Below are 57,671 nucleotides of genomic sequence, written 5' to 3' on the forward strand. Positions count from 1 at the left end.
CTACCGCAAGATGCATCTGTACGACGCCTTCAACTACAAGGAGTCCCGCAAGGTCCAGCGCGGCGACACCGGCCCCGTCGTGGTCCGCATCGGCGACTTCAACGTCGGCCTGGTGAACTGCTACGACGTGCGCTTCCCGGAGTTCACCCGGTCGCTGGTGGAGATGGGCGCGGATCTGCTGGCGGTCTCGGCCGCCTGGGTCAAGGGTCCCCTCAAGGAGGACCACTGGGCGACGCTGGTGCGCACCCGGGCCATCGAGAACACCTGCTGGGTGGTGGCGTCCTCGCTGACCACACCCGACTGCATCGGGATGAGCATGGCCGTCGACCCGCTCGGTGTGGTCCGGGCCGCCCTCGGCGAGGAGGAGCGCTCGATGCTCGTCGTCGACGCCGACAAGGACCGGATCGACCGGGCCCGCACGGTCCTTCCCGTGCTCCGCAACCGCCGCATCATCATCGGACCGAGGTGACCCCCGTCATGCCGCTCGACCTGCGTGAACTGCCCGCCCCCCTCGACGGGGAACTCGTCGAGAAGCTGCGGAGGGTGGACTTCCCGACCCTCGGCCACTATCTGGAGGAGGGCTTCTGCGACCCGCTGCTCCAACGTCAGGCGGGGACCGACCGGATCGTCGGCCGGGCCGTCACCGTACGCATCACCGCCACCGACTCCACGATGCTGCATCACGCCGCCGGGCTGGTCGGGCCCGGTGACGTGGTGGTGGTCGACTGCGGCGGCGACCGCCGGCACGCGCCGCTGGGCGAGGTCGTCGTCAACGCGCTCGCGTCCCGTGGCGCGGCGGGCGTCGTCGTGGACGGCCTGTGCACCGACATCGACGCGCTGCGCGCGCTCGCGCTGCCCGTCTACGCGTACGGACGCACCGCGCTGACCACCAAACTGCACGGCATCGCGGACGGTTCGCTGTGCGCGCCGGTCGTCTGCGGCGGTGTCCCGGTGCAGGCCGGCGACATCGTCCTCGGTGACGCCAACGGCGTGGTCATCGCGTCCGCCGTCCGGCTCGCGGCCGTCGTGGAGGAGGCCCTCGACGACGACGCGGAGGAACCCGCCCTTGTCGCGCAGCTGTGGCAGGGCAAGCCGCTGGGCTCGCTGACCGGCGCCACGGAGACGCTTCAGCGGCTGGGCTGACCTCCCGCGTTCCCCCCGGCGGCCGGTCCCGGACGCCGGGGCATCACTCCCCACCGGGTGCGCCCCGCACCACATCCACCCCCCGAAAGGACCATCGTGCTCCTCAAAGCCGCCGTCAACGGCGGGCGTTCGCGAGACGAGCGGCCCACCGTCCCGGTCACCGCCGCGCAGATCGCCGCCGACACCGTCGCCGTGCTCGCGGCCGGCGCGGACGTCGTCCACTTCCATGTCCGCACCCCGGACGGCGGCCAGACGATCCGCCCGGACGCCCTCGCCGAGGTGCTGTCCGCGATCCGCGCGGTCGCCCCGGACGCCGTCGTCGGCACCACGACGGGTCTGTGGACCTGCTCGGGTCCCGAGGAGCGCTACGAGCTCGTCAAGTCGTGGGAGACGCTGCCCGACTTCGCGTCCGTCGCGTTCAGCGAGGAGGACGCGGCGCGGACCGCGGAACTGGTCGTCGAGCGCGGCATGGTCCTGGAGAGCGCGGTGTGGACGATGGACGACGTCCCCCGGCTGCTGGCGTCACCCACCCTGCACGACAACGTCCGGATCCTGATCGAGCCGCTGGAGGAGGACCCGCAGGAGGCCGTCGCGGCGGCCCGCGCGATGGCCGCGCGCATCCAGGAGGCCGGGGTGACCTGCCCGATCCTCTACCACGGCGACGGCCCGACCGTCTGGCCCCTGGTACGGGCGGCCATCGAGGACGGCCATGAGACCCGGGTCGGCTTCGAGGACGGGACGGACCTCCCCGACGGCACGGACGCCCCGGACAACGCGGCCCTCATCCGCGCCGCGCGCGCCCTGGCCGCCCGCTGACCGGCTCCCGTGCGGGGCCGCTGAGGGCCCCGCACGGGAGTCCCACAGCCGCTGGCGCGGTGAGGGGTACGGGGGACCGCGCACCCCACGCGTACCCGCACCGGACGGGGGACGCCCGACCGGATCACCCCGACGGCAGCCGCAGGTCCCAGCACCGGTGCCGGGCCGCCGCCCGCTCGGCGTACGCGCGGAACGCGGGTCCGCCGAAGCTCTCCCCGCCCTTGGACCCCGGCGGACGCGCGGCGCCCGCGTCGGGCGGGACGGCGCCGATGAACAGGGCGCGCTCGCTGTCACCCGGGCATGTCGCGCTCGCCCAGCGGATGTTGCGCTCGGCGCCCGCGTCGGAACGCCGGTACGGCAGCCTGACGTCGTCGCGTTCCTGCCGCGCGTACAGGTCGAAGTGGGCGGTGAAGACATAGGGCGTGTCGAAGTGGGCCGACGCCCAGACATCGCAGCGCTCGTACAGGGCGCCCCTGCCGACGGGCGTCTCCCGGACCAGGTCCAGGCGTTCGTCCCGGGCGAGAGGCAGCCCGGCGCAGGTGCTCTGGGCGTGTGTGGCCAGCCGTGTCCCGTGCACATAGGGCAGTTTCCGCAGCGGCGCACCGCCGGTCGCCTCGCAGCCCCAGCGGCGCGCGGCCTTGGTGGCCGTGGCCGTGCCGAACCGGGCCCAGAACACGTCCTCGCCGCGCCAGGAGCTCGTCCGGCTCTCCCGGTCCACGGGAGCGTGGTCCTCACGCCCGGTGTACCCCTCGACCATGACCGAGACGGCGTTGCCGTCGTCCCGGCAGGGGAGCAGCAGCCGGATCGTGCGGCCGTCGGCCGCGCCCCGCCAGCCCCCGGGCAGCGGGGCGGGGTGCCAGGGGCCGTCGAAGGACGGGAGGAGACGCCGTCCCGTCCCGGTGGTGCGGGCACCGGGCCGCAGCAGTGTCACCCGTACCACCGTCAACCGCTCGCCCAGCAGGCACACATACGCGTCGCGGCCCTCGGTGCGGTCCTCGCGCAGCGGTACGGACGTGTGCAGGCCCTCGAACAACTGGCTCCTCTCGTACGCCAGCAGTCCGCCGCAGAAGGACTTCATGGAGTCCTCGAAGCGCCAGCGGGCCGCGGTACCGCTCTCCCGCCACCAGATCCAGACCGCCAGCAGACACAGCACCAGCGTCCCGGCCGTCCAGGTGGCCACCCGCGTCACCGTCGCACGCACCACGCCCATCGGTCCCCCCGTCTCCCACCGACGGCCCCGCCGCCGAATTGACGTGCCCTTGCCCGTCCGGCCACGCCCCCTAACCTTCGCGGCGGCCAGCGAGCGCGCGGCCACGGATGCCGCGGCCGTTCGACCTGGCCCGGTTCCGCCCGACTCCTTTGATCTTGGGGAGGGTTGGGGCACGCTACGGGTACGGATGGGCGACTTCCTAGGGGGACGTGTGACGACACGCCGGATCTTTCTGACCGCGGGCGCGGGTACGGTCGCGGTGGCGGGTACGGGGGCGGGCGCCGTACCGGCGAGCGCGGCCGGGGCGGCAGGCGCTCCGGCCGAGCCGGTGTACGACGTACCGCTGGGCATCGCGATGGAGGGCTACCGGAGCGCGTTCCCGGTGCGCTTCCTGCGGATGGTCAACCAGGGCGAGACGGTCGACATGGCCTATCTCGACATCGCCCCGTCGGCGCCGGTGTCCGGCCGCACCGTCCTGCTGCTGCACGGCAAGAACTTCGACGGCGGTTCCTGGACCCCCACCGCGCGGGCACTCGCCGCCGCGGGCCACCGGGTCGTCGTACCGGACCAGATCGGTTTCGGACGCTCGTCCAAGCCCGCCCTCGACTACGGCTTCGGGCTGCTCGCGGGGAACACCGTGGCGCTGCTGGACCACCTCGGCGTCCCGGTCGTGGACGTGGTGGGCCATTCGATGGGCGGCATGCTCGGGGTCCGGTTCGCCCTGGAACACCCCGCACGGACGCGGCGATTGGTGCTGGCGAACCCGGTGGGCCTGGAGGACTACCGGGAGCTGGTGCCCGCGCACACCACCGAGCGGCTGTTCGCCGACGAGCTCGCCAACACCTCCCTCGCGGGGATACGGGCGTTCTACCGCTCGTACGTGGTGACCTGGCGGCGGGCCTACGAGCGGAACGTGGAGCTGCGGCACCGGATCACGCTCAGCGCGGAATACCCGCGCTGGGCGCTCGCCTCGGCGCGGACCTATCAGATGGCGTACCACCAGCCGGTGGTCCAGGATCTGCCGTCGCTGCGGCTGCCGGTGCTGCTGGTGATCGGCCAGGAGGACCGGGCCGCGGTCGGCAAGTCGTACGCGACCCCCGAGAACCGGGCGAAGCTCGGCAACTTCCCTGTCCTCGGCAGGCTGGCCGCCGCGGCGGTCCCGGGCGCCCGGCTGGTGGAGCTGCGCGGTGTCGGCCATCTTCCGCATCTGGAGGCCGGGCGGCGCTTCGAGCGCGAGGTGCTGTCCTTCCTCGGGTGAAGGAGGTGCGGTGAGAGGACGGCTTGACCTCAAGTTCGCTTGAGGGGACAGGATTCGGGACATCGGAGGACGGGAAAGACCCGACCCCGCACCCCAGGAGCAGTCATGCCGTCCACCGACACCGGCTTCTACTCGATCATCGACCACACCGTCGACGGCCCCGCCACCCAGACCGAGCTCGTGAACGCCTTCGCCGAGGTGCAGGAGCGGTGGGTGCGCTTCTACCCCGGGTACCGTTCCGCCCGGTTCCACGTCAGTACGGACGGCACCCGGGTCTACAACATCGTGCACTGGGAAACCGAGGCGGACTACCGCAACTTCGTGGAGACGTCCGACACGGAGGGGCGGATGGCCGCGATCGGGGCGGCTCTGGCGGGCCTCTCCGGCACGGCCGAACCCCGGATGACCGGCGTGCCCACGTACACGGTCGTCCGTGAGGTCGGCCGGGGGCCCCAGGCCTGACCCCGCCCCGCGGCCACCTTCGCGCGTCCTCCCGTACCTCGGTCCCCGAGTCCCCGAGTCCCCGAGTCCCCGAGCGGATCGTGACAGGCGTCCTGTCGCGGTCCGCTCGTGTCGTCCCGCCACCGCAACCACGGCACCGCGCACACGGCACGCCAGCGCAACCGCCCCGCCCCGCCCCGCCCCCGACAGGAATCCCCGGCCGGGTGGGGAACCCGGCGGGCCCGTGATCCGACTACTGCGGCGTGGGAGGGCGAACGCCCGTCGGGCCCACCCTGCCGCGGCGGAACGAGGGATGTGGGATGGGCGGACTGGACATGTGCGTCAAGGAGTTGGTGTGCCGGCACGGCCGGGTGGAGGCGGTCGCCGATGTCGATCTGGAGATCGCCGCCGGTGAGCGGGTGGCGCTGACGGGTACCAACGGATCGGGCAAGACCACCTTGCTGCGGGCGGTGCTCGGGCTCCATCCGCAGGCGCGGGGCTCGATCCTGGTCGGCGGCCGGGGCACCGGTTCGGCGGCCGACTGGGCCTGGCGGCGGCGCGCGTGTGCGTGGATACCGCAGAAACCGGCGGCCGGACGGTTCCCGATGCTCGGGTCCGAACTGCTGGCCAGCGGTACCGCGCCCCGCGAGGCGCATGAGGCGGCGGACCGGCTCGGGGTGGGAGCACTGACCGAGCGCCCCCTGCACACCCTCTCGGGCGGGCAGTTGCAGCGGATGTATCTGGCGCGGGCGGTCGGCTGTGTCGCCGCCGGGGCCGGGGTGCTGCTGGCCGACGAGCCCACCGCCGCCCTCGACTTCGACGGGCAGGAGGAAGCGGCGGACGCCCTCACCTCCCTGCCGGTGACCCTGGTCGTGGTGACCCACGACCGGGCGATGGCGCGACGCTGCGACCGGGTGCTGGAGATGGCCGCCGGGCGGCTGCGGGAGGTCCGGTGAACCTCGCCACCACCGATGTCGGCGCCCTGCTGGAGCTGCTGCCCGTGCAGCGGGCCGGGGCCGCGCTGCTGCTGGCCGCGATCGGGCTCCCGGTGATCGGGGTGATCATCGTCGGGCTGGACATCATGCCGGTCCGGTTCGCGATGATGCATGTGGCGCTGCTGGGGGTCGCCGTCGGGCTGATCACCGGTCTCGACCCGATGCTGTGCGCGCTGGTGGCCTGTGCCCTGTCCGGCGCGGGCATCGCGCCCCTGGCCCGTACGCCCGACGGACTTTCGGGAGCGATGGGGCTGCTGATGAGCCTCGCCATCGCCGCCGCGCTGCTGCTGCTCGCCGTGTCGGGGGTGAACGCGTCCGGTGCCTTCGCCCTGCTGTGGGGGTCGATCCTGTCGGTGGGCGGCATGGACCTGGTGGTGCTCGGCGCGCTCGCCGTCGTCGTACCGGGCCTCTTCTGGTGGCGGCGCCGGGACATCGGACTGCTGCTGTACGACCGGGAGCTGGCGCAGTGCTCCGGGGTACCGGTCAGGGCGCTGACCACGGTCCTGCTGGTGTTGGTCGCGGTCGCGGTGGCCGGGGCGATCAAGCTGACCGGCGCCCTCCTCGTCGACGCCCTGACCCTGCTGCCCGCGCTCGCGGCCCGCCGGCTGGGCAGCTCGCTGACGTCGATCACCCTGTGGGCCGTCGGCATCGGGATCGCCGTCAACCTCACGGGGTTCCTGCTGGCCCTGTGGCTGGACTGGCCGCCCGGCCCGGTCCTCGTCCTGACGGCCGGGGCGGTCGTCCTCGCCGTGCATTTCCTACCCGAACGGAGAACCAGCTCATGGCGCGCACCCGCGTCCGTACGTCTTCCCTCCTCGCGCTGAGCACGGCGCTGACCCTGGCCCTGCTCACCGGCTGCGGCGACAGTGGCACCGCCACCGCCTCCGGGGACGGCGGGCACCAGCACGACGGGCAGCCCCGGGTGGTCGTGACGACCACCTGGGAGGGTGCCTTCGCGAAGGCGGCGGGGGCCGAGGACATCAAGGTCATCGTCCCGCAGTCGGTGCACCACGCCCCGGACTACGATCCGAAGCCGTCCGACCTGGCGGCCGTCGCGAAGGCCGACTTCGTGCTGTACGCGCCGTTCGAGCCGTACGCCGAGAAGATCAAGGAGGCGGCGGGTTCCGACGCGGAGCTGGTCGAGGTGAAGCTCGACAACGACCCCGGCCGGGCGGGCGCCGAGATCACCCGGCTCGGCAAGCTGTTCGGCACCGAGGACCGTGCCGCGAAGGGGAAGGCCGCGATCGGTACGGAGTACGACAGGCTCGGCAAGGAGCTGCGGGCGCTGTGGGCGGGCGGCAAGGCCCCGACCGCCGTCAGTCAGGTCTTCACCACCTGGGCCACGGGGCTGGCGGGTGCCACCACGGTCGGCACCTACGGGCCCGAGGCGGTGACCCCGGGACAGCTCGCGGACCTCTCCGCCGAGAAGCCAGCCCTGGTGGTGGACAACGCCCATATGGCGACGGGTGCCGTCCTGCCCGACTCCGGTGCCCGGCAGGTGACGATCGCCAACTATCCGGGGGACGACCTCGATCTGCTGGCGGTCTACCGGGACGCGGCGGCTGAGCTGAGGAAGGCGCTCGGCGCGGGCTGATCCGCGGGGGTCCGGTCCGTGGCCCGGTCCGAGTCCGGGGCCGGGGCCGGGGCCGGGGCCGGGGCCGGGGCCCGGTCGGCGTGCGCGCGCCGCCGGGCCTCTCGTTCGACCGGTGGCGAGGAGACTCAACCGGTCGGGTGAGGACTCAACCGGTGGCGACGAGGGGGGCTTTGCCGTCGTCGGTCTGCCGTACGGCGCCGGTGTCCGGGGCCGGGGACGCGGCGATATGTTCCCGCAGGGCCGCCCGGTCGGGCTTGCCCGCCGGGGTCAGCGGAAGTTCGCCGACCAGCAGCAGCCGCTCGGGGAACTTCCGCCGTTCCAGGCCGCGCAGCTCAAGATGCGCGCACAACTCGGCCAGACTCGGGGGGTGTTCGCCCCGGGCGACCACACAGGCGGCGAGCCGCTCGCCGGTGACCGGGTCCGGGACGCCGACGCACACCACGTCACGGACGAGCGGATGGGCAGCGAGTTCGCGTTCGACCTCGGCGGGGCTGATGTTGGCGCCGCCCCGGATGACGATGTCCTTGAGCCGTCCGACGACATGGAGGACGCCGTCCGGGTCGAGGAAGCCGAGGTCACCGGTGCGGACCCAGCCGTCGGGGGTGCGGTAGCGGGCGTCGAGGTCCGGGGAGGCGACGTAGCAGAGCGGGGTCATCGGGCCGCGGGCGACGATCTCGCCGACGGTTCCCTCGGGCAGTGGTTCATGGGTGCCGGTGTCGGCGATACGGATGTCGGTGACGCGGGGGTCCGGGCGTCCGGCGACGACTCCCGGGCCGGACATGGGCGGGGTGCCGTCCTCGGTCGCCAGGCCGGTGTGGCAGTTGACGCCGTCGGCCGAGCCGTAGAGGTTGACGACGGGGCAGCCGAAGGCGTGCGCGGCGTCCCGCGCGGTCCGCTCGTCCAGCGCGGAACCGCCGAGGACCAGGGCGGTCGGGGCGGGCAGCGCGGTGCCGTCGCCGTCGAGCCGGTCGAGCATCATCCGCACCATCGTCGGCACCCCGAGGACATGGGTGGGTGCGTGCTCGCGGACGGCCGCCAGGGCGGCCTCGGGGGTGAAGTGGTCGAGCAGGACGAGTGTGCCGCCGTGCCGGGCCAGGGTGACCGATGTGCCGTTGGACCCGAAGGCGGAGGCCAACGGCACCAGGAACAGACAGCGCGGCGCGGTCCCGTCGGGTGTCAGCGAGGCGAGGAAGTTGCCCCGGCCGCCCGCGAGGGCGTTGTGGGAGTAGGCGACCATCTTCGGCTCGGCCTCGGAGCCGGACGACACCAGGATGCGGGCCGGACCGTCCGGGTCGGGCCGGGCGGGGACGAATCCGTCGGCGTCGGACCGCAGCAGCGCGGCGAAGGGGACCGTGCCGTCGGGTGCCGTACCCGGTCCGGCGGCGACGACGTGCCGCAGCGCGGGCAGGGCGGGGAGCAGATCGCGCAGGTCGTCGGCGTGCCGGGCGCCCCGGTGCTCGGTCGCGGCGATGACGGCGACGGCCTCGGCGCGCCGCAGCAGACTCTCCGCCTCCCGGGTGCCGCGGCCGACGGGGAAGGGCAGGGCGACCGCGCCGAGCGCGGCGAGGGCCAGGTCCGCGATGACGGCGTTGCGGTTGTTGGGGAGCTGGACGCCCACGATGTCCCCCGGGGCGATGCCGAGGGATCTGAGTCCGGTGGCGAGACATCGCACCTTGCGGTCCAGGGCGGTGTAGCAGAGCTTGCCCTTGGCGTCGATGACGGCGGTGCGGTGGAGGTCCGCGATCTGCCGGGCCCGGAACAGGCTGTACAGGTCGAGGCCGGGGCAGGTGCCGTCCAGGACCCAGGAACGGCGCAGCGCGGCGGGCAGCAGGTCGTGCAGGGTGACGGTCATCCGAGGCTCCAGGGGTCGGGAACGGCGGGGGCGCCGTGCGCGTCATGGGTGATCGCGCCGGGGAAGCGGGGGTCGTCGCGCAGCCGGGCGAGGTCGGTGGTGACGGGGGTGGCGGTCAGTCCGCGCCCGCGCAGCCGGGTGAGGGCGTCCGTGGTGGACAGGCCGTCCAGGTCGTGGCGGGCGGCCTCGGCGGCGCAGGTGTCGGCGGGGGCGATCCAGCCGTCGGCGGTGCGCAGCGGTCGGCGGAACCCGGCGGGCGGCCGGGGGTCGGCGCCGCGGCCCGCGCGCCGCAGGGCGGGGGCGGTGAGGGTGTCGGCGGCGCCGAGCAGGGACGAGTCGGCGCGGACGCCGTGTCCGGTGCGCAGCCGCAGCAGGAGTCCGGCGAGGACCGCTTCGGTGCCGTGCAGCGCGCCGAGCACGTCGAGCAGGGTCATCAGCGAGGGTGCCGGTGGCTCGTCGGCGGGCCGTACGGCGGCGCCGACGCCGGTGCGGGCCTGGACCATGAAGTCGGTGCCCATGGGGGCGTCGTGGAGGCGGTCGGCCCAGCCGCTGGTGTAGGCGTAGACGAGGCCGGGGTTCGCGGCGGTGAGATCGGGGTGGTCGAGGCCGAGCGCGGCGGCCTTGCCCGGGGCCCAGTTGTGCAGGAAGACATCGGCCTGGGCCGTCATCGCGCGCAGTGTGCGGCGGTCCCGGTCGGACTTGATGTCGATCTCCACGGCCTTCTTGCCCCGGTTGAGGGCGAGCCAGCGGGCGGAGACGCCGGAGCAGGTGGGCGGCATACCGCGCAGCGGGTCGCCGCCGGGCGGTTCGACGCGGATCACATCGGCGCCCAGCAGGCCCAGCAGATGGGCGGCCAGGGGTGCCTGGATACGGCGCCCGGCCTCCAGGACGGTGAGTCCGGCCAGCGGGCGGGACGCGGAGGCGGTGGCGGGCAGCGGGCGGGTGCCGGGGGCCAGGAGGCGCAGCGACCAGGGGGCGGCGCCGTCGTGCTCGGCGGCCCGTTCGGCGGGGGTCCGCAGGACGCAGACCTCGGCGCCGGAGCGGTCGGCGGCTTCCTTGACCCGTGCCAGGGGGTGGGCCCGGGTCGTGGTGTGCAGGGCCTCGGGGAAGGGGGCGCAGGCGGTGGCGTAGCGGAACTGGAAGGGCCGCCAGCCCGCGCGGATCGCGTCGTCGGGGGCTTCCAGGACGCGCCAGAATCCGGCCCAGGCGGCCGGGTCGAGGGTCTCCAGTTCGAAGAGCAGGCCGTCGGACGAGGTGAAGGGCGGTCCGCCGGGGCCGACTTCGGCGGCCTCGCCCTCGTCCGCGCCGGCGGCGGCGAGGTACTGGGAGACGGTGAGCAGCGCGGCCCGGTCGGCGCTGGTGGTGACGGTGGCGGGGGCGGCGCCCCGGGCCTGGCCGACCAGGGTGGCGAGCAGTCCCTGGACGGTGAGGACGGCGGTGGTGGTGGCCGCCCAGTCGACGGCGAGGCCGCGCGGCCGTCCGTCGCGGCGGCCGTGCACGGCCATGACGCCGGTGGCCGCCTGCACGGTGGCCTCGTCGGTGAGTCCGGAGGCGGGCCCGGCGGACCAGCCGGTGACCGCGTGGACGGGTGCGAATCCGGCGCCCGCGAGGGTGGCGCGCCCGTCGCCCGGGTCCCTCGGGCCGTTGGTGCCGGTGCGCGCGCCGAGCAGCCGCAGCCGCTCGGTGACGACGTCCATGATCGGGGGCGGTCCGCAGGCGTCGAAGCGCAGCGCGTCGAGCGGCCGGACGGTCCTGGTGGGTTCTGGTGGCACCTTTCCCTCTCCTCGTCGTGGCGGGGGCGGTGGCCGTCCCCGCCCGGGTTCGTTCGGGGCGGCGGGAACCCGGGAGCGTCCGCGCCCGACCAGTTCCACGGGCAGGGAGTCGGACAGGCGTTCCCCTGGGTTCCCGTGAGGTGGAGGCGAACAGTGGTGGACACGGGCCGGGGTGGCGGGGACGGTTCCGCGCGGAGCGGTACGGGAGAGCAACCTCCCGTGGTGGAAGATGACTTGCGGGAGCGGGTGGCACGGTTCGTGACGGCGGAGGTGATGCCGTGCGAGCCGGTGCTGGACGCGGGCGGACCCGCCGCGGCCGCCGCGCTCGGCGGGTTGCGGGACCGGGCCCGCGCCGAGGGCCTGTGGGCGCTGCCGCTGCCCCGGGAACTGGGCGGTGGTGGTCTGCCGCTGCGCGCGTACGCGGCGCTGGCCGAGGCGGAGGGCGCCAGCGACCACGGACCCGCCGCGCTGGGCTCCGCTCCCCTGCTCGATGTCACCATGCTGAGCCGTCACACGGGGCCCCGGGTCCGCGCGGAGCATCTGCGGGACCTGGTCGCCGGGCGGACCCGGAGCTGTTTCGCGATGACGGAACCGGATGTCCCGGGCACCGATCCGACCCTCACCGCCACCCGGGCCGAACGGCTGGCGGGCGGCGGCTGGCTGGTCACCGGCCGCAAGTGGTTCACCTCCGGGGCCGCGGACGCCGGTCTCGTCACCGTCCTCGCCCGTACGGGCGGTGCGCCCGGCGACCGGGCGGGACTGTCCCTGCTGCTGGTGCCGACCCGCTCACCGGGCTTCCGGGTCGTCCGCGAGCTGCCGGTGTTCGGCGCCTCGGGCCAGTACGAGATCGCCCTGGACCGGGTCGAGGTGCCGGGGGACCAGCTGCTCGGCGAACCGGGCGCGGCACTCGCAGTCGTGGGGGAACGCCTTCAGCTCGGCCGGGTCCTGCGGTGCCTGCGCTGGCTGGGCCAGGCTCAGCGCGCGTTCGATCTGCTGTGCCACCGGGCGGCCACCCGGGCCGGTTCGCAAGGGCCCCTCGGGGATCACCAGTTGGTGCAGCAGCATGTGTTCGACGCGCTCCTCGCGCTGCGCACCACCCGGCCGCTGGTCCATGAGGCGGTGGCGCTGATCGACGCGGGTCGGGACGCCCGTACGGAGGTGGGGCTCGCCAAGGTGGCCGCCGCGCGGATGCTCCAGCGGGTCACGGACTCCGCGATCCAGATCCACGGCGCGGCCGGACTGGGCCCGGACACCCCGCTGCCCGCGCTGTTCCGCACCGGGCGGGCGGCCCGGGTCCTCGACGGGCCGGACGAGCTGCACATCACGTCGGTGGCCCGCCGGGTGCTGCGGGGGTACGGGACCGGTGCGGCCGGGCCGGGGTGAGGTCCGGCCGGACCGTACTCGGGCGAGGCCGCGCAGCGGACCGGCTCCGCTGCACGCGGATGGGGTCCCCGCACCCGGATGGGACGCTGCGCTGGGGGCCGGGGTCGGCGGCCGGGTAAGGTCCCGGGCCCGGGTGGGGTCGGCGGCGCGCGAGCGAGGTGTCCCGGGACCCGGCTGGTGTCGCTACACCTGGGTGAGGTCGGCCGCGCCCGTGAGCGCGGCCAGCGCGAGCGCCAGGAAGAAGTCACCCCAGACCAGTTCGTGCCGGACGGCCAGGCCCCGGGGGGCGTCATAGCACCCGTCGAGCAGCATCCCCGCCGGGCGCCCCGGCCGCGGTTCGCTCAGATGGTCGCGCACCAGCCGTTCCAGGATCGCCCCGGCCCGTCGCGCGTACGTCCGCGCGTGGGGTCCGGGGACCCGGGCGAGCTTCAGCAGGGCGACGGCGGTGATCGCGGCGGCCGAGGTGTCGAGGGGACCGTCCGGCCGGTCCGTATCGGCGTACGGGACGAGCGGCCCGGTCAGGACGCCCCCTTCGGTCAGGAGGCGTTCGACCGCCACCGTGAGATCGCCGGGCACCCGGGCGGCGACCTCCGGGCGCAGCAGGGCGTCCGCGACGGCCAGCAGCAGCCAGGCCGGACCCCGGCTCCAGCCGGGTCCGGGGTCCTCGCAGGGCCGCCAGCCGGTCGCGGTGCGCCGCCAGGCGGGCCGGAACGGGGCCCGGACCGGGTCCCGGGGCGTGTCCCGGGGCGTGTCCCGGGGCGTGTCCCGGGGCGTGTCCCGGGGCGTGTCCCGGGGCGTGTCCCTGAACGAGCCTTTCCCCAGGCATAGTTCGAGGTGCCGGTGCAGATGGGCCGCTGCTGCGGCGACACCATCGGGTCCGGGTCCGGGTCCGGGTCCGGCTTCGGCGTCGGCTGCGGGTCGGAGTCCGGCTGCGGCGTCGGCTGCGGGTCGGAGTCCGGCTGCGGCGTCGGCTGCGGGTCGGAGTCCGGCTGCGGCGTCGGCTGCGGGTCGGAGTCCGGCTGCGGCGTCGGCTGCGGGTCGGAGTCCGGCTGCGGGTCGGAGTCCGGCTGCGGCGTCGGCTGCGGGTCGGAGTCCGGCTGCGGCGTCGGACGCGGTTCCAACTACCGTTCCGGCTCCGGCTCCGGCTCCGGCTCCGGCTCCGGCTCCGGCTCCGGCCAGCAGCGGGACCATTCCCGGTACGCCGTCCACCCGGGCCAGCTCGCGGGGGCCGCCGAAGGCGTCTCCCCAGGGGACAATTCCCAACTCCGGTTCCCAGGAGTGCAGGCACGCGCGGGCGGCCCGGTCGCGGAGCGCGGCGGCAGCGGGGTCGTCCCCGGCCGGTGCCGTCCCGTACCAGAGGATCAGGCCACGGGTGGCGGTGTCCGCGTCGGTCCAGGGCGCGAGACGGGCGGTGCACGCGGCGGCGGCCTCCCGGTCGGCGCGGTCACCGGTGAACCCGGCCCGCAGCCACAGCAGTCCGGCCCAGAACCCTCCCGTCCAGGAGCCGCGTCCGGTCGTCGTCCACCGGCCGTCGCCCGGGTCGGCGTACAGCGGGAACCGGGTGCCGACCTGGGCGCGGGTCACGGCGACCCGCTCGACCACATCGGCCAGCGCCCGATCGGCCCAGCCCGCGCCGGTGGCTGTGGCCGAGTCGATGGCTGCGGTCGCGCCTGTGGCCGGGTCGGTGCCCGACGCCGCCCCGGGGAACATGTCCGTGCTCACGTCCGGGTCCGCCGCTCCGCGCGCGCCCGGGTACGCCCCGGCGCCCGTACTCCCGCCCTCCGCGCCTCGCTCCCCGCCCGTCACGGGGCCGACTCCCGGCGCTGACGCGTACGGCGGTCCCGGACGGCCCAGTGGAAGGCGACCGCGCCCGCCACCGCGAACTCCGCAGCGACGAGCAGCCAGCCGGTGCCGTACCGGTCGCCCTGCGCGAGGGTTCCGAACAGCGGTGGGCCCCAGGCGAATCCGGCGAAGAACCCCGCCGCGACGAGCGCCGAGTCCTGGCCCGCCCGGCCGGGCGCGGCCCGCTGCATGACGAGCACCATCGTGACGGCGTTGGCGGACACCGCGAACACACCGACCGCGACGGCACCGGCCCACACCAGCGGCGCGGCGGTGACCGCCGCCGCCAGCAGCAGCGCGGCCGGCACGGCGCCGGTCGCGAGCCAGCCCGGCAGCCACTCGGCGCGGCCGGGCCGCGCGGCCTTCGCCCAGCCCACCCGGCCGACGATCCCCGTCGCACCCAGCACCGCGACGAGGGCACCGGCGGCGGTCGGGGCCAGCCCCAGCCGCTGGGCCCCGAACAGCGCGAGATAGGTGTTCACCGAGGCGATCCCGGCACCCAGGAACAGCGAGAACACCGCGAGGGGCACCACAGGCCCGCCCGGCACCGGTACGGCTCCCCCGGGAACGGCATGAGCAGCGGGGGCGGTAGGGGTGGTAAGTGCTGCCGGGGCCGCTGAAGCCGTGGTGCCGGGCCGCACCGCCTCACGTACAGGGGATTCGGGGGCCGTCGGGTCGGGGGGCAGGGCGCGGGACGCCCAGAGCGCGGTCACCAGCGCGACGCCCGCCGCCGTCCACACCGCGCCCCGCCAGCCGAGCCCGCCCGCGAGCGCGGCGAGGGGCAACCCGGCTGCGAAGGCGCCGAGTTGCACGCCGGACTGCTTCATCCCGGTGACGGCGCCGCGCCGCGCGGGCGCGACCGCCGCCAGGACGGCCTTGTTGGTCGCCGGATTGGCCAGTGCCTGCGGAATCCCGCCGAGCGCGACCGCGCCCAGCAGCATCCCGGCACCGGGCGCCGCGCCGATGAGGGCGAGCGCCGCGGCGGAGACGACCAGCAGGGCGACGAGGGAACGCCGCGGGCCGATCCGGTCGACGATCCGCCCGCCCGCCGGGGACAGCACGGCGGCGGTACCGAAGCCGATCGTCGTGGTCAGGCCCAGCAGCGTGGGCGACAGGCCCAAGTCGTCCACCAGGCGCGGGCCGAGCGCTCCGATCAGGAACAGCTGGAGCATCGAGAACGCCATGGCGCAGGTGAGCAGCGCGGTGAGCCGCCGCTCCGCCCGGCTGCCCGCCCGGCCGTCCTCCCCTGGTGGCGTCGTCGTTCCCGCGGACTCGCGCCCCGCCCCCACGAACCACTCCCCTTCACGCGGTCCCGGTTGCGGGACAGGGAGTCGGTCGGCCGAAAGGGCCGTCGGGTTCCCCGCGTTCACTGTGTTCCACGCCACACCGGAGCGCGGCGTTCCGGGACGGGTACGGAGGAATCACGGCAACCACACCGATAGCACGGACCCCGTGCGCGAACCCGAACGCTGGTGCGAGGATGGGCCACCCATGACACCGGGCCGCTGCTGTCGAGTCGTACGGGCTGCGATGTTCGCAGCCGTCTGTGTGCTGCTCGCGGCCACCGGTCACATCCTCATGTCGGGTGCCGCGGTGCCCTGGTGGGCGATGGCCGCCGCGTTCGGCGGTACGGCCGGGGCCGGTTGGGCGCTCGCCGGGCGGGAACGCGGGCTGCTCGCGGTCACCGGGGCGGCGGTCGGCGTCCAGGCCGCGCTCCACGCGGGGTTCTCCCTCGTCCAGTCCGCCGTCCATCCGGCCGTGTCGGCCGGGACCTCGCTGACCCAGCAGTGTGCCGTGTACCTGACGTGCGGAAGCGGTCCGGCGGCGGGGCCGTCGCCGTCCGCCGCCGCGCGGGTCATGGCCGGGCCCGCCGCCGGACCGGTTTTCCCGGCGGCGCGGCATGTCACCGGAGGCGCGGAGGCCCACGCCCACCACGCGCACCACGCCGCCCCTATGACGGACACCGCCGCTGCCGTGCCGACCGCGAGCGCGCCGGGCGGCCACGACATGCTCGGTATGTCACCGGCCGGGATGCTCACCGCGCACCTGGTGGCGGCGGTGCTCGCCGGGCTGTGGCTGGCGTACGGCGAGCGGGCGGTGTTCCGGCTGCTGCGCTCCCTCGCGGGCCGGCTGCGGGCGCCCCTGCGGCTGCTCCTCGCGACGGCGCCGGTCCCCCGGCGGCCCCGGCTCCGGGTACGCCGCGCCCGCCGGGTGCGCGCGCCCCGGCGGCTGTTCCTCGTGCACGCCATCACCTCAAGGGGTCCGCCGACGGCGACCGCTGTCCTCTGACAGCCGGCTCCCCGAGCGCGCGACGGCGTCCACGCCCGCGCCTCGGCCCTCGGCCTGCCCCGGGGGACTGCCGTCGAAAGGGCGCCCACCCGAAGCCGGGCACGGCGCTCCCGCCGAGCCTGGACGGCCCGGGAGGCACCCCGCACCGCGTTGCCGAAGTCACCGAGTACGCCCGGGCAAGTCCGCGCGTACGAGGGCGAATCCCCGTCCCGCGGCGTGCCGCGCCGGACGCCGTTCGCGGCCCGGCGCCACTTCGACGACAGCCCCTGGCCGCGGACCGCAACCGTCACCGGCCCGCCCCCACGCGGCGCCGGACACACGCGCACCCAAAGGACCTTGTGGCGATGATCCCTGCCCCGACCCCCCGACGACAGTCCTCCGACCTTCGCAAGCCCGTCCGGCACACCCCGCAGTCCGATGCCGTGGTGACCCGGCTGGCGCTCGACGCCCGGGACGGCGACCCCGAGCGGACCGACCGGTTCGTCCGCGCGCTCCACCGGGACGTATGGCGCTATGTGGCGTACCTCAGCGCCGATCCGCAGGCCGCCGACGACCTCACCCAGGACGTGTTCCTGCGCGCGCTGGTCGCCCTGCGCAGGTTCGAGGGCCGCTCCTCGGCCCGTACCTGGCTGCTGTCCATCGCCCGCCGGACCGTGGTCGACAGCCTGCGGCACGCCGCCGCCCGGCCCCGGCTGTCGGACCGGCACGACTGGCAGGACGCCGCGGAGGCCGCCCAGCCGTACGGTGTCCCCGGCTTCGAGGACGGCGTCGCCCTCGCGGAACTCCTGGCGGCGATCCCTGCGGAGCGCCGGGAGGCCTTCGTCCTCACCCAGCTGTTCGGCCTGCCGTACGCCGAGGCCGCCGAAGCCATCGGCTGTCCCATAGGGACCGTCCGCTCCCGGGTGGCCCGCGCCCGATCGTCGCTGATCGCCCTGCTGACGGACGCGGAGACGCCTGCCCCGGCCCCGCAGGACGCCCCGCCGCCCCCTCAGGACCGCCCGAACCGGCGTGACCGGCGTGACCGTTCGGACCACCTGGGCGGTCAGGCCCGGGTTACGCGCCCGGCCGTCCGTACGTGGGCACCGGTGGCGGTTTCCGGCTGACCCGGCCGGCCCGCCGCGCCCGGCCGGCCCGGGTCACGTAGCGGGGCGGGCACCGCCGGGTGCCCGCCCCGCGCCTCGTCCCGGGGGCTTCGCGTGGGTCTCCGGCGTTCCGCGGCCCGGCGTCAGAGCAGGTCGGTGCGAGGGTCGATGGCCCAGTGGTTGGATCGCAGGAGCCGATCGGCGAAGGGCACGTCCTCCTCGCCCAGGAATCTGAATCCGAGGGCGCGGCAGATTCCGTTGGAGGGGGGGTTGGTTGTCGCCGGAAAGGCATGGATGAGGCCCCACCGGCCGTCGGTGCGGGCCAGTTCGAGCAGCGAGCGGGCGGCCCGCTTGCCGAGTGACCGGCCTTGGAACTCCGGCAGCACCATCCAGCCGATCTCGGAGAAGCTCCCGGCGTCGCTGTCGTGGGGCCACAAGGTCACGAGTCCCGCGACCACCGTCGGCTCGGCCTCGTCGGGCACGATCATCTTGGTCCAGTCCGTGCCCGCCTCTGTCCGCTGCACATCACGCCGGACCTTCGCCTCGATGCCGTCGCGCGGCAACGGGCCGCCCAGCTCGGCCATCATGACCGGGTCGCATCGCATCCGGACATAGGCATCGAGGTCGCCGTACTCGACATCACGCAGCAGCACCCGTGTCGCTCCTCTCACTGGGGACCTCGCCATCATGGCAGGCGCGGGCGGCCCGCCCGGCGGCGGACGCCCCCTGCCACCGGACAGCGGTGCCGACGCGGACGCCGGACATCCGGGCAGGTCAGGAAGAGACCGGTTCGATGGGGAAGTTGGTGCGGAAGACGTGGTCGGGGTCGTAGTGCGCCTTGATCCCGCGCAGCCGCTCCAGGGTCGCGGGCGGGAAGGCGCGGGTGAGGGCCGTGCCGTGGTCGTGGGTCTCGAAGCTGAGGTACAGGGCGTCGGCGCCGAGGCGGTCCCAGGCGGCGTTCCCCTCGGCGGCGCGGCTCTCGCGCAGGACGGCCGAGAGGGCGAAGTTCTGGGTGCGGTGGGCGTAGGCGGTGGCGTCGGCGGGCGTGTCGTTGACCGCTCCGCCGACCGCGCGGATCTGGGCGTACGAGGTGAGCCCGTCCTCGAACATCCCGGCGAGGGCACGGGCGGTGTGCGGGTCGATGTGGTCGACCAGCGCCGATCGGCTGCGCTGGCGGGCCTGCCCCTGGTGGGAGGGCCGGGCGGGCGTCACGACGGCCGCGTAGGGCAGCAGATGGGCCCGCTGCTGGAGCACGGGGGCGAGTTCGAGGTAGGGCTGGAGGGCCTCGGCGGCCGCTTCGGTGTCGTCGCCCGCCCATACGGCGTAGGTCTGCGCGACGAAGCCGCCCTGTCTGCGCACCAGGGTGAGGAAGGGGGTCAGTTCGCGGGGGGCGTCCTCGGTGGTGCTCCCCCATGCCGAGAGGAACTCCGCCAGATCGGTGACCTCGTGGGCGAACAACGCGAAGACCACGTCGGCGAGTTCGGTGGCCTCGATGTCGAGCGAGGTGACGACGCCCATGTTGCCGCCCGCTCCGCGCAGCGCCCAGAAGAGGTCCGGGTGGTGGTCGGCGTCGGCGTGGACGGTGGTGCCGTCGGCGAGGACGACCTCGGCGCCGCGCACCCGGTCGACGGTCAGTCCGAAGGACCGGGCGAGCAGGCCGATGCCCGCGGTGGTCGCCAGTCCGCCGACCCCCACGTCACCGGAGTCCCCGGAGCTGATGGCGAGGGAGTGCGGGGCGAGGGCGGCGGCGACATCGCCCCAGCGGGCGCCCGCCCCGACCCGGACCAGGCGGCGGGCCCGGTCGACGACCTCGACGCCGTCCAGGGCGCCCAGGTCGATGACGATCCCGCCGTCGTTGGTGGAGCGTCCGCTGATGCCGTGGCCGCCGCTGCGGACCGTGAGCGGTACGTCCTGGGCACGGGCCCAGCCGAGGGCTTCGGCGACCTGTGGTGTGCCCTGCGGGCGCAGGACGAGGCCGGGCGAGCCGGGCCACACATAGCTGGAGCGGAGCCCTTCGTACGAGTGGTCGCCGGGTTCCACGGCCCGGCCCGCGAGCGCCGGTGGCACACCGTCGTAGTCGATACCCCCGTGGCGCCGGGCCAGCGCGGCGGCGGGCCGGACCCGGCCGCCCGGGGTGCCGGCGGCGGTGCGTTCGGCGGCGGCGGCCTCCCGCAGCGCGGGGGCGACCTCCTCGCCGAAGACGGCGAGGGTGTTGGGGTCGTCGGACCCGAGGACGAAGGTGCTGACGCCGTCCTCCAGGACCAGGCGCAGCAGCAGGTCGATCCACTGGGCGGGCGGTCCCTGGAAGGGTTCGGCGGAGGTGCCGAAGGCGCCGTTGATGTTGAGCAGCCGGGTGATCTCGCGGGGGTCGCGTCCGTGGGCGGCGGCCTCCTCGTCGATGATCGCGTTGCCCTCGGCGAGGCTGGGGGACTTCAGCATGGACCAGCTCGGCAGCCAGCCGTCGCCCTTGGCGGCGACCAGCCGCAGCATGCGGGGCTTGTACGCGCCGAGCCAGATCGGTACGTCATGGGCCGGGGCGGGGCCGCGTTTGGCTCCGTCGGCGGTGTGGAAGTCGCCGCGTATGCGCAGGGGTGTGCGGTCGTCGGCGGCCCAGATGCCGCGGATGATGTCGATGGCCTCGCCGAGCGCGGTGACGCTCTCACCGGGGGTGAGCACCCGGCCGCCCATCGCGCCGATGGCCTGCCAGAACGCGCCCGCGCCCAGTCCCAGGTCGATCCGGCCGCCGGACAAGAGGTCGAGTCCGGCCACCGAGCGGGCGAGGACGGCGGGGTTGCGCAGGGGGAGGTTGGTGACGTTGGCCGACAGATGGACCCGTTCGGTGCGGGCGGCGACCCAGCTCATCAGCGTCCACGCGTCCAGATGCGCGGGCTGGTAGGGATGGTCCTGGAACGTCACCAGGTCGAGGCCGACGCGTTCCGAGTGGAGGGCGCGTTCCACGACGGCGTGCGGGTCGCGGTTGTCGGGGGTGAGGAACGACCCGAAGGTCAGGTCGTGCCCGTAGTCGGTCATCGCGGCCTCCGCAGACGGAACGGTCCGAGTAGGAAGTTTACTGTTCAACCATAACGTCGGACATGATCCCCCTCTTCCCGGCACCACCCAAGACGCCCCCGGCACCGGCTCTCCGGCTCCGGCACCACCCAAGACGCCCCGACTCCGGCTCTCCGGCTCCGCCACCACCCACGACGCCCCCCAGCACCGCTCCGGCACCATCCCCAACACCTCCCGGCACCGACTCCGGCGCCACCCCCGCCGCTTCCCAACACCGCCCCTGACGCGCTCCGGCACCACCCGACACCTCCCGGCACCGCCTCCGGGGCGGCACAGGACACCACCCGCGGCGCCACGCAGGGCACCCCGCCCCCGGCCGCCCAGCCCGACCGGCACACCGGGACAGGGCCCCGTCGCCGCACGGCCACCCCCGCCCCGACAACACCAGCGGCGCGGCACCGCCAGGGCAGCGGACCGGCACCCGGCTCAGCGGCCGGGATCTCCCGACGGACCGGCACCCGGACTCAGCGGCCGGAACCCCCCGGCGGGCGCAGCATCGGCGGCATGAGGGCGGTCGCGGACCCCGCGCGGAAGAGCGCGGCGGGCCTGCCGCCCGCGGAGGCCCGGCGGCGGCCGGTCGGGGCCAGGAAGCCTTCGGCGTCGGTCACCTTGCGGTGGAAGTTCGGGCGGTCCAGGCTGACGCCCCAGACGGCCTCGAACACCTCACGGAGCTCACTGACGGTGAACTCGGGCGGGCAGAAGCTGGTCGCGATGGTGGTGAACTGGAGCTTGGCGCGGGCCTGATCGACCGCGTCCCGCAGGATCCGGCCGTGGTCGAACGCAAGCCCTTCGGGGTCGTCGAGGAGTTCGTCCACCGGGCGCCAGACCGCGGCCCTGGCGTCCGATCCGGCGGTGGGCACGGGCAGGTCGGGCGCGATGGCGAGGTAGGAGCAGGTGACGATCCGCTGGTCCCGCGGATCGCGGTCCGGCGCGGAGTAGACCCCGACCTGTTCGAGGTGGAACCGCTCGGCGTCGAGACCCGTTTCCTCCCGCAGCTCCCGGACCGCGGTGCCGTCGAGCGTCTCCGCGCCGCGCAGGAACCCCCCGGGCAGCGCCCATCTCCCCAGGAAGGGCACGGTCCCCCGCTCCACCAGCAGCACATGGAGGACACCGGCGCGGATGGTGAGGATCACCAGGTCGGCGGTGAGATGGACGAGCAGACGATCACGTCGTGTGGGGGTCACGGAACGGATACTAACTAATTGTTGGATTGACAATAAGCGGGGGCGGCACTTAAGTTCATTCTGACAAGAAGGGGGGCGGCCCTCTTCTCAGCGATCACCCGGGGGGCCGGAGTTCGATGATCGTCTCCGTTGATGTCGGCGCATCCACCACCAAGTCGGCCGTGCTGGCCGAGGGCACCGCGGACGCGGTCACCGTCCGGTTGCAGGGCTTACCCGAGTGGCCGACAGCCCTGATGCTGGGCCGGGACGGCACCCTGATCACCGGCACCGCCGCCGCCAACCTCCGGGACGCGGCCCCGTACAAGGGCCGGTACCTGTGGGGTCTGAAGCAGCAGATCAATCTCGCGGCCCGCACCGAGCCGCTGCACCGCGAGGTCCACTTCCCCTCGGGTGACACACAGCCACTGGTACGGGGCGTCGCGGCCGTCCTCACCCACACCCTGCGCGCCGTCACCGAGCAGTACGGCGCCCCCACCCGTCTCGTGCTGACCCACCCGGTCCTGTGGACCGACGCCGAACAGGTGGTGCTCACCGAGGCCGCCACCGCCGCCGGCCATCCGTCGGCCGGGCTGGTCAGCGAGGCCGAGGCGGTCGGACTGCACGCCGTCCGGCGGCTGCCCGGCGACGGACCCTTCGCCGTGCTCGACTTCGGGGCCTCGACCTTCGACTTCGCCCTCCTCGACCGGCGCGGCGACGGCTCGCCTGAGGTCGTGTACGAGACCGGACGGCTCATCGGCGGGGACGACTTCGACACCCGGGTCCTCCAGCTCGTCCGGGATTCCGCCACCGCCGAAGAACGGCGCGTACTCGACGAACTCGCCGCGACACGGCCTGAGTTGCTGCGCCAGGAGGCCGAGGAGGTCAAGCGCGCCCTGACCGTACGGGACGAGGCCGGGTTCGGTGTGTGGGACCTCGACATCGAGGTACAGCGGGCCGACTTCGCCGACGCGATCGACCCGCTGGTGACGACCTGCGTGGCGGCGGCCCGAGAGGCCCTGTCCGCGCTGGACGGGACCCGCCCGCGGGCGATCGTCCTCAGCGGCGGCGCGGCGCGCGTGCCGCAGGTCCGTGAACATGTGGCGGGTCTGGCCGCCTCGCTGGGCGCCGAGCTGATCGATCTGGTGGACGGCGTGGACGGCAGCCCGGTCGCCCTGGGCGCCACCCGGGCCCCCGCCCGCTCACGTACCGGGCGCGCGCCCCGTCCGGCCCGGCCCTTCACGGTCGATCCCGCCGTGCTGGAGCTCGGACATCCCGACACCTCCGTCGTCGGGGTGCTCGGCGGGGTGCTCGCGCTGCGGCCCGAACGCGAGCTCCGCGGCTGGCAGCTCCCCGCGTACGGCGACGCCGCACAGGGCGGGGCGCCGGACGGCCCCACTATGCCCGTGTCCCGGATCGCCGGCGACCCCGCCTCCACCCGGGTGGTGCTCGCCAGCCCGTCCCCCGCCTTCCTCGTGACCACGGTCGACGGGACGGGCGGCCTGGGCCGGAGCGTGGTGTTCGGCAGGCTGGCCACGGCACGGGGCGCCGCGGGGAGCACGGTGTCCGCGCTCGCCTGCCGCGGCCTGCTGATCGCCTGGGTCGAGACGGACGGAAGGGGCACGATCGTCGACACCCTGAGCTGGCACTGGCGGACCTTCCCCCTACCCGAGCTGGTGAACGAACTGTCGTTCACCGACAAGCCCTGGCTGATCGCCCGGCTGCCGGACCGGCTCCTGCTGTTCGACGTGCTCACCCTGCGGCGCCGGGCCGAACTGGACCTCCCCGACAGCGCCGCCCTCGCCGTCGAACCCCGGCACGGCACCGTCTGCGTGGCGTACGAGGACGAGGTGGTCGCCTACCGGACGGGCACGGGATGCTTCGAGGTCCGCTGGCGGCGCCCGCTCCGGTCGCACGGCGCCATCGCCTTCACCCACACCGGGGACGAGGCCGCCGTCGTCGTCTTCGACTCGACGGCCCAGGTGTACCGGGCCCTGCACGCCGACACCGGTGACCAGCTCGGTCTGCGGGACGCCATCGGGCTGGACCGGCCGGAGGCGCTGCATCCGAGCCCGGACCGGGGCGTGGTCTACGCACGCGCCGGGGCGGGGCTGGACCGGCTTCGCCTGGGCACGGTGTCGGGATGAGCGCCGCGCCCACGGTCCGCGCGGTGATCGCCCGGCACTGCCGCGAACTCCTCGCCGACCCCCTGCTGCACGGCGACCCGACCCTGCGGGACATCGCCGCCCAGTGCCACCAGCCGCTGCGGGTGCTGCTCGTCGGCAATGTCTCCACCGGCAAGTCGACCCTGCTCAACGCGCTGATCGCCGGACCGCTGGCGGCCACCGCGTTCGAGGAGACCACCTCGTCCGTCACCTGGTACCACGGTCCGGAGCTGACCGACCCGGTGCTCCCCGATCCGGGGCACCGGTCCGTCACCACCGACTTCCCGCTCGCGGGCCGGGTGATGCTCGGTGACAGCCCCGGCCTCAACACCCTTTCCGACAACCCCCGGGAGACCCTGCGGATGCTGGGCGGCTCCGACCTCACCGGAGCCGCTGCGGCCTTCGTCTGCGTGCTGGTCGGCGGGCGCGTGGACCAGTGGGCGGAAGGTCTGGAGGAGCTCGCCGCGTTCTCCGCGGGGCCGTTCGACCTGGTGGGCAACATCGTGGCGGTGATGGCCAAGGTGGACGAGGTGCCCGAGGCCGTCGAGGACATCGAGCGGCGGGTGCGCGGTGACACCACGGCGACGTTCCGGTTCGCCGCCGTGAACCAGCTGATGGCCGCCGCCGCCCGCACCGGTGCCGTCGACGACCGGATCGTGGCCACCCTGGACCGGCTGCGGACGCTGCCCGTCCTGCACGGGCGCTCGGCACCCGCCTGGGACCGGCTGGCCGAGGAGGCGGGCACGTCCCTGCCGCCGGGGCATCTCAAAGCCCTGGAACAGGCCGTGGGCGCACCGGCCTGGCTGCCCGCGCTGGTCGCGGCCACGGCCGGTATGACGACCACCGGCGCCGTGGCGGAGCAGTTCGAGCGGATGTCACGGATACGGAGCCTGGAAGCGGTGCTTTCCGACCTGGCGGACGACAGCGACCTGTTCACCTCCACCGCCGCCGTACTGAGGCTGCGCCGACTCGCCGCACGGCTGAGGCCCGGCCCGGCAGCCCTGGTACGTGCCCGGCTGGCGGACCTCACCGCGACGATGCACACCTCGGGTCTGCACCGCCGCGCGGCGGCCCGGCTCGTACGCCACACCGACGTCGGCAGCGGCCTCACCGAGCACGAACGGGAAGCGGCACAGGCCCTGTTGCGATGGCCGGACGCGGAGGCGGACGGCGGCGCGTCCCCGTCCCCGGCCTCGCCTCCCTCCCCGTCCCCGTCCCCATCCCCGGCCTCGTCTCCGTCTCCGTCCCCGGCCTCGTCTCCGGCCTCGTCTCCGTCTCCGTCTCCGGACACGAGTGCCGCCGACGGGGACACCGCGGACCGGACGACCGCCGCCGAGGTGGACGCCGGCGCCGTCCTCGCGCGGTGGACGGCGTACGAGGCCGACCCCTTCCGGGACTCCCGCTCCCGGGAGGTCGCCGCCCTCGTCATCGAGACCGCGCGCCATCGTCTCCGCACCACCACCCGCCAGGAGGAGTCATGAGGGCCGGCCACGGGATCGCCGTCCTGCTGCGGCTGACCGCGCACGCGCAGCTGCGGCTCGCGGATGTGCTGGACCACCGGCCACGGCACCGACCGGCCCACGTGGACGGGCCGCGGAACACCGCCCGGACGGCCCGTACCGCACCCAGCCCCCCAGCCGTCCCGGCCACACCAACTGCACCAACTGCACCAACTGGAAAAGCCGTTACGTCCGCCCCCAGCGCCACGCCCGTTCCCACCGCCCCCGACACCACGGCCACACCGGTCAGCCCACCGACCACCCCGGCCGCACCGGCCACCCCGACGCCCCCCACCGCCCCGGCCGAGGCCCCCCGCCCCGCGCCCACCGCGCCCACGCCCGACAACACCGGGGTCGCGAAGGCCGTGCTCGCGGTGGCGGACCGGCTCGCCAACCAGGAGCTCGTCCGCAGGCTGCACAAGGCCGTCGCCCGTATCGACGGCATCGGGGTCATCTCGCCCGCACCGGGCGACGCCTTCGACCCGCTGGCCCACCGGTGGACGGACACCAGGAAGGCAGCGCGGCGGGACGATCACGAACGCGTCGCGGAACTGCTCGCCCCAGGCTTCTCCGGCCCCACCGGGACGGTCATCCGGCCCGCGCAGGTCGCCGTGTACGACAACGAAGGAGAATGACATGTCGTCACCGTCCGACAGGCCCGGCACACCCGGCGGGACCCATGGGACCGACGCACCCGACGCGACCGGCGAGCGGCCCGGTTCCGACGAGCGGGCCACCAGGATCGTCCGGTCCCTCGTGGACATGGCCCGAACGCACAAGACCGGTGAGAGCGTATGGGGCCCGCTGGAGAACCTCGCCGACCGCTGGCAGGAACCGTTCGCCCGCGCCGCCGTGGTCGGTGAGGTCTCCGTGGGCAAGTCCACCCTCGTCAACGCCCTTGTCGGGCAGGAGGTACTGCCCGCGGCGACCGAGGCGTTGTCCGCCGTCACCGTCGAACTGCGGCACGGTCCGCACACCCGGGCCACCGTGGGACTGCACGACGGCACCGATGCCGTGACCCGTGAGCTGGCGGACAAGGAGGAGTTCCTTGTCTATCTCACCACCCGGGGTGAGAAGCAGGTGGCCGTCCGGCACGGCCGGAACGCCCAGGTGCTGTGGGCCGTGGTCGCGCTGCCCTCCCCGCTGCTGGAGGAGGGCCTGCGGCTGACGGACACCCCGGGTGTCGGCGGGCTGGACCCCGCGCACCGCAGGCAGACCCTGGCGGCGCTCAGCAACACCGACGCCGTGCTGTTCGTGATCCGCCCCGGCCAGCCGATCAGCGCCTCCGAACTGCGCTTCCTCGCCGAGTCCGTCCACCGGGTCAGCTCGTACGTCATCGTCCAGACGCACCGCGACCAGACCAGTGACGCCCAGGTCCGCCTCGACAAGAACCTCGCGGTGCTGCGGGACCCGGACACCTGGCGCAAGCTGCTGGGCGACGGAACCGACGCCGAGGGCACCGCGGCGCGGTTCGCCCGGGTACCGGGCGTGTGCGTCGCGGCGCGGCACGCACTCGACGCGCTGGACGCCGAACCGGGCCAGGACCGGGACCGTGACATGCGTTTCAGCGGCATCCCCGAACTCGCCCGGCTGCTGCGCGAGGAGGTCGTCGACCAGGCCGGCGAACTCCACCGGCGGGATCTGCTCCGGCTGACGGAGTCCACGGCGGAGGCCGTGCGGGCCCGGCTCGTGGAGCGCAAGGCGCTGCTGAGTCCTGGTGAGGCCGCCGAACGGGCCGTCCGGGAGCGCGAGGAGAACGTGCTCCGCTGGGTGGGGAAGGGCGGCGACACCTGGAAGCCCGATCTGGAGGCCGCCACCACCTTCGTCCAGGACGAGGTCCGGGAGCTCGCGCGGGAGCGGGTGAAACTGCTGGAGAGCACCTACCTGGCGCATTTCGAGTCGATGAAGACCAAGAAGCTCCAGGAGGCCGCCGCCCGGCTGGTGATCGAACCACCCACGGTGCTCGCGGAGATGCGGCTGCTCATCGCCACGCGGCTGGACGACGCCGTGGTGAAGATCACTGCCAGGAACCCGCAGGACGCGGTGTCCGCCCACCTCGAACGGCTCGCCCTCACCGATGGGCTGGACGCACATCTGCCCACGTCCTTCAAGCAGTCGGACACGATGCTGGACGACGAGTATCTGACCGGTGTCGCCATGACGGGCATCCCCCTGCTCGCCCGGCAGTTCGCCGACGCCCGGCGCAAGGCCAATGAGGAGGAGCGGGGCCCGGTCCGGCGGACCGACCACGGCTCGGTGATGCGGACCACGATCGATGCCCTGTCCGCCGTGGCCAAGAACCCCGCGGTGACGGCGATCGTGGTGGCGGCGAGCCTCTTCGCCGGGCTCGTCGCCTGGCGCCAGGGCAAGGCCAGGACGCTGGCCGCGGTCAAGGAGGTCTACAGCAAGGTGACCGGGTTGATCACCAAGGATGCCGTGGAGCATTCCGTGGCACAGGCCGCACGCGAGCGCGACGCCATCATCGAGGTGATCGAGGCCCGGCTGAGGGAGGAGCGGGAGCAGATCGACCGTGACCGGGACGACCTCGCCCGGTCGACCGATCTGACCGCCCTGGAACGCGCCGCGCTGCTGAACGAGAGCGATCTCGCGCTGCGGGAGGTCGACTCACTGGTCGCCGAGCTCGCCGGGATCAGGACCGGCTGGGGACTGTGAACCGGTCACGGCGCACACCGCGGGCGGCGGACGAGCGCACGGAACGGAGGACGCCGCCCCGGGACACCGCGGCGGTCTCCCAGATACTGCTCAGCGAGTACGAGGCGCTCAAGGGCGAACAGAGCGCCCGGATCGCCGCGCGGGACAACCTGATGTACGCGACGCTCGCCGCCCTCGCCGCGACCACGACGGCCATCGTGAGCACGGCCGGACGCACGGAACTGGTCCTGCTGCTGCCGCCGGTGTGCATCGTCCTCGGCTGGACGTACCTGGTCAACGACGAGAAGATCTCCGCCATCGGCCGCTATCTGCGTACCGATCTGCGGCCCGCGCTGGCCGCCGCGGCCGGTGCCGACAGCGCCGAGGTGCTGCGCTGGGAGACCGCCCATCGCGAGGAGCACCGCAGGAACGCGGGCAAGCACCTCCAACTCGCCGTCGATCTCCTCATGTTCGTCGTCCCGGCGCTGATCGCCGTGACCGTCCACTGGGTCACGGGGCCCGCGCACACCGCCCTGCTCGTCGCCTCGGCCGCCGAACTCGCGGCCGTGGCGGTCCTCGCCGTACGCATCACGCTCGCGGCGGATCTCTCATCGGAAGGAACCACGTGATGAACCTGCCACGTGTCGGATTGATCGTGCCGCTGCGGGAGGAGTTCAACTATGTCGCGTCGGTCCTCGACATCCTGGGCGACACGGAGGAGAACGGCCGGGTGTACCACCGGTTCGTGATCCCCGGTACCCAGGACACCGGGATACTGACCGTCATCCACGACATGGGACTGGCGAACGGGGCGCTCGCGGCCCACGACCTCGTCAGCACGTTCCACGTCCCGCTGATCGCGGTCATCGGTACCGCGGCCGCCCTGGACAAGGACATCCGGCTCGGCGATGTCGTCATCGCCTCGGAGATCATCGACTACCTCCAGGCGGCGAAGGCGACGGAGGACGCGGACGATCCGTCCCGTATCCGGATCTCGATCGCGGGCACCCACTGGAAGCCCTCGGCTCCCCTGCTGAGCTACGTCCGGAACTTCCCCATCAGACAGGCCACCCGCCGCAAGGCCGAGGAGTGGTCCGAGGCCGCGCACGCCCGGTGCCGGATCGAGCCCGGCGCCCGGCCCGCCAAGGCCCCCGTCTACCACGTGGGCCATATCGCCAGCGGCGATGTCGTCGTGGGGTCGGAGGCGTTCATCTCGCTCCTGAAGAACCACGACCGCAAATGCTCCGCCGTGGAGATGGAGGCCGGCGGGGCGGCGCTGAGCGTGTACCAGAACAACAAGGTGGAGCTGATGGTGGTGCGCGGCGTCTCGGACCGTGCCGAGAAGAGCAAGACGGCGACCGACCAGACCCTCGACATCGACGGCGCCCCCAACGCGTGGCGCGGCTACGCGGTCCGGAACGCGACCACCCTGCTCATGACACTGCTCGCCGGTCCCGGGTTCCCCTGGCGTGGGTCACCGCACCTCCCGGTGCCGTACGAGCCGCACACCCCGGCGTCGACCGGGTCGACCGGTACACCCGGGTCTTCCAGCGGTGCGTCCTTCGGTACCGTCGCGATGGCGCTGCCCGCGGGGGCGGCAGCAGCGCTCACCGCGGCGGCGGTCATCCGGCACCACCATCGTGACGGAACCCCCGAAGGGACCGACGCGGGGCACACGTCGCAGTCCCCCGGCGGCACGGATACGAACACGGACGAGCGGCATGACGGGTCCGGTCTGCCCGCCGTGGACCACCAGCCGCAGCTCACCGACCACCACGGGCCGGTCACGGAGCACCACGACCCCGGCCTGTTCTAAGGGGACCGCCGGGCCGGGTGCTGGGCCGCGCCGCACCCGGCCCGCGCCGCACCCGGCCCAGCGCCAGCCGAGCCCCGGCACCCGGCCCGGTACGACCTGGCGCGCAACCTTGCGCGACCTGGCAGGTGATCCGGCGTGACCTGGGCGGGCAGTCCGGCGGGACCTGACGCGCGGTCCGTGTGCGCGCGCCGCGCTGGCCGCGGTGACGGCGCGGCGTAAATGAGGCGCGGTGCCGTGCGGTGTCTGACAGGCTGGCGCGTCCGCAGATCCGGCCCGCGAGGTCCGGCAGCCCGTCACAGGAGTGTCCCCTCATGGTGATCCCGCCGCGTCTGGCCCCGTTGCTGGAGCAGTTCGACTTCGCACGGGAACGGCTCACCGCCCGGATGACCGGTCCCGTCATGGACAGCGGTGACGGGACGGACACCGAGGTCGGACCCATGACCGACGAGGAGTTCCGCTGGGAGCCCGTCCCGGACTGCTGGTCGCTGCGGCGGCGCGCGGACGGCCCCGGGCCGCGCGCGACCCTGCTGACGGGCACCGGCGAGTGGGGGCGCGACGCGGCGGCCTACCCGCACCCCTGGCCGCCGCCGTTCACCACCATCGCGTGGCGTCTGAGCCACCTCAGCGAGATGCTGGCCCTGCGCGCGGATCACACGACCGGCAGCCGGACGCTGACCCGGGACGTCCATCCGGTGAGCGGGGACGTCACGGAGGCGGTCGCGGCGTTCGACACCGGGGCGGAGGCGTGGCGGAACGCGCTGCTGAGCGCCGACGACACCACGCTCTCCGCCGTGGGCCACTGCACGTACCCGCACGGCAGCGACGCCGAGGAACCGTTCATCGACATCGTGTGGTGGGTCAACCAGGAGGTGCTGCACCACGGAGCCGAGATCGCCCTGATCCGCGACCTCTACCGCTACCGCGCACGACAGTGACCCGGCAGGGCCCCGGCAGGGCCCCGTACACGCTCGTGCGGGGCGCGCTCACGCCATAGTCGGACGTACACGCTCGTGCGGGCCCCTGCGGCCCCTCACCCCCCAGGTCGCAGCGCCCCGGCGATCGCGACGGAGGAGGGGTCGAGCGCGGTCGCGCCGTCCTCGATGTCCCAGAGCGAGTTCTGGAGCAGGCGCCCCAGCGTCCAGCCCGCCGCCCGTTGACGGTCGAGCCCGACTGTCTCGGTGAGCTGGTCGAAGCGGCGCCGCACCACCGGCGAGGGGTCGCCCTTCGCGACGAGGTCGTCCCATCGGCTGTCCAGGGCGGGCCACAGGTCGAAGCCGGGGTCACCGGCGAGCGGTTCGGGGTCGATGGCGAGCCACGGCTCACGCTCCGCGGCGAGGACGTTGTCGTGGTGGAGGTCCCAGTGCAGCAGCCGGTCACCGGGCTCGCCGGCCAGCTCGGCCACCGCCGACGCCCAGCCGCGCAGCAGTCGCCGCTCGGCCGGGTCGGCCAGGGCCGTCACCGCCCGCGGCACCTGCTCCAGCATCCCGGCGGCGATCCCGGCGAGACTCCTCAGCCCCTCGGGCGCGGGGACGGACACCAGTCTCGCCAGGAGCGCGGCGAGGATGCCCGTGGCGGTGTCGTCGTCCTCGACCGATGTCAACGAGCGGACGCCGTCGAGCCGTTCCAGGAGCATCGCGCTGCTCGCGGGGTCGTGGTCGAGCAGCCGCACCATCCCGTCACCGTTCCAGGCGCGCAGCCCGACGAGCGCGGCGGCGCTCTCCTCCCTGGCCATCTGGAGCTTGAGGACCGCGCGTGAACCGTCCCCGCGCAGCACCGGGAGCACCAGTGAGGCCTCCCCCGCGCCGGGCGGACCGTCCCGCTCCAGCTCCCATCGGTCCATGAGCCCCGCCGCGAGTGCGGGCAGCCCGGCGATCCACGCCGTGCCCGGCGCACCGAAGTTCCCGGCGTACGAAGCCGCCAGCGACGACGGGACCTCGACGGCCTTCAAGGTACTCATATCCGCTTCCCCGGCTCCTTGATTCGCTGATCGCTCGGTCGCCCGCTCCCTTGGAGGGAGTTGACGCGCCCCACCGCCACGCACCTGCCGCCCCGGCCGGGTGCTCTCGTCCCCGGCCCGTACGACCCGCACCGGACCGTTCCGGCCCAGGCACGGCCCACGCCGGCCCGGTCCCTGAACGATCCGCGTCGGCGGACGGCTTCGGATGCTAGCCGGATCGAGCCGCCCGCGCCCCCGGATATCGCGCGCGGCCGGGCCGGTCCCGCACCGGGGCGCGGGAGCTCGCAGCCGCGGGAAGCGCGGCCCACGGACGGGCGGGGCAGGGCACCGACGACACCGCCGTCCGCGGGCGCCCCACCCGCTGATCAGGGACGGAACCCCGCTCCGGCGGCCGGGGCGCGAGCGGAAAGGGCTTGCCGAGCCGGGCGCCCGGCGCCCGAACCGTTGTGCGATCATGCGGTGGACGACCTGGGGTGGGGCCGCGGGGGCGGCCGGTACGAGGAGAACAACGTGAACGCGGGTGGGGAGAAGAACGGCTCGTCCGTTCCCGACGAGGAATGGGACCGGTTCCTCCGGGAATCCGTGGACGGCACACCGGACGCGCCCAAGGAACCTTCCGCACGGGCCAGGATCGTGGCCCGGCGACTGCGCGACGAGCCCGCCGAGCCCACACCGTGGCGTACGTACACACCGGCCCGGCCGAAACGCCGGACGGGCTGGTACCTGGCCGGGCTGGTGGCCGTGTTCGCCCTGCTGCTCCTGGCGCTGGCGCCGGGGCAGGTGAGCGGATGGTTCACCGGCGAGGCGGACCATGGGCCGATCGCCATGGAATCGGCCCGCCCGCAGCAGCCGCCCCCGTCCGAATTGGCCCAGCGGCCCACCCTGGACGAACCCTTCAAGGGGTCACCGGCGGAGCGCTGGGCGGACGGCACGGCCGGGATCACGATGCCCGCGGCCAAGGCGACCGGCTGGATGAGCGAGGCGCAGGTGGCACGGGCCCTCGGCCGGAGCCGGGACTTCCTCGCCGCGTCCAGCCTGGACGCGGGGGTACTGCGGGGAGAGCGCCCCGCAGAGGCGATCGCGCTGATCAATCCGCATCAGCGGGACGTCGAGGACTTCCTGGCGACCGCGTTCCGCGCGCCGACCGCCGAGAACGACCCGCTGCTGCTCTTCAGCCGGTTCGACACGACGCGGACCCGGCTCGTCGGGGACGTGGTGAAGACCCGGGGCAGGATCACGTACCGGGAGGGCGGGAAGGGCGCTGTCCAGGTGAGCACCGATGTCACCTATGTGTACCCCGTGACGCGGGCGGCGGCCGGCAGCGACGAGATCATACGCACGATCGTGCGGCGTGAGATCGTGCTGAGCTGGGACGATCCCGCGAAGGTGATCACCGAGCGGGACACCGCCTCCCTCGTCTCCTACAAGGTCGACATGACCAACGGCGGCTGCGACGACCACACAGGGGGCTATCTGATCCCGGAGTTCGGCGCCGGACAGGGGTCCGCCCGGCCGAGCGACGCTCCCGAGGTCGACCCGTACGACCGCAGCATGTCGATGACCGACCTGCTGCGGGCGTCCCCGGACGGCGAGTGCGTGACGGCGTCCCGGTCGTGACCTGTGCTCGACGATCGGTCACGACCGGGCGGCCGGGCTCCCTGATTCGTCCCGCTCACCGGACGCGGGCGGCCTACCAGGTGTGGGCGACGTCCACGATCACCTGGTCCCCGGACTTCAGGACCCGGAACGGCAGCTTGGCGCGCAGCCCCAGGCCCACCTGGGTCCGCCCTTCGTAGCTGGCACCGTACTTGGTGTCCTTGAAGGTCCGGTAGCCGTTGATGTTCACCCCCGGCAGGGTCTGCCCGGGCACCCCGGGATAGACGACCGCGCCGGTGAAGGGGTCGTAGCTCGGCGCGTTCACGAAGATCTGGAGGATGGCGCCGCCGCTGACCGGGATGAGGTCACCGGTGCCGTCCTGGTGGAAGGCGTCGACGTAGCCCACACGGAATCCGGCCGTGCCGGTGGCGCCGGTGATGTCGAAGACCATGCGGTCGTAGCACGTGTGCTGACCGGTGCGGATGTTCTTCAGCGGCTCGCTGACGTAGTCGGCGTCCGACTTGACGCCGCTCCCCCACGCGGTGGCGCACGCCGCCGCCGCGGCGGACCTGTCCGCCTGCCCGGTCGCGGCGCCCGCCGCGCCGGCCGTCCCGATCAGTACGGCCCCTGCCAGCACGAGGGCTGCGGTGCCGGTCCCTAACCGTCCCATGACTTGCCTCCAGAAGATCGACCGCGGTTCCAGGATGGCGGGGCGGTGCGCCCCTTCCGCGGCCTCCACCTTCGCGCCGCGCGACCCGGGTGTCATCCGTGCGGGTACTCAGCCGTCGCCCTAGGTATCACGCGAGGGCGTGCGCCGCCGGAGAGTGACCGGTCGTCCGGGTGGGCGGCGGTACGCAACTATCCGGCCGTGGAGGCCCGTTGAAGCCGGGGATCGGTCCGGCGGAATCCGGGATTTCGGCTCCGCGGCATGTTCGGCTCGCGTTCAATGGTGTCCGGCCGAAGCCCGCACATCCGTGCGGGAGCACCCGGCCTCGCGTGGCACAAGGGCGGCACGGAACGGCACATCGGGTCCGACACTCCACCCGCGGGCGGCGGGGCTGTGCGAGTCGGCGCTCCGGGCCGCTCCGGGTCTCCCCGTCCACGACGGTCCAACGATCGGAAGGAAGACCCGGAATGAAGAAGCAAGGCAGGTCGCGGATATGGTTCGGCGCCGCCCTGGCGACCTTGATGTCGTTCGCGGCGGTGCCGGGGGCCGCGCAGGCCGACCCGGGGCACGGTCCTGGGACCGCGCGGACCGGCTCGGGAAGCGACTGCTCCGCGGGCTATGTGGCCCTCACGTTCGACGACGGTCCGACGGCCTCCACGACCGCCTATCTGAAGGCGCTGCGTGATGCCGGACGGGTCAGAGCCACCTGGTTCGTGACCGGCGCGCTGGCCGCCGCGTCGCCGGAGGGGACCCGGCGGATCGCCGCCGCGGGCCACCACATCGGCAACCACTCGTACACCCACCCGGACCTCGTCTCGCTCGACGCGGCCACCGCGTACGCGGAACTGCGCGACACCAGCCGGGTCGTCCGGGCGCAGACGGGCCGTGCGCCGACGCTCTTCCGGCCGCCGTTCGGGAGCACCGACGCCCGGACCCGGCAGGACGCGGCCAGGCTCGGTATGACGGAGGTGATCTGGACGGCCGACACGGTCGACTGGAGCGGCATCCCCACCGAGACCGTCGTGTCGAACGCGCTGACGGTACGGGCGGGCGGCATCGTCCTGCTCCACGACGGACTCCAGAACACGCTCGCGGCGATCCCGGGGATCGTCGAGGGACTGGCCGAACGCGGGCTGTGCCCGGGCAGGATCGTGCGCTCGGCGGAGCCGGTCGAGGCATGGCCGGGTCTGACCTTCCACGCCAAGGCCGCGCGCTGGTGAGGTAGCGGTCCCGGCGGCGGGCCCGTACGGCGGAGCGGGCCGCCCCCACACGCCGCCCCCACACACGGGACACCCCCGAGCGGAAACGCTCGGGGGTGTCTCCCACCTTCGTGAACCCGGCCCACCGGACCGCGTTCCCGCATCCACCGGTCAGCGGTGAGCGGTCAGTGGCAGGGGCCCGCGGTAGGGGCGGGTGTCAGTCGCCGGTGTTGGTGGCCCAGACGGGACGGTTGTTCCGGTCGTAGACGACGACGTTGCCGTCGTCCTGGACGGCGAGGTAGGCGCCCTTGTTCCAGGTGCCGGCCGCCCACACCGCCTTGCCCTCGCTGTCGTAGACGACGAAGTTGCCGTCCTCCTGGAAGACCGCGCAGTTGCCGCGGCTCCAGGTGTTGGGGGCCTGCCACGCGGCACGGCCGTCCTTGTAGAGGACGAAGTTGCCGTCCTGCTGGAGGCGCAGCACCGCCCGTCCGTTGCCCGATGTCCACGCCTGGTTCTTACAGATCGTCGCGCGCGGCCGGATGATGTTGTCGCTGGTCGGCCGGGCGGCGGCTCCCGGTGCGGCGGCCTGGGCCGCCGTGGTCGCGGCGGTGGGGCCGAACGAGGTCACCGCCTGCGCGCTGCCCGCACCGGCGAACGCCAGCACCGCCACCATCGCGCATACCGCTTGACGCGTCTTCATCGCACCATTCCTTCAACCGAGGGCGCCCCGACGGGCACCGGCCTCATCGCGTGAGCAAATGATCACCTTCGGTGAGGAGGGGTGTCGAGGGTTCGTCTTGAGCCCCACTCCAACGGGCTAGCGCACCGCACGGCGGTGGACGCCGGAGCGCCCGCCGACGGCCACCGGGCTCAGCTGCGTGCGGGCCGTGGCAGATATCCCTCCGCTTGCAGGGTGAACAGCCGCTGGTAGGCGCCGTCGGCCGTCATCAGTTCGCCGTGGGTGCCCTGTTCGGTGATCCGGCCCCCGTCGAGCACCACGATCACATCGGCCTCCCGTACGGCGCTGAGCCGGTGGGACACCAGGAGGCTGGTGGCCCCGGCCCGGTGCGCGCGCAGCCTCGTGTGGATCTCGTGCTCGGCGCGGGCGTCCGGTCCCGCGCTGGGTTCGTCGAGGACGAGCAGGTCCCGGCCCTGCCGCAGCAGGGCGCGGGCCGGCGCCAGTCGCTGCCACTGCCCGCCGGAGAGCACCACGCCCGCGTCGGGGTCCTCGGCCTCGTCGCCCTCCCCCTCGTCGAAGAACAACCGGCTGAGCAGGGTGTCGTAGCCGCGTGGGAGGGTCGTCACCATGTCGTGCGCGCCCGCCGGTTCGGCCGCCCGCCGTACCCGTTCCGGGTCGTCGAGCAGATCGAGGTCGCCGACGCCGATGTTCTCGCGGGCCGTGAGGTCGTGGCTCATGAAGTCCTGGAAGAGCAGGAGCCGTGCGACCGGGCGGGCGCACGCGGGACGCAACTCCGGCTCCGGCGACCGGGCTATCCGGCGCCCCCCGCTTCCACGGGCGGTCGGGCCGTGCCGAACGGATTGTCGATGAGGTAGCGCCACAGCCCGTCCGGGCCCCGGCGTGCCACGTCCGTCGCCGTCCCCTCCATCCGCAGACGCTTGCCGTCGGGCCCCGGCCCGTCGATGACCCAGTCGACGATCAGCAGGGCGATGTCGTCCACCGTGTAGGTGTGCCGGGTCCGTACGGAGATCGGGAGCCCGAGGGCGAGGAAGTCGGCGTTCGCCGCTTCCAGGGCCGCCCCGGTGGTCCGCACACCGGGGCGGGGGACGAAGACCGCGTCGGCTTCGTACACCCTCGCCAGCGCGTCCGGGCTGCCCGTGTTGAAGGACTCGGCGAAAACCGCGGGATGTTGCTCCGGGAGAGTGGTCAGGGGGACAGTGGGGACATGGTCGCGTTCGATGTTCGACTCGCTGCTCATGCCGACACTCAAACCGACGGCCGCGTGGCCAACCAAACGGAAACCCACGCACGGCCGTCCCCGGCGGAGCCGTCCGGCCGGTCGCCGGACTGGGACGGCGAACTGGTGCCGGACGCGCGGGGCCGCACCGCGGCACCGGACGAGGACTGCCCGGTCGAGACCGCGCTCACCGCCGTCGCGGGCCGCTGGACGACACTGATCCTGCGCGAACTGATGCACGGCCCGCACTCCTTCGGCGAACTGCGTGACCGGCTGCCCCGGATCAGCACCAAGGTGCTGGCCGAACGGCTGCGGGTGCTCGGGGAACGGGATCTGCTGACGCACGACCGGCTCCGCGGATTCCCGGTCCGCACCCGCTACCGCCTCACCCCGGCGGGAAGGGCCTTGCGACCCCTGCTCATCGAGCTGTACCGCACCGGCTCCGCCATCGAGGCCCTGCGCGCGGCGGAGCGCGGGGACGGTGGAGCGGGCTGAGCGGGGCCGGCGACCGGCCAAACCGGTCCCGGTGACGGCCGGGCGCTCAGGGGCCCGCGTGGACCTGGCACGCCCACAGGCTCGGCGTCAGCGGGTAGTCGGCGCGCAGCGCGCGTACCGCGTGGTGCAGGGCCCGGGCCGTGCCGCTGACGGCAGGTGGTCCCCCGGCAGCGGTGAGCCGCTCGTACACGGCGTGGGCGGTCCGCGCCGCGACCGTGTCGTCCACGCTCCACAGCGAGCCGACGACGTGCGGGAAGCCCGCCATCTGGAAGGCGCTGACGACATGGACCGACTCGTCGGCCAGTTCGGGGCTGGTGCGCAGGGTGTCGCAGGCCGACAGATAGGCGAGCCGGGCGTCCGGGAGCCGCAGCCGCGCCAGGTCGCGCACGGTGGGGGAGGCGGCGGCGGGTCCGTGGAGCGCCAGCCGGGTCAGCGAGGGCCGGAGCGGGTCGCTCACGGCGTGGCAGGCGAAGTGCGCGTACGGATGGTCCGTCAGATGCCGCTGGACGGCCGCCTTGGTGGCCGCGGCACCGTCCAGGACCGTCACGTCCGCGAGGAGTCCGGCGAGCAGTCGCGCCTCACCGCGTGCCCCGGGTAGCGGGGGAAGTCCCTCGGCCTCGGGCACGGACACGATCAGCGGGCGCCCCGCCACTGCCGGGCGGCCTTGTTCCCGGGCGCGGGCGTGGCGCAGGGCCCGCACGGTGGGCGTGTACGAGGAGACCACCAGGTCGAGCGCGCCGGAGCCGGTGCCGTCGGGCGCCGCCGCGTGCAGCGGAAGGGCTCCGAGCGGGCCGCCCGGCGACCACCAGATCCTGGGCGGCTCCTGCCCCGGAGGCGGTCCGGCGGTCAGTCCCAGATGTCCGAGGACCGGGCCGGTGACGGCGGTCCAGAGCCAGTCGAGGGTGTCCCGGACCACGGCCTGGGCCTCCAGCGCGCGTGTGCGCGGGCAGTCGGGGGCGGCCAGCAGGCCCAGCGCTTCCTGGAACCGCGCGGTGAGCGTTCCGGCGTCCCGGGCGGTGAGTCCGGGCAGCGGCAGGGAGTCGACGCCGCCCGCGGTGACGATCAGCGCGCCGCCCGCCGGGGCGCGGGAGTCCGTGCCGGGGAGCTCGGGGGGCGGGGGGACGTAGAGCAGGACGACGGGTCCCTCGGCGGCGGTGGCGCGCAGTTCGGCCTCGTCCCACTCGCGCACCGGCCGGAAGAGGCGCAGTCCGGGGTGCTCGGTGCGGATGCGGGTGATCAGCTCGTCCCACTCGGTGGCCGCCCGGCCTCGCCGTTCGGCGGCCGTGCCGTGCGGTTCGGCGGCGATGCTTCGGAGCCGAGCGGACGGGTCGTGCGGTTCGGCGGTCGTGGGGCGTCGTTCGGGGGCGATGACGTAGGGCTCGGCGGCGGTGCCGTGGGGTTCGGCCCCTCGCCCGGGACCGGAGGGCTCTCCATGGGGCTCGGTTCCCGGCCCGGGGCGGGCGGGCTCGCCATCCGCCTGGCTCCCGTCCATCCGGCTCCCGTCCATCCGGCTCTCGTCCGTCAGCGCGTCGACGTGTTCCCGCAGTCGCACGAAGCGGGCGGCCAGTTCGGGTGCGCGGGCGGCCAGTTCGGTCAGGTCGCTGTCCGCGTCGAACGCCTGGGAGAGCAGTATCCCGCGGGCCTGCTCCAGCAGTCGTACGGCGAGCGACGGGTCGCCGTGGCGGACGGCGCAGGCGGCGGCCTCCGCGCCGAGTCCGACCGCTTGTCCGAGCCCGAACTCCTGGTCGTCGCGCACCAGATGGCGGGGCGACACCGCGGGCAGGAGATCCACCGCCATGGTGAAGGCCTCCAGAGCCTGGTCCGGTCGGCCCAGCGCGAGACAGGCCCGGCCCCAGTTGCGGGCCGCGTCCAGCCGGGTGGACGGGGCGCCGCTCGGGTCGAGGACTCCGGCCCGCAAGGCGTCCACCGCCTCCGCCAGGTCGGTGGCCGCGCGGGTGCGTTCGTGCAGCAGCAGGAGCGCCGAACCGAGGGTCGCCAGCCGGGCCGCGCGCCGGGAGTGCCCCTGCGGGGTGACGCGTACGGCCTGCCGCATCAGCCCGACCGCTTCCCGTCGCGCGGCGGACCACCAGCCCGTCCGCTCCCCCGCGAGGCGGACGGTGGCCGCCGTCATCAGGGCGTTGGCGCGCCGGGGGTTGCCTTCGGGGAGCGCCGCGAGGACCGCGTCCATGAGCTCGCGCGCCTCCCGCACCCGCGCGCGGGAGCCCGTCAGCTGGAAGTCCGTGAGCAGCGCGAGCGCCAGGTTCGTCCGCCGGGCGGGCAGCTTCGGGTCGGTGCCGGGGGTCAGTTCGGCACCGGCCCGGATCTGCTGGACGGCCTGGGCGGCGAGCGCCGGGTCCCCGGTCCGCTCGGCGGCGTCGAGCAGCGCCGAACCCGAGGAGACCAGGATCGCGGCCCGCTGTTCGACGGGCAGTCCGGGCAGCGCGGCCGCGCGGCGCCGGTGCTCCAGGGATTCCCGCAGGTCCCCCGAGTCGTTCGACACCCGGTAGCGCAGCCCCAGGGCGCCGCCGAGGGTCATGAGGCGTGCGCCGAGTTCGCCGTGCCCGTCGGGTGTGCGGCGCACCGCCTCCCGCAGGGCGCCGACCGCCTCGTCGAGACCGTACGGGCCGGTGCCCGTCTGGTGGGCGACGCTCAGGACGCTGCCCAGTTCGTGCAGGGCGGTGGGACGCCGGACGTGGTCGTCCGGCAGCAGCGCGACGGCCTTCCGCAGCCGTGCGACCGCTTCCTTGAGGGCTTCGGGGCCGCCGGTGCCGCGTTCGTGACGGGCACGCAGTTCCTGGGCGGAGTTGACCAGGCGCATGGCGGCACGGGGCGCCGGTTCGGACCCGTCCCCGGCCCCGGCCGCCTGGACCATATCCCTGTCCCTGTCCCTGTCCCTGTCCCTGTCGCCGTCCGGGCCGGCGTCCGTGCGTACCCCCGGGCCCGGGTCCGTCCGGGGTCCGGCGGCATCGGGGTCGGCGGGGTGGCCGGTGCGGGCGTGGCGGGCGCGCAGGACCGTCGCGAGCACCTCGTCCGCGTGGGACCGCAGTTCAGGGGTGGTACCGGGTTCCGTCCGGGCCCGGGTCAGTACGGCGACGGCTTCCTCCAGGTCGGCCGTCCGGTCGGTCCGCCGATAGCCGCGGAAGAGCGCGATGCCCAGGTTCAGCAGGGCGGAGCCGCGCCCGTTCGGGTCGCCGGGGACCGCCCGGCGCATCAGGTCCACCACCTCGTCGTGGAGTCCGGGTGTCCCGCCGTCCCGCTCCGCGCACAGGGACAGCGCGTGCGCCAGGCTGCTCGCGTACCTGCCGTACTCGGGGTGCCCCGGCCCGGCGCCGTCGAGGACGTCCCGGGCGATGCCGGTGGCCTCGTACAGGTCCTCGGGGTCGGACGTCGCCTCGTAGCGCTGGATCAGGGTGAGTCCGTGGTTGCTCAGCCGGACCGCGCGCTGGGGGTCGTCGGTCCGGCTCACCTTCACGGCGCGGCGTCCGACGGCGACGGCCTCGTCCAGTGGTTCCGTCGTGCCGTCGACCCGGCTCAGGGTCCCGAGGGCGGATGCCAGCGCGCCCAGCCGGGCCGGGTACACGGGGTCGTCCCGCCGGGTCGCGAGTACGGCGAGGGTTCCGGAGGCGACCCCCGTCCACAGCAGTTGTGCCAGGTCGATGCCGGACGTGGACCGTATCCGTTCGGCGAGTTCGTTCAGGCCGGACAGGTACGAGGACGCGGGATCGTCCGCCGCTTCCCTGGCGGAGAGGTCGCCGGCGGCGGCCACGGCGGACTCGCAGACGACGTGCCACTCCGCGGGGCCGTCCGCTGCCGCCGGGTCGGGGCGCTGGTCGGACGGGATACGGGCGAACCCGGCCGCCAGTTCCTCCGGCACGGCCCGCGGATCGACGGCCCAGACCGGGAACAGGAGCGTTCCCGCGCTGCTGCCCTCCCTGGTTCCCCGGCCCTCACCGAGCGCCCCGCACCGGAACCAGTACAGCCAGCCCACGGCCCACCGGACCTCCAGGTCCGTGGTGAGGTCGCTCGCCCGCAGCAGGGCCCCGGTCTCCTCATCGGCCGCGGGGCCGAACAGCCCGTCGGGGCCCCCGGGGTCGCCGCTCTCCTGGAGCCGCAGCAGCCGCTCGTGGACCACCCGCAGCCGGTGGTCCCGTTCCCTCCGCTCCATCCGCCCCGCCCCCGCCCTTCCGTGACCCGTGATCCTTGCGCCTCCCGTCCCGCCATGAGGCACAATCGGGATCATGACGGCAACGGACAGGGAGCGCCAACGCGCGGACTCCGTCGCGGCGTTGTGCCTGCTCCTGGGGGAGACGACGGGCGGGAGCGGGGGCGACCGGCGGGTGGCCGAGAGCGCGGAGCGCGCCAGGGCGCTGCTCGCCGCGTCCGGTGATCCGCGGCGGATCGACGAGGCATTGCACGCGGTCGACGAGGCGCTGCGCAGGGCGGGCGACGCCCGCGGGCTGCTCGGCGGTTCCCGGGGCGCGACGGACCCCCGGCCGTCCGGGTCCGCGCTGCCCGGGCTCCGCCCGCAGATCAAGGTGGCGCTGTGCCCGGGCGAGCCGGGGTGCCCGCGCCGCGAACCGGCCAGGGATCTCTGGCCGGCGCCGATGTGCGCGGTCGCGGGGGTACGGATGCGCAAGGAACGGCTCCGGCGGGAGCCCTGACGTCATGGACATCCGGCGGTGAACCCGCTCCTCGCGACGCTCAGCGGCAAGCTCACCGAGCGCTGGATCAATCTGCTGGTGCTGCCCGGCGCGCTGTTCCTCGGCGTCCTCGCGACCGGGGTCACGCTCGGTCACGGGCACTGGCACGATCTCGGCCGGTTGCGGTCCGCGCTCGACGGGCTCGCCGGACGGCCCGCGCTGGACCGCACCGGGACGGCCGCGGTGGTGGTCGCGCTCGTCCTGCTGCTGTCCTCCGCCCTGTCGCTGGCCGCTCAGTCCCTCGGCTCGGGCATCGAGCGCTACTGGCTGCGTGAGGCGCGCTTCCCTCCCTCGCGCGCCCTGGCCCGGCGGCGGGCGGACCGCTACCGGCGGGCGGACCGGCGGCGCACCGAGGCCATCCGCGACCCGGCCACCACGGAACGTGACATCGTCCGGCTCACCCTGCTCCGCGACCGCGTCGGGCTGGTGCCCCCGAGCCGTCCCACCTGGTACGGCGACCGCCTCCAGGCCGCCGCGGAACGGGTGTACGGCGCCTACGGCGTGGACCTCGCCGCGGTGTGGCCACGGCTGTGGCTGGTGCTCGCCGAGCCCGCCCAGCGCCGGATCGAGTCGGCCCGCGCCTCGGTGGCCGCGGCCGCCCGCCTCGCCGCCTGGACCTTCGGGTATCTCGTGGTCGCCCTGTGGTGGTGGCCGGCGCTCGCGATCGCCGTCGGCTGCGCGGTGGTCTCCCGGGTCCGGGCCCGGGACGCGGTGGAGGCGCTCGCGCAACTCGTCGAGGCGGCGGTCGACGTCCACGGCCATGACCTCGCGGTCCGGACGGGCGTCGAGGCGGCGGAACCGGAGCGCGCCCCCGGACCGCTGGACCACGCGTCCGGCGACCGGATGTCCGAGGTGTTCCGCAAGGGCGACTGACGGGGCGGGGCCGCGCGGCGCGGCGCTTGCCGTGCGCAGGGGGCGATTCGGGTTCCCCTGGCGGCTTGGTGGTGCCGCTGGCGGCCTGGTTCCCCTGGTGGCCCGGGACCCGGACGGACCTGGTGCCGCCGGCTCACGTGACGTAAGCACCCTCTGTCCCCCACGCGCCCTACGTCCCCCGGGCGCCCTACGTCCCCCAGGCGCCCCACGTTCCCTACGCGCTCCAGGCGGCGCGTAGCCAGGCCGACCAGCGCCGGGCCACCCCGAGGCGCCGGTCAGCTGGCGACCAGTTCACCGGCCGACCGCTTCACCTTTTCGCCGATGCACCGGGCCAACCGGATCACCGGACTACCGGCCCACGGACCACCAGCAGCCGACCACCGCCATTCCCTCGCCACTGGCATGTGCCCCTGGCATGCCCACCCCACCCCCGCATACCCCCCTCAGGTATGTTACATTGCAGCGCACAGATACCCCTAGGGGGTATTAAGAACAGAGGGGTCAGGGCCAATGTCAACCATCAATCCCCGGCGCTGGTGGGCACTCGCCGTGCTCGCCACCGCTCAGTTCATGGTCATCATGGACACTTCGATCATCGGTGTCGCGCTCCCCGAGATGCAGAAGGACCTCGGCTTCTCGCAGGGCGAGTTGCAGTGGGTCTTCAACGCCTACGTCATCGTCTTCGGAGGGCTGCTGCTGCTCGGCGGCCGGCTCTCCGACCTGCTCGGCGCCCGTAAGGTCTTCGCCACCGGCTGGGTGATCATGATCGTCGGCTCGGTCCTGGCCGCCGCCGCGCAGACCGCCTGGGTGGAGATCGCGGGCCGCGCCGTCCAGGGTGTCGGCGGCGCGCTGATCGCGCCCGCCGCCATGACCCTGCTGATGGTGCTCTTCGCGCACGATCCGAAGGAGCTGGGCAAGGCGATGGCGCTGTACGGCGCCGCGGCGCCCGCCGGCGGAACCGCGGGCGTCTTCCTCGGCGGGGTCTTCACCGAGTGGGCGAGCTGGCAGTGGGTGTTCATCATCTACATCCCGATCGGCCTCGCGACCCTCGCCGTCACCAAGCTGCTGCCCGCCGTCGCGCCCCGGCGCGGCTCCGTGGACGTTCTCGGCGCGGTCGCCGTCACCGCCGGTCTCGCGCTCGCCGTCTTCGCCGTGGTCCGCGCGCCCGAGGTGGGCTGGGGAGCCACCGCCACCGTCCTGGAACTGATCGGCGCGGCCCTTCTGCTGATCGTCTTCTTCGTGATCCAGCGGTCCGTCCGTGAGCCGCTCATGCCGCTCAGCGTGTGGCGGGTCCCGCGGCTCGGCTCGGCCAACCTCGCGATGACGCTGCTCGGTGCCGCCTGGATTCCGATGTGGTACTTCCTCAACCTGTACCTCCAGCAGGTCCTCGACTACGGCGCCTTCGCCTCCGGCGCCGCGCTCCTCCCCATGACCATCCTGCTGATGATCTTCATGACCACGATCACCGCACGCCTCATGGGCCGGTTCGGGGCGAAGCCGATGATCGTCGGCGGTCTGCTCGCCCTCGCGGCCGGACTGCTCTGGCTGTCGGCCGTCGAACCGACCGGCACGTTCCTGATCGACGTGCTGCCCGCGTCGCTGGTCGCCGCGCTGGGTATGGCGCTCGCCTACATCCCCGCGATGATCGCCGCCATGGCCGGTGCCCCCCAGGAGCAGGCGGGGCTGGCCTCGGGAATCGTCAACACCACCTACAACGTGGGCTCGGCACTCGGCCTCGCCGCGCTGACCGCGCTCGCCACCACACACGGTGCCGGTGAGCTCGGCAACCTGCCCGCCCTCACCGACGGATTCAGCGCCGCGTTCCTCGGCGCCGCCGCCATCGCCGCCGTGGGCGCGGTGATCACACTCGTCGCGATGAAGGGCGAGAAGGCCACGAACGCCGCCGCGGCCGCCCCGCGGAACGAGACGGCCGGGGTGTGACGTACCGGGCGTGACGTACGGGGTCACCCCGTACCGGCAAGGGTTCGTCCGACGGCTCGCAGAGCGCCGGACGAACCCTTGCGGTGCTCCGCACCCCCGTCGACCCGCGCCCGGCCGCCCCGCACCACGACGGAACAACCCGCGGCCCCGCCGAGACGGCCCGCACCACGACGGAACAGATCACACCACCACGCGACGACCCGCACCACGACGGAACGGCCCGCCGGAACCGTGGTTCCGGCGGGCCGCCCCTGTCGGTGTCGGCTCACCGTGAGCCGTACCCGATATGACGGGGTGTCACCTGCCGAGGAAGGCGTTGTGGATGGTGACCGCCGACTGGTTGTCCTGCTTGTCGGTGACGACGGCCCTCAGGGAGATCCCCTTGCCCTTCTCCGGCGCGCGCACCTTGACCTTGCCCGCGTCGACCGTCGCGGACTTCCACTTCTTGCCGTCGTACGACACCAGGACGCGCAGCGTCTTCAGGTTGGTGCCGGACGCGGCGCCCTGCACCTCGACCGGGACGACCTGCTTGCTTCCCGCCGGGACGGTGGAGTCCAGGGCGAGCCGCGGCTGGAACCGGACCGTGGAGACCGGCAGATCCGTCCGGCCGGCGGTACGGGCCGAGGTGAACGTCCAGGAGGCGTCGATCCGGGTCCCGGCGCGGTTGAACGTCGGGTCGCGGTGGATCGTGGTCGCCACCTTGTACTTGGCGGACTCCGGCGGCAGCGTGATCAGCTGCTCGTCGATGGCCACGTCGTTCTTGGTGTGCAGCACGCCGTCGCGGTGGACGGTGGTGCTCGCAGCGGAGTACCGGGCGAAGCCCGAGTGGCCGGCCCCGTCACTGACCAGCGTCAGCGAGCCGCCGATGTCGTCGCCGTCACGTACGAGCCCTTCGCCCGCGTTCATCCGGGGGCCCGACACACCGACGTTGAACTTCTCGGTGTGCGTCGTGCCCGGCTCGAAGCGCTGCGACCCGCCGAGGCCGTACAGGGCGTCGAAGAGCTGGTCGCCCGCCGCGTCCTTCGCGCCGAGCACAGCCGCCTCGATGTTCCAGCGGGCCCCGTCGTCCGTGGACAGATACACGTCGCGGTTCGCCGACGCGGCCTGCGTGGCGAACGGCGCGAGGAATCCGCCCCCGTACTCCAGTTCGCCGTGTGCGGCGAGGGCGCCCCGCAGGCCGGGTGCGGACGCGCCGATTCCCGCCTTCACCAGGGCCATGTTCCGGGTCGTGTAGGACTTGGAGTAGCCGGTGGCCAGCTCCGGGACCGGACCGCCGGTCAGCATGTTGTACTCGGTGGTGCCGTGCTCCCAGTGGCCGGACCACTGCTGGGTGAGGTATCCGTCGGGCAGCCGCGGACCCTGCGAAGCGGTACGCAGGTTGTCGAAGCTCGCGAAGTCGCTGCCCTGGAGGACGTACACCTCGGGAGTGTTGAGGGTGTACATCATCCCGGCGCGTGTCGGGCGGGCGGCCGGGTCCGGCACCGTGACGTTCACCGGCCGGGTGGTCCGGGCGTCGAGGGTGACGGTGGTGGGGCCGGACACCGAGAACTGCGGGTTCTCGATCAGGTCGATGCCGTTGCGCGGGGCCGCGGGATCGGCCAGCAGGTTGGCCGCGAGGGCGTAGTTGCCGCGCGGCAGCCGGACCGTGGTGGAGCCCGACGACAGTTGCGGGAAGACCCGCCGGCCGGTGGCGGCCTCGCTGTAGCCCTTCAGATCGGCCTGCCAGCCGCTGCTCGGCGCGCCGTCCCGTCCGAGGGTCTTGAAGGTGACCTCGTACGACTCGACCTCGCGCTCCACCGCGGCGGCGGTGCGCACGCTCTGGCCGCCGCCGGAGGCGACGACCGTGACGGAGTACGAGCCGTTGACCGCCCCGCCGATACGGGTGTCGGCCGTCAGGGCCACGGAGGCGCTGCCGCCCGCCGGGACCGTGACCCGCTGCGCGCCGAGGGTGAAGAACCCGGCCGGGGCGGGCTGTCCGTCGCCGCCGACGGGCGTCGCCAGCGACAGGTCGAGCGTCACATCGGCGGTGCCGTTGTTGCGGTACGTGACCTGCTTGGTGACGGGTGTGTCGTCGTGGTGCGGCCACTCCTGGGTGCCCATGCTCACGGAGCCCGGTTCGGAGACGACCGTCTGGTCGATGGCCTTGTCGACCGAGAGACGGCCCGTGCCCTGCTCGAAGACCGAGTGCGCGCCGCCCTTGGCCGAGCCCATCAGGACGGACTTGAGCTGTGCGCCCGTCCAGGTGGGGTTCTTCTGCTTGAGGATCGCGGCGGCGCCCGCGACATGCGGGGTCGCCATCGACGTACCGTTCATGCTGACGTAGCCGGGCGGGTTCTGCCCCGGGACGCCCGCGGCGGCGGCCGCCCCGATCGCCACACCGGGCGCGGTCATGTCCGGCTTGACGGCGTTGTCCCCGGTGCGGGGTCCGACCGAGGAGAAGTCGGCGATCAGGTCGTTGTCGTCGACGGCGCCGACGGTCAGCGCCGCGTCGGCGCTGCCCGGCGACCCGACCGTGCCCCGGCCCGGTCCTTCGTTGCCCGCGGCGACGGCGAACAGCACGCCCTTCTCCGCGGAGAGCTTGTTGATCTGGGCTTCCATCGGGTCGATCCCGGGGGTGTCGAGGCCGCCCAGGCTCATGTTGATGATGTCGGCGCCCTGTGCCACGGCCCAGTCGACCCCGGCGATGATGCCGGAGTCGTCACCGGAGCCCCGGTCGTTCAGCACCTTGGCGTTGATCAGCTGCGCCCCGGGCGCGACACCCTTGTACCGGGCGTCCTTCTTCCCCGTACCGGCCGCGATGGAGGCCACATGCGTGCCGTGCCCGACGCGGTCCCGGGCGTCCGGGGAGGAGCTGAAGTTGCGTTCCGCGACCACACGGCCCGCCAGGTCCGGGTGGGTGGCGTCGATCCCGGAGTCCGCGACGGCGATCTTCACACCGGTGCCGTCGTACGAACGGGCCCACGCGGCCGGGGCGCCGACCTGTCCCGTGCTGCGGTCGAGCGACGCCTTCCGCACACCGTCCAGCCAGATCCGCGCGATACCGGACGTCCTGGCCACCGAGCCGTCGTCCTTCGGACGGGTCAGGGCCTCCCAGAGCGCGCCCTTGCTGTCGGTGGCGCTGGTGACGGCGTCGGCTTCGAGGGCCGACAGGGTGCGGCGGACGGTCGTGCCGTCGGAGGAGCGCACCTCGGTACGGGCGGCCCCGGCCGTGGCGCCGCGATAGCCGACGATCACCTTGAGCCCGGCGCGGTGGGCCTTGCGGCTCTCCGCCTCGGCGAGTCCGGTGACGTCGAACAGCCGCTGGTCCAGCGTGCCGTCGGCGATCAGGCTCCGGGCGTCACGCGGCACCACATAGGTACGGCCGTCGTGGACCTGGGTGAAGAAGGGCATGTCCTCACGGCCCTTGGCCCGCTGGATGCCGCCGACCCGGCCCTTGGAGTCCACGAGGACCCGGTCACCGGTGATCAGGACGACGGTGTGAACGGTCCTGCCGCCCGTTCCCGGGCTCTTGGCCGCGGTGGTGGACATCGCGTCCAGGTCACCGCTCTGTGCCGACGCGGGGCTGGTCATGCCCGCCGTCAAGGCTATGGAAGCCGCCGCGGCGACGGTGGCCGCGTAGGCCTTCTTTGCTGGTGTGCGCAAGACTCCCCCTGCTCAGGAGCGAATCGGGCGGGCGGGGGCCCAGCCCGGGCGGGGGCGCGCGCAGATAGGTGCACGCCCCCGGCTCCCGAAGTATTCCGGGGGTGCTCCGGCGCACTCAATGATCGCCTGATGATCATTGTGTGACGGGACTGCGGGGCACCGGGGCCCGCCGTCCCCCGACACGGCGGGGCATCGGGGCCTCCCCGTCACCCGACGCATCGTCAGGAACGGTCATGCCTGACGTGGCATCAGACGTCAACTCCGTTGCGCGGCGTTGTACTTCTCGAAGACGCGGTGGAGGTCGAGAGCGCGTCGGCCGTAGTTCTGCGCTTCGGCGCCGGTGCCGTTGTAGCGGGCGAGCACCGCGATGATGTCGGCGTCGCTGTAGCGGAGCCGGTCGGTGGTGACACCGACCCGGGCCGCCGAGTGGAGGTGGACGAGGGGCACGGTCGAGACGTTGTGGTCGTCGTCGTTCCGCAGCCTCGTCCACACATCCCTGCGTACATGCCAGTCGTCCAAGTCGAGAGGCGCGCCCGGGACCACGCCCGCCGCGACACAGTGGTTGCGGGCCTCGATCGCGGTCCTGGCGAAGATCTGGGCCACTCCTGTGCTGGAGTCCTCACGGATCACCAAGGGCGGGACCGGCGGATCACCCACCGGGTGCCGCTCCCACGCCTCGTGCTGTTCCCGCCAGGTGAAGTAGGTCGCGACCAGGAGTTCCACACCGGGGTCGGTCCTGTCGGCCTGGTACTCCCAGAACACCGCGGCCTGGATGAGTGCTTTGCGCATCCGCAGTGACCTGGCGAGCCCGGTGATCAGCCCGTCCATGTCGACGACCTTGGTCGCGCACTCATGGGGCCCGCGCAAGCGGCCGATGCTGCCGTGGCCGTTGTCCTCGATGTAGCGGATGAGGTCCGTGGTGAGGTCGTTCTGCCGGGCGCGGTCGAAGTCGACGTCCAGGAGGGTGTCCGGACCGCGGGGGGCGAACCGGTTCTGTCCCGGGTCCCGTCCGGAGGCGATGTTCTTGTCGATCTCGATGTACCCCGCGCCTGTGCCGACCGTGAGGGTGGTGATCTGGTCGAACGCCCAGTTCCCGGGCAGCGGGAAACCCAGGTTGCCGCTGTAGCCGGTGGACATGTCGGACACGAAGCTGGCGGTGGTCAGCCCGGCCCTGGCGAGTCGGCTACAGGTGTTGCGGGGAGCGTAGACCCCGATGCGGTACTCGCTGCCATAGGCGTGCATACGCGCCGCGAGTGCGCGGAAATGCGGGATGACCAGGCTGGTCACCTCCTCGTCGACGGCGTCGTAGTCGACGGCGAAGTAGAGGGTGGTGCCGGGCAGGAAGCCGTGTCCGCGCGCCGCCTCCAGCGCCGCCAGCGCGTCCCGGGCCCCCTGGTGGGGGTTGAAGTACTCCCGGTCGCCGCCGTTGGTCTGGTAGATCGGGAAGACGGAGAGTCCGCCCGCGGTGATCGTGGCGAGCTCGCCGGGCTGGATCTTCTTGTTCCTGGCGTTCGGGACGGCGGCGTTGGTCAGATACCGGCCGACCGTCGTGTACCCCGCCGCCCGCAGAGCCTGGGCGCGTTTCTCGGTGATCTCGGTGATGCCGTCGCACGCGGTGCCCGGCCTGGTCGGATCGCCGGTGCTCACCAGCAGGGAGGCCCAGGTGCGGAAGTCCCCTCCGCCGTGCGCCGGCAGCAGTCGCGCGAAGCGCTGGAACTCCGCGACGGTGTGCGCGAGCGCTTGCGAGTAGCGGCCGTCGAAGGCGACGTCCCAGCCGTTGAACCGCATCGCCGCCTGGAACAGACGGACGAACTGCCTGGCTCCGTCGGCCGACCCGGCCTCCAGCAGCGCTTGTGATCTGACGCCGTCCTGGGTGCCGGGCCCGAAACGGCCGTTGGCGGTGTCGTCGCCCATACCGATCTCGTACTGGAGGGCGAAGACCAACGCCTTCTGCACATCCCGGGAGAAGTGCCCGTCGCAGGGGCAGACGAAGAACTCCCGGCGGCCCACGTAACGCCCGTTGAGCCACCGCTGGATCCCACGTACCGCCTCGGTGCCGTCACCCACACGCACATACGGGTCCATGGTCAACAGCGCCTTGAACACCTTCGGTTCGAGCCCGCCGCCCGGGAACGCCCCACCGACGCCCATGTCCGACTTGATCCCGATGACCGAGTCGACGACCCGGTCGTTGTAGGAGGCGTCGATGCCGCCGCCGTCGTACCCCTTGCAGTACAAGCCGGACTGCGCGATGCGGTAGACGTTGCCGTGCCGCGTCGACCCGTCGACACACGCTCCGAACCGTGACCGCAGCGCGCTCAGCGTCGTCGGGCCGAAACTGTCCGACAGTTCCGTGATGCCCAGCTCGTACTGGAGCGCCCGGGTCAGCGCGTGCATCACCTTCCAGCTGGTCCGCCCGTTCACCTCCACCTGCGGAATGCCCGCCACGTCATAGGAGTTGATGAACCGCTGCGCCAGCTCCACCATCTCGTCAGCCATCCGGCCCTCCCCCGCACCCATCGGCTCCCGCCCCGGCAAACGGGGCACGTGCACAGGACGCCGCTCCCTGAGCCCGCCACGGCCGGGAGCACGTCCGACCGGGGGCATTCGATTCCGGCCGTCCGTCGTGCGCGCTCGGCCTCTGTCCAACGAATACCCACGGTGCGTGACCGGACGGTCCCGGGAGCCCGCCGACATCCGTTCGGGCGATCACCCCGACGGGCGAGGGGGCAGGGTAGCGACCGGCTCGGCGCGCGGGACCGGCACGGAGCTGGTGAACTGGTGGGCGGGGCCGCCATGCACTCCGGGGAGAGATCAGGATGAGCACCTATCGCGCCGCCCAGGTGGAAACCGCCGGCGGTCCGTTCCGGATGGTCGACCGCGAGGTGGAACGGCCCGGACCCGGCCACGTCAGGATCGCCGTGGAGGCCTGCGGGATCTGCCACAGCGACGCGGCGTTCGTGGAGGCCGCGGTACCGGGCATCCGGTTCCCGCTGGTCCCGGGACATGAGATCGCCGGACGTATCGAGGAGCTGGGCGAGGGGACACAGAGCGACTGGCAGGTGGGCGACCTGGTGGCGGTGGGCTGGTTCGGCGGCAGCTGCGGCCATTGCCCGCCCTGCCGACAGGGCGACTTCATCGTCTGCGAGAACCTGAAGGTCCCCGGTTGGGCATACGACGGCGGATACGCCGAGACCGTGATCGTCCCGGTCGACGCGCCGGCCCGGGTCCCGGACGCGCTGGGGGCCGCCGAGGCCGCGCCGCTGGCCTGCGCCGGGGTGACCACGTACAACGGTCTGCGGCGGGGCTCGGCCCGGCCCGGTGATCTGGTCGCGGTGCTCGGCATCGGCGGTCTGGGCCATCTGGGGGTGCGGTACGCGGCCGCCATGGGCTTCGAGACCGTCGCCATCGCCCGTGGACCCGACAAGGCCGACTTCGCCGAGGCACTCGGCGCGCACCACTACATCGACAGTACGGCGGGCACCCCCGTCGCGGACGCGCTGCGGTCGCTCGGCGGCGCCAGGACCGTACTGGCCACCGCGGCCAACTCCGACGCCATCGCGGCGACCGTGGAAGGGCTCGCGCCCCGTGGCGAACTGGTCGTCATCGGCCTGGACAGCGAGCCGCTGGGGATCAGCCCGGCACAGCTCATCATGTCCGGCAGGGTCGTGCGTGGCCATCCGTCCGGCACCTCGCGGGATGTGCAGGACACGCTCGCCTTCAGTGCCCTGCACGGCATCCGCGCGATGACCGAGACCGTACCGCTGGACGACGTGGACGAGGCGTACCGGAAGATGCTCTCCGGCGCCGCCCGCTTCCGGATGGTCCTGACCACCGGCTGACCGCGCCTGCGGTGTCCGCCGGAGCGCCACAGGGGCGGCCCGGCCGGTGGACGGCGTGCCGTGAACTAGTCGAGGCGCTTCGCGGAGAGGATGAGGACCGGCTCGACCGGGACGTCCGCCATCCCCTTCGACCGCGCGGTCCGGACGCCCGCGATCTTATCGACCACGTCCATTCCCTGGGTGACCTCGCCGAACACCGCGTAGCCCACGTCGCTGCCCGGGTCGAGGAAGCCGTTGTCACTGTGGTTGACGAAGAACTGCGCGGTCGCCGAGTGCGGGGCGCTGGTGCGCGCCATCGCGACGGTGCCGCGACGGTTCTTCAGGCCGTTGGAGGCCTCGTTCTGGATCGGGTCCCTGGTGTCCTTCTTCCGCAGGTCCCGGGTGAGCCCTCCGCCCTGCACCATGAAGCCGGGGATGACCCGGTGGAAGACCGTGTCCGTGTAGAAGCCCGAGTCGACGTACTGGAGGAAGTTCGCCGTGGTGACCGGCGCCTTCTCCTCGTCGAGGCTGATCACGATCTCTCCGAAGGAGGTGGACAGCAGAACCTGCGTCATACGAGCACTCCATGCGTCTGACGGATGATCACCACACTCTAGTCGCGCCGGTCCCACCACCCGCAGGACCGTGTCCGGGGTGGCTGTCGTGCCGTGCCGGTGGGCTCCACGTCATGCTGGTCGCGTCGTCGTCAGCCGCGTCCCTGCCTCCGCCGCCGGAGGGGCTGACAGCGACGTGGCCGGCACGACGACGAGGTCTTCATCGCTCGTCGGCGACGACGAACCGCTCGACTCCGGTGTCGGTGAGCGAGTCGGGGGAATCCAGCTGGGTCGCGGCGACGACGAGCAATTCGTACTCCGTCCGCAGGACGGGGAGCCGGTGGTGCTGGATCACCAGTCCGATCTCGTCCAGCGCCGAGTCGGACTCGCCGTTGTCCGCCAGGTCGACGACGGACGACAGCGCGCCGACGACCTGGTGCTGTTCCGCCAGGCGGCGGGCGATGCTCCTGGCGACCGAACGGACGATCGTGCCAGGTGGGTCCAGCGGAGGTCTTCCGGGTGGGGTCGGCGGGCTCATGTACGGAAACGCTCTCTGTCCGTAGGGAACGGGCGGTGCCCTGGTCGCGGTGGGGACGGGTGTCCGGCCCGGAGCGGGTGTGAAGGCACCGGTATAGCGGGTGGAAGGCACCGGTAGCGGGTGTGAGGGCACCGGTGGAGCGTTTCACGCGGCCTTGGAGAGGGTGGACCCCCTGTCCGTCCGGGGCAGTGGCCGGACGGATGTCGCGGGTCCGGTCACCGCTCGTCGTACGTCGTCGCGTGGCCACAGCAGGAGGGCGGCGACGGCGCCGACCACGGCGAGCGCCGCGAGGACGGACCAGGTGAGGCCGAAGCCGGTGTTGGTGCCGAGCCATCCCGCGACGGGGTAGGTGATCAGCCAGGCCAGGTGCGACAGGGAGAACTGGGCCGCGAACGTCTCGGGGATCGCGTGCGGTTCGACGGAGGCACGCAGGACGCTGCCGGTCGGTGTGACGATCAGCGCCATACCGACGCCGATCACGGTCCAGACGACGGCCGTTCCGGTCCATGTGGCCAGGCCGGACGCCATGAGGGCCACCGCGGCGATCGTGCCGCCGACGAGTACTCCGGCCCCGGTCATCATGACGGTGCGGGCGGCGATCCGGTCGAGTACGCGGGGCAGTACGACGGCCGCCAGGAGGGTTCCGCCGCCGGAGGCGGCGAGCATCCAGGCGACGTCCGACTGCGAGCCGCCGAGCTCGTCACGGACGTAGTTGACGGTGTTGACGACGACGATCGATCCTGCCGCCGCGACCACGAGATTGAGCGCCATGACGCCGCGCAGCCGCGGTGTCCTGAGGAATGTCCTGGTCCCTGCCGCCATCTTGTCCCACGCCCGGGTGTGGCTGCTGGGGCGGGCGTCGGGGACCCGCGTGAACAGGATGAGCGCGGCGGAGAGGAGGAACCCGACGGAGGTGCCCAGGAACAGCGAGTCGAAGCTCATGAACGCCAGGGCGACCGCCGCGAGTACGGGACTGAGCAGGCTCTCCATCGTGTAGGCGGCCTGGGAGGCGGCCAGGGCACGTGTGTAGTCGGACTCATCGGTGACGATGTCGGGGATGACGGCCTGGAACGTCGGGGTGAACGCCGCCGACGCGGCTTGCAGCAGACCGATCAGGACGTAGATGTGCCAGACCTCGCTGACGAGCGGCAGTGCCAGGACGACTCCGGCGCGCACCACGTCGAGGAGGACCAGGAGAGTTCTTCTGGGGAAGCGGTCGACGTACGCGGCGGCGAGGGGGGCTATGACCACGTACATGAACATCTTGACGGTCAGGGCGGTGCCGAGGACGGTGCCGGCGCGCGGGCCGGCGAGGTCGTAGGCGAGCAGTCCGAGGGCCACGGTCGTCAGTCCGGTGCCGAACAGGGCGATGATCTGTGCGCTGAAGAGGCGGCGGTAGTCACGGATGGCGAACAGGCTCATGACGTGTTCCTTCCAGGTCCGGGCGGTGGGGCACGGCCTCGGCGCGGAGGCCGTGCCCCACAGAAGGCGGCCGGGATGTCTCTAGTCATCGGCGCCGCTCCCTGGGGTGAGGCCGGCGAGGAGGTTGAAGGCACCGGTGAGGATGTTGAGTGCGACGACGCCGACGACGTCGGCTATCGCGCGGTCGCTGTAGCCGTGCTCACGCAGCGCGGTGACCTGTTCGTCGGTGATCGACGTCGGCTCGCGGTACACCTGGAGGGCGAGGGTGATGATCGCCGCGATCGCGGGATCGGCCGAGGTGCCCGTACGGGCCCGCTCGATCTCCTGCTCGTCCACTCCCAGCCTGCGGGCGGCACTGACATGCGCGTCGAGACACAGTCCGCAGCCCTGGAGTACCTGGACCGCGATCGAGATCCGTTCGCTGACCGCGCGGTCGAGTTTGGCTCGCCCCATGGCCCGGCTGAGCTGTAGATAGCCGCCCAGGACGGCGGGCGAGTGCGCCATCGTGGAGACCATGTCGCCTACCTGGCCGTGCCGGGAGACCAGCTCGGCGAGCAGGTCGCGTGAGGCGCCGACCGCGGTATCGGGCGTGAGGCGGGTCAGGCGGGTCATGACGGTCCTTCCGGTACGGGGATCTTCCGGGGCGACGGGGATGTCCCGGGGGCGGGGTTTTCCAGGGGCGGGGTGTGCCGGGGCGGCGCGGTGCCCCGGGGGACGGATGTTCCAGTGCGGCGAGGTGTCCCGGGGGCCGGGGGCGGCGGGGCGCTCGGGGAGTCGAGCGCCCCTCGGCCGTGTGCTGCTCGCGGCGGCTGATCGGTGATGCCGACGCGGTCAGTGCTGTGCGTGGTGGCCGTGGTGGCCGGTGTGCTCGGTTGCGGCCGGGGTCGCCGCTTGCGCGCGGGAGGCGGTCCCGCTGGTCCGCACGGTGAACTCGGCGGTCCGGACGACGTCGTCGTGCTGGAAGTCCAGGTAGAGGCGGTAAGTGCCGCCCGACGGCGCGACCGCCATGAAGGTGATCCGGGGCCCCGGCTCGGTGGTGCCGTCACCGGGCTCGCCGTCCGGGTGGACGTGGAGATAGCCGAGGTCCCCGACCCGCAGCGCCACCAGATGCCCGTACGCGGCCAGGTAGGGCTGGAGGTCGGTGACGGGGTGCCCGTTCCTGCTGACGGTGAGCGTCAGATCGCTCGCCTCGCCGGGTACGAGTTCGCCGTCGAGGGTGACGGTGTACTCGCCGACGCGGGCGGTACGGGTGTCCTCGGAAATCGGCTGCGGGTCGTACCGCCCGGCGACCGATACGTCGATCCCCAACGTCATCGTCCCGTCGTGGCCGGTCGGGTGGATGTCGGCGAAGAGTCTCCAGGCCCCCGGCTCCAGGGCCAGCTCGACGCTCCAGGTGCCGCTCCCGTCCCGCACCGGGTGCACGTGCTGGAACCCGGTCGTGTCGCGCCGGACGGCGATGAGGTGCAGTTCCTTCCCGTGCTCGGGCGTGAACGCGGTCACCGGCTGTCCGTCGGGACCGGTCACCCGGAAGGTGACCGTCCGCACCCCGGCCGGAAGGATCGTCGCGTCGAGCTCAAGCGTGTAGCCGTTCTCGGAGACCGACAGCCCACCGGGACGGGCTCCGCCCTGGCCGCTGTGGCCGCTGTGACTGGTCATGTCGTGGCCGGAATGGTTCTTCATCGTGTCTCCACCTGTGCGATGCGTGTGTGTCGTGTGCTGTGCGATCAGTCGTCGTGAGATCAGTCGTCGTGCGTTGCCCCTGTCCGGGACATCCACCATAACCATATACCCCCTGGGGGTATTTCCGTCAGGGGTTTTTCGACGGATGGCATGTCATCACGGATTCCCGCACCGGGAGTCGCGCCGCGCCCCGCGACCCTGGAACCGCGCCCACGGGGTCGGGCCTGTGGGGCCCGCCCTCGGAGCCGGACCCCGCTACCGGCGGCGGCCGTCCCGCCACGGACGGCGCACTCAGATGTCCTCATCATCGGGATGTTCCGTGTATCTTCGGCTCTGAATGACGGTGGATAGACATTGGGGGAACTCGCGGATGGTGCGGTTGACCCGGGCTCAGCAGCAGGAGCGCACGCGCGCGGCGGTACTCGACGCGGCGCGGGACGAATTCATCGAGCGCGGGTACCCGGCGGCGAAGGTGGACGGGATCGCCGAGCGGGCCGAACTGACGCGTGGCGCGGTGTACTCGAACTTCCCGAGCAAACGCGCCCTGTATCTGGCGGTGCTGGTCGACATGGTCGAGCACGACGTCACCGCGGAACAGCACGCCGACACGCTCCCGCCACCCGCGGCGCCCT

Annotated in this window: 47 protein-coding genes (2 of these 47 running past the window's edge); 26 read left to right on the top strand and 21 right to left on the bottom strand. The window is 73.4% G+C overall.

The window, feature by feature from the left end:
* The 3 genes from AB852_RS12705 to AB852_RS12715 all read left to right on the top strand — a co-directional run.
* Window positions 1–469, top strand: partial view of a carbon-nitrogen hydrolase family protein gene (locus AB852_RS12705; protein ID WP_073787100.1) — the 3' portion only. It extends 332 nt beyond the left edge of the window; 469 of the gene's 801 nt are visible here — the last part of the coding sequence; its start codon lies off the left edge, out of view; the stop codon is at window positions 467–469.
* 8 nt (window positions 470–477) lie between these two features.
* On the top strand, window positions 478–1,143 hold the full coding sequence (locus AB852_RS12710; RefSeq protein ID WP_073787102.1) for an RraA family protein: 666 nt from the start codon (window positions 478–480) through the stop codon (window positions 1,141–1,143).
* A gap of 96 nt (window positions 1,144–1,239) precedes the next feature.
* Window positions 1,240–1,959: a 3-keto-5-aminohexanoate cleavage protein gene (locus AB852_RS12715; protein WP_073787104.1), complete on the top strand. Its 720-nt coding sequence runs from the start codon at window positions 1,240–1,242 to the stop codon at window positions 1,957–1,959.
* A gap of 124 nt (window positions 1,960–2,083) precedes the next feature.
* Here the strand turns inward: AB852_RS12715 and AB852_RS12720 are convergent, their stop codons facing one another.
* The gene (locus AB852_RS12720; protein ID WP_143201223.1) at window positions 2,084–3,139 is read right to left on the bottom strand and encodes a hypothetical protein; all 1,056 of its coding nucleotides are present in this window, start codon (window positions 3,137–3,139) and stop codon (window positions 2,084–2,086) included.
* A gap of 241 nt (window positions 3,140–3,380) precedes the next feature.
* On the opposite strand from AB852_RS12720, the gene AB852_RS12725 reads away from it, so the two are divergent.
* From AB852_RS12725 to AB852_RS12745, 5 genes are all read left to right on the top strand, one after another.
* Window positions 3,381–4,427: an alpha/beta fold hydrolase gene (locus tag AB852_RS12725; protein ID WP_107499209.1), complete on the top strand. Its 1,047-nt coding sequence runs from the start codon at window positions 3,381–3,383 to the stop codon at window positions 4,425–4,427.
* Between the two features lie 105 nt (window positions 4,428–4,532).
* Entirely contained in the window at window positions 4,533–4,889 is a 357-nt protein-coding gene (locus tag AB852_RS12730; protein WP_073787108.1) for an antibiotic biosynthesis monooxygenase, read from the top strand.
* Between the two features lie 299 nt (window positions 4,890–5,188).
* Window positions 5,189–5,824 (top strand): metal ABC transporter ATP-binding protein, encoded by a 636-nt coding sequence (locus AB852_RS12735; RefSeq protein WP_073787110.1) that lies wholly within the window; start codon window positions 5,189–5,191, stop codon window positions 5,822–5,824.
* Complete coding sequence (locus AB852_RS12740; protein WP_073787113.1) at window positions 5,821–6,687, top strand: metal ABC transporter permease; 867 nt, start codon at window positions 5,821–5,823, stop codon at window positions 6,685–6,687. Before AB852_RS12735 ends, AB852_RS12740 begins: the two co-directional genes overlap by 4 nt.
* Window positions 6,645–7,457: a metal ABC transporter solute-binding protein, Zn/Mn family gene (locus AB852_RS12745; protein WP_073787115.1), complete on the top strand. Its 813-nt coding sequence runs from the start codon at window positions 6,645–6,647 to the stop codon at window positions 7,455–7,457. The genes AB852_RS12740 and AB852_RS12745 overlap by 43 nt, the downstream gene beginning before the upstream one ends.
* Before the next feature lie 145 nt (window positions 7,458–7,602).
* On the opposite strand, the gene AB852_RS12750 is transcribed toward AB852_RS12745, so the two are convergent.
* Together AB852_RS12750 and AB852_RS12755 are read right to left on the bottom strand one after the other, a co-directional pair.
* Window positions 7,603–9,309 (bottom strand): AMP-binding protein, encoded by a 1,707-nt coding sequence (locus AB852_RS12750; protein ID WP_073787117.1) that lies wholly within the window; start codon window positions 9,307–9,309, stop codon window positions 7,603–7,605.
* On the bottom strand, window positions 9,306–11,006 hold the full coding sequence (locus AB852_RS12755) for a CoA transferase (protein ID WP_079184601.1): 1,701 nt from the start codon (window positions 11,004–11,006) through the stop codon (window positions 9,306–9,308). The genes AB852_RS12750 and AB852_RS12755 overlap by 4 nt, the downstream gene beginning before the upstream one ends.
* 297 nt (window positions 11,007–11,303) lie before the next feature.
* Between AB852_RS12755 and AB852_RS12760 the strand changes: the two genes are divergently transcribed.
* Window positions 11,304–12,464 carry an acyl-CoA dehydrogenase family protein gene (locus AB852_RS12760; RefSeq protein WP_281257761.1) on the top strand — a complete coding sequence of 387 codons (1,161 nt, stop codon included), beginning with the start codon at window positions 11,304–11,306 and terminating at the stop codon, window positions 12,462–12,464.
* A gap of 183 nt (window positions 12,465–12,647) precedes the next feature.
* Here AB852_RS12760 and AB852_RS39705 read toward each other — a convergent pair whose 3' ends face one another.
* Together AB852_RS39705 and AB852_RS12770 are read right to left on the bottom strand one after the other, a co-directional pair.
* A complete protein-coding gene (locus tag AB852_RS39705) occupies window positions 12,648–13,040 on the bottom strand; it encodes a hypothetical protein (RefSeq protein WP_178390998.1) in 393 nt (130 codons plus the stop codon).
* 1,226 nt (window positions 13,041–14,266) lie between these two features.
* The gene (locus AB852_RS12770; RefSeq protein WP_073787820.1) at window positions 14,267–15,490 is read right to left on the bottom strand and encodes an MFS transporter; all 1,224 of its coding nucleotides are present in this window, start codon (window positions 15,488–15,490) and stop codon (window positions 14,267–14,269) included.
* A gap of 346 nt (window positions 15,491–15,836) precedes the next feature.
* On the opposite strand from AB852_RS12770, the gene AB852_RS12775 reads away from it, so the two are divergent.
* Together AB852_RS12775 and AB852_RS12780 are read left to right on the top strand one after the other, a co-directional pair.
* Window positions 15,837–16,595, top strand: coding sequence for a hypothetical protein (locus tag AB852_RS12775; protein ID WP_245876734.1), 759 nt, complete (start codon window positions 15,837–15,839; stop codon window positions 16,593–16,595).
* 344 nt (window positions 16,596–16,939) lie between these two features.
* The gene (locus AB852_RS12780) at window positions 16,940–17,698 is read left to right on the top strand and encodes a sigma-70 family RNA polymerase sigma factor (RefSeq protein WP_073787126.1); all 759 of its coding nucleotides are present in this window, start codon (window positions 16,940–16,942) and stop codon (window positions 17,696–17,698) included.
* Between the two features lie 122 nt (window positions 17,699–17,820).
* Here the strand turns inward: AB852_RS12780 and AB852_RS12790 are convergent, their stop codons facing one another.
* From AB852_RS12790 to AB852_RS12800, 3 genes are all read right to left on the bottom strand, one after another.
* On the bottom strand, window positions 17,821–18,330 hold the full coding sequence (locus tag AB852_RS12790; RefSeq protein WP_073787131.1) for a GNAT family N-acetyltransferase: 510 nt from the start codon (window positions 18,328–18,330) through the stop codon (window positions 17,821–17,823).
* A gap of 121 nt (window positions 18,331–18,451) precedes the next feature.
* Complete coding sequence (locus AB852_RS12795) at window positions 18,452–20,707, bottom strand: LLM class flavin-dependent oxidoreductase (RefSeq protein WP_073787133.1); 2,256 nt, start codon at window positions 20,705–20,707, stop codon at window positions 18,452–18,454.
* A 503-nt stretch (window positions 20,708–21,210) separates the two neighbouring features.
* Window positions 21,211–21,930: an NUDIX hydrolase gene (locus AB852_RS12800; protein WP_073787135.1), complete on the bottom strand. Its 720-nt coding sequence runs from the start codon at window positions 21,928–21,930 to the stop codon at window positions 21,211–21,213.
* A 116-nt stretch (window positions 21,931–22,046) separates the two neighbouring features.
* Between AB852_RS12800 and AB852_RS12805 the strand changes: the two genes are divergently transcribed.
* The 7 genes from AB852_RS12805 to AB852_RS12835 all read left to right on the top strand — a co-directional run bounded on the left by AB852_RS12805 (window position 22,047) and on the right by AB852_RS12835 (window position 30,973).
* Window positions 22,047–24,053, top strand: a complete 2,007-nt coding sequence (locus AB852_RS12805; RefSeq protein WP_073787138.1) for an Hsp70 family protein — start codon at window positions 22,047–22,049, stop codon at window positions 24,051–24,053.
* Entirely contained in the window at window positions 24,050–25,552 is a 1,503-nt protein-coding gene (locus AB852_RS12810) for a GTPase (RefSeq protein WP_073787140.1), read from the top strand. The genes AB852_RS12805 and AB852_RS12810 overlap by 4 nt, the downstream gene beginning before the upstream one ends.
* The gene (locus AB852_RS39710; protein ID WP_178390999.1) at window positions 25,549–26,205 is read left to right on the top strand and encodes a hypothetical protein; all 657 of its coding nucleotides are present in this window, start codon (window positions 25,549–25,551) and stop codon (window positions 26,203–26,205) included. Before AB852_RS12810 ends, AB852_RS39710 begins: the two co-directional genes overlap by 4 nt.
* 1 nt (window position 26,206) lies before the next feature.
* The gene (locus tag AB852_RS12820) at window positions 26,207–28,243 is read left to right on the top strand and encodes a dynamin family protein (protein ID WP_073787145.1); all 2,037 of its coding nucleotides are present in this window, start codon (window positions 26,207–26,209) and stop codon (window positions 28,241–28,243) included.
* A complete protein-coding gene (locus AB852_RS12825; protein ID WP_245876735.1) occupies window positions 28,240–28,851 on the top strand; it encodes a hypothetical protein in 612 nt (203 codons plus the stop codon). The genes AB852_RS12820 and AB852_RS12825 overlap by 4 nt, the downstream gene beginning before the upstream one ends.
* Window positions 28,851–30,038, top strand: coding sequence for a 5'-methylthioadenosine/S-adenosylhomocysteine nucleosidase family protein (locus AB852_RS12830; protein ID WP_073787147.1), 1,188 nt, complete (start codon window positions 28,851–28,853; stop codon window positions 30,036–30,038). Before AB852_RS12825 ends, AB852_RS12830 begins: the two co-directional genes overlap by 1 nt.
* 311 nt (window positions 30,039–30,349) lie before the next feature.
* Complete coding sequence (locus AB852_RS12835) at window positions 30,350–30,973, top strand: DinB family protein (RefSeq protein WP_073787149.1); 624 nt, start codon at window positions 30,350–30,352, stop codon at window positions 30,971–30,973.
* Window positions 30,974–31,068: 95 nt separating this feature from the next.
* On the opposite strand, the gene AB852_RS12840 is transcribed toward AB852_RS12835, so the two are convergent.
* Window positions 31,069–31,995, bottom strand: a complete 927-nt coding sequence (locus AB852_RS12840) for an aminoglycoside phosphotransferase family protein (RefSeq protein ID WP_073787151.1) — start codon at window positions 31,993–31,995, stop codon at window positions 31,069–31,071.
* Between the two features lie 510 nt (window positions 31,996–32,505).
* Between AB852_RS12840 and AB852_RS12845 the strand changes: the two genes are divergently transcribed.
* Window positions 32,506–33,612 (top strand): hypothetical protein, encoded by a 1,107-nt coding sequence (locus AB852_RS12845; RefSeq protein WP_073787824.1) that lies wholly within the window; start codon window positions 32,506–32,508, stop codon window positions 33,610–33,612.
* A gap of 73 nt (window positions 33,613–33,685) precedes the next feature.
* Here AB852_RS12845 and AB852_RS12850 read toward each other — a convergent pair whose 3' ends face one another.
* Complete coding sequence (locus AB852_RS12850) at window positions 33,686–34,261, bottom strand: AMIN-like domain-containing (lipo)protein (RefSeq protein WP_073787826.1); 576 nt, start codon at window positions 34,259–34,261, stop codon at window positions 33,686–33,688.
* A 464-nt stretch (window positions 34,262–34,725) separates the two neighbouring features.
* Here AB852_RS12850 and AB852_RS12855 point away from each other — a divergent pair, with 464 nt between their 5' ends.
* A complete protein-coding gene (locus tag AB852_RS12855; protein ID WP_073787153.1) occupies window positions 34,726–35,478 on the top strand; it encodes a polysaccharide deacetylase family protein in 753 nt (250 codons plus the stop codon).
* 196 nt (window positions 35,479–35,674) lie between these two features.
* Here AB852_RS12855 and AB852_RS12860 read toward each other — a convergent pair whose 3' ends face one another.
* From AB852_RS12860 to AB852_RS12870, 3 genes are all read right to left on the bottom strand, one after another.
* Entirely contained in the window at window positions 35,675–36,157 is a 483-nt protein-coding gene (locus AB852_RS12860) for a hypothetical protein (protein ID WP_073787155.1), read from the bottom strand.
* A 170-nt stretch (window positions 36,158–36,327) separates the two neighbouring features.
* On the bottom strand, window positions 36,328–36,873 hold the full coding sequence (locus AB852_RS12865; protein ID WP_178391000.1) for an ABC transporter ATP-binding protein: 546 nt from the start codon (window positions 36,871–36,873) through the stop codon (window positions 36,328–36,330).
* A gap of 74 nt (window positions 36,874–36,947) precedes the next feature.
* The gene (locus AB852_RS12870) at window positions 36,948–37,394 is read right to left on the bottom strand and encodes a YybH family protein (RefSeq protein WP_073787157.1); all 447 of its coding nucleotides are present in this window, start codon (window positions 37,392–37,394) and stop codon (window positions 36,948–36,950) included.
* Between the two features lie 24 nt (window positions 37,395–37,418).
* Between AB852_RS12870 and AB852_RS12875 the strand changes: the two genes are divergently transcribed.
* A complete protein-coding gene (locus tag AB852_RS12875; protein ID WP_245876736.1) occupies window positions 37,419–37,868 on the top strand; it encodes a winged helix-turn-helix transcriptional regulator in 450 nt (149 codons plus the stop codon).
* Window positions 37,869–37,914: 46 nt separating this feature from the next.
* Here AB852_RS12875 and AB852_RS40690 read toward each other — a convergent pair whose 3' ends face one another.
* Window positions 37,915–42,033, bottom strand: coding sequence for a CHAT domain-containing protein (locus tag AB852_RS40690; RefSeq protein ID WP_073787159.1), 4,119 nt, complete (start codon window positions 42,031–42,033; stop codon window positions 37,915–37,917).
* A 73-nt stretch (window positions 42,034–42,106) separates the two neighbouring features.
* Between AB852_RS40690 and AB852_RS12885 the strand changes: the two genes are divergently transcribed.
* The 3 genes from AB852_RS12885 to AB852_RS12895 all read left to right on the top strand — a co-directional run bounded on the left by AB852_RS12885 (window position 42,107) and on the right by AB852_RS12895 (window position 45,382).
* Window positions 42,107–42,529, top strand: a complete 423-nt coding sequence (locus tag AB852_RS12885; protein WP_073787161.1) for a hypothetical protein — start codon at window positions 42,107–42,109, stop codon at window positions 42,527–42,529.
* An 18-nt stretch (window positions 42,530–42,547) separates the two neighbouring features.
* A complete protein-coding gene (locus AB852_RS12890; RefSeq protein WP_073787163.1) occupies window positions 42,548–43,441 on the top strand; it encodes a hypothetical protein in 894 nt (297 codons plus the stop codon).
* A 510-nt stretch (window positions 43,442–43,951) separates the two neighbouring features.
* Complete coding sequence (locus AB852_RS12895; protein ID WP_073787165.1) at window positions 43,952–45,382, top strand: MFS transporter; 1,431 nt, start codon at window positions 43,952–43,954, stop codon at window positions 45,380–45,382.
* A gap of 297 nt (window positions 45,383–45,679) precedes the next feature.
* Here AB852_RS12895 and AB852_RS12900 read toward each other — a convergent pair whose 3' ends face one another.
* Entirely contained in the window at window positions 45,680–48,952 is a 3,273-nt protein-coding gene (locus AB852_RS12900) for a S8 family serine peptidase (protein WP_425444168.1), read from the bottom strand.
* 327 nt (window positions 48,953–49,279) lie between these two features.
* Window positions 49,280–51,523: a glycoside hydrolase domain-containing protein gene (locus AB852_RS12905; protein WP_073787169.1), complete on the bottom strand. Its 2,244-nt coding sequence runs from the start codon at window positions 51,521–51,523 to the stop codon at window positions 49,280–49,282.
* Window positions 51,524–51,843: 320 nt separating this feature from the next.
* Here AB852_RS12905 and AB852_RS12910 point away from each other — a divergent pair, with 320 nt between their 5' ends.
* On the top strand, window positions 51,844–52,866 hold the full coding sequence (locus tag AB852_RS12910) for an alcohol dehydrogenase catalytic domain-containing protein (protein WP_073787171.1): 1,023 nt from the start codon (window positions 51,844–51,846) through the stop codon (window positions 52,864–52,866).
* Window positions 52,867–52,931: 65 nt separating this feature from the next.
* Here the strand turns inward: AB852_RS12910 and AB852_RS12915 are convergent, their stop codons facing one another.
* The 5 genes from AB852_RS12915 to AB852_RS12935 all read right to left on the bottom strand — a co-directional run bounded on the left by AB852_RS12915 (window position 52,932) and on the right by AB852_RS12935 (window position 57,039).
* A complete protein-coding gene (locus AB852_RS12915) occupies window positions 52,932–53,420 on the bottom strand; it encodes a peptidylprolyl isomerase (RefSeq protein WP_079184559.1) in 489 nt (162 codons plus the stop codon).
* A gap of 199 nt (window positions 53,421–53,619) precedes the next feature.
* Window positions 53,620–53,937: a hypothetical protein gene (locus AB852_RS12920; RefSeq protein WP_073787175.1), complete on the bottom strand. Its 318-nt coding sequence runs from the start codon at window positions 53,935–53,937 to the stop codon at window positions 53,620–53,622.
* 144 nt (window positions 53,938–54,081) lie between these two features.
* The gene (locus AB852_RS12925; protein ID WP_073787177.1) at window positions 54,082–55,359 is read right to left on the bottom strand and encodes an MFS transporter; all 1,278 of its coding nucleotides are present in this window, start codon (window positions 55,357–55,359) and stop codon (window positions 54,082–54,084) included.
* 81 nt (window positions 55,360–55,440) lie between these two features.
* Window positions 55,441–55,971, bottom strand: coding sequence for a carboxymuconolactone decarboxylase family protein (locus AB852_RS12930; protein ID WP_073787179.1), 531 nt, complete (start codon window positions 55,969–55,971; stop codon window positions 55,441–55,443).
* Window positions 55,972–56,190: 219 nt separating this feature from the next.
* The gene (locus tag AB852_RS12935) at window positions 56,191–57,039 is read right to left on the bottom strand and encodes a hypothetical protein (RefSeq protein WP_107499211.1); all 849 of its coding nucleotides are present in this window, start codon (window positions 57,037–57,039) and stop codon (window positions 56,191–56,193) included.
* Between the two features lie 370 nt (window positions 57,040–57,409).
* On the opposite strand from AB852_RS12935, the gene AB852_RS12940 reads away from it, so the two are divergent.
* A protein-coding gene (locus AB852_RS12940) for a TetR/AcrR family transcriptional regulator (protein ID WP_073787181.1) crosses the window boundary here: on the top strand, window positions 57,410–57,671 show its 5' end (the start). Its footprint extends 938 nt past the window's final position; the window shows 262 of its 1,200 coding nt (coding positions 1–262); the start codon lies at window positions 57,410–57,412; its stop codon lies beyond the right edge, outside the window.

It is taken from the genome of Streptomyces uncialis (assembly GCF_001905345.1).
GTDB lineage: Bacteria > Actinomycetota > Actinomycetes > Streptomycetales > Streptomycetaceae > Streptomyces > Streptomyces uncialis.

Excerpts from the sequence above, each read along its gene's own strand:
- AB852_RS12805 (WP_073787138.1), top strand. The coding sequence starts at position 22,047 with ATGATCGTCTCCGTTGATGTCGGCGCATCCACCACCAAGTCGGCCGTG.
- AB852_RS12840 (WP_073787151.1), bottom strand. The coding sequence starts at position 31,995 with ATGAGTACCTTGAAGGCCGTCGAGGTCCCGTCGTCGCTGGCGGCTTCG.
- AB852_RS12745 (WP_073787115.1), top strand. The coding sequence starts at position 6,645 with ATGGCGCGCACCCGCGTCCGTACGTCTTCCCTCCTCGCGCTGAGCACG.
- AB852_RS12865 (WP_178391000.1), bottom strand. The coding sequence starts at position 36,873 with ATGAGCCACGACCTCACGGCCCGCGAGAACATCGGCGTCGGCGACCTC.
- AB852_RS12850 (WP_073787826.1), bottom strand. The coding sequence starts at position 34,261 with ATGGGACGGTTAGGGACCGGCACCGCAGCCCTCGTGCTGGCAGGGGCC.
- AB852_RS12835 (WP_073787149.1), top strand. The coding sequence starts at position 30,350 with ATGGTGATCCCGCCGCGTCTGGCCCCGTTGCTGGAGCAGTTCGACTTC.
- AB852_RS12860 (WP_073787155.1), bottom strand. The coding sequence starts at position 36,157 with ATGAAGACGCGTCAAGCGGTATGCGCGATGGTGGCGGTGCTGGCGTTC.
- AB852_RS12895 (WP_073787165.1), top strand. The coding sequence starts at position 43,952 with ATGTCAACCATCAATCCCCGGCGCTGGTGGGCACTCGCCGTGCTCGCC.
- AB852_RS12820 (WP_073787145.1), top strand. The coding sequence starts at position 26,207 with ATGTCGTCACCGTCCGACAGGCCCGGCACACCCGGCGGGACCCATGGG.
- AB852_RS12920 (WP_073787175.1), bottom strand. The coding sequence starts at position 53,937 with ATGAGCCCGCCGACCCCACCCGGAAGACCTCCGCTGGACCCACCTGGC.
- AB852_RS12930 (WP_073787179.1), bottom strand. The coding sequence starts at position 55,971 with ATGACCCGCCTGACCCGCCTCACGCCCGATACCGCGGTCGGCGCCTCA.
- AB852_RS12905 (WP_073787169.1), bottom strand. The coding sequence starts at position 51,523 with ATGGCTGACGAGATGGTGGAGCTGGCGCAGCGGTTCATCAACTCCTAT.
- AB852_RS12810 (WP_073787140.1), top strand. The coding sequence starts at position 24,050 with ATGAGCGCCGCGCCCACGGTCCGCGCGGTGATCGCCCGGCACTGCCGC.
- AB852_RS12915 (WP_079184559.1), bottom strand. The coding sequence starts at position 53,420 with ATGACGCAGGTTCTGCTGTCCACCTCCTTCGGAGAGATCGTGATCAGC.
- AB852_RS12735 (WP_073787110.1), top strand. The coding sequence starts at position 5,189 with ATGGGCGGACTGGACATGTGCGTCAAGGAGTTGGTGTGCCGGCACGGC.
- AB852_RS12830 (WP_073787147.1), top strand. The coding sequence starts at position 28,851 with ATGAACCTGCCACGTGTCGGATTGATCGTGCCGCTGCGGGAGGAGTTC.
- AB852_RS12935 (WP_107499211.1), bottom strand. The coding sequence starts at position 57,039 with ATGAAGAACCATTCCGGCCACGACATGACCAGTCACAGCGGCCACAGC.
- AB852_RS12910 (WP_073787171.1), top strand. The coding sequence starts at position 51,844 with ATGAGCACCTATCGCGCCGCCCAGGTGGAAACCGCCGGCGGTCCGTTC.
- AB852_RS12770 (WP_073787820.1), bottom strand. The coding sequence starts at position 15,490 with ATGGCGTTCTCGATGCTCCAGCTGTTCCTGATCGGAGCGCTCGGCCCG.
- AB852_RS12925 (WP_073787177.1), bottom strand. The coding sequence starts at position 55,359 with ATGAGCCTGTTCGCCATCCGTGACTACCGCCGCCTCTTCAGCGCACAG.
- AB852_RS12755 (WP_079184601.1), bottom strand. The coding sequence starts at position 11,006 with ATGGACGTCGTCACCGAGCGGCTGCGGCTGCTCGGCGCGCGCACCGGC.
- AB852_RS12780 (WP_073787126.1), top strand. The coding sequence starts at position 16,940 with ATGATCCCTGCCCCGACCCCCCGACGACAGTCCTCCGACCTTCGCAAG.
- AB852_RS12795 (WP_073787133.1), bottom strand. The coding sequence starts at position 20,707 with ATGACCGACTACGGGCACGACCTGACCTTCGGGTCGTTCCTCACCCCC.
- AB852_RS12750 (WP_073787117.1), bottom strand. The coding sequence starts at position 9,309 with ATGACCGTCACCCTGCACGACCTGCTGCCCGCCGCGCTGCGCCGTTCC.
- AB852_RS40690 (WP_073787159.1), bottom strand. The coding sequence starts at position 42,033 with ATGGAGCGGAGGGAACGGGACCACCGGCTGCGGGTGGTCCACGAGCGG.
- AB852_RS39710 (WP_178390999.1), top strand. The coding sequence starts at position 25,549 with ATGAGGGCCGGCCACGGGATCGCCGTCCTGCTGCGGCTGACCGCGCAC.
- AB852_RS12885 (WP_073787161.1), top strand. The coding sequence starts at position 42,107 with ATGACGGCAACGGACAGGGAGCGCCAACGCGCGGACTCCGTCGCGGCG.
- AB852_RS12870 (WP_073787157.1), bottom strand. The coding sequence starts at position 37,394 with ATGAGCAGCGAGTCGAACATCGAACGCGACCATGTCCCCACTGTCCCC.
- AB852_RS12855 (WP_073787153.1), top strand. The coding sequence starts at position 34,726 with ATGAAGAAGCAAGGCAGGTCGCGGATATGGTTCGGCGCCGCCCTGGCG.
- AB852_RS12710 (WP_073787102.1), top strand. The coding sequence starts at position 478 with ATGCCGCTCGACCTGCGTGAACTGCCCGCCCCCCTCGACGGGGAACTC.
- AB852_RS12775 (WP_245876734.1), top strand. The coding sequence starts at position 15,837 with ATGTTCGCAGCCGTCTGTGTGCTGCTCGCGGCCACCGGTCACATCCTC.
- AB852_RS12730 (WP_073787108.1), top strand. The coding sequence starts at position 4,533 with ATGCCGTCCACCGACACCGGCTTCTACTCGATCATCGACCACACCGTC.
- AB852_RS12900 (WP_425444168.1), bottom strand. The coding sequence starts at position 48,952 with ATGACCAGCCCCGCGTCGGCACAGAGCGGTGACCTGGACGCGATGTCC.